Here is a 52,368-nt window from a genome sequence, read left to right as displayed (position 1 = left end):
AGTAATTGAATTAGAGAAAGAAAATAAAGAAACAGAATCAAAAAAGGGAGATAAAGCGATTGAATTAGAGAAAGAAAATAAAGAAACAGAATCAAAAAAAGAAGAAGTAATTGAATTAGAGAAAAAAAGTAAAGAAACAGAATCAAAAAAAGAAGAAACAATTGGATCAGAGAAAGAAAGCAAAGAAACAAAGTCAAAAAAAGAAGAAGCAGATAAATCCGAGAAAAAGAGTAAAGAAACAGAGTCGAAGAAAAAACGTCAAGATTCAGTGTCAAAAATAGAGACATTAGTACGTTCAATAGTAGTAAAAACCCCATTTTCTATTATTTCAGATGTGACTAGTTTTATAAAATTCCCTAATATGAATGTGAAAAATCAAGAAGTATTTGTATTTCGGAATCAAAAAGATGAAAGGGGTCATGAATTGGATACTAAGTTATTAACTACAGTGCAACATTATCATGGAGATGTTAATTGTAATTTAGTTTCTTCAAACCTTTATGAAAAGAGAGTGCTTTTAGAACTTTCTAATGAAAAAATAAAAAGTAATATGGAAGAGAATTGGGTAGGAACATCTTCGTGGATCCCTATACACGGAATAATTTTAGATAAGGAAGATGAAGGAGGAGTAAATAATTATATACCTGCGAAATTACCAATAGAAATAGGGAAATATAAAGGTGAAATTAATTTACGAGAAAAAGTGGTATTTAAAGAAAAAGTTATAGAAATAAAAGAGGTGTCACAGGAAATTATTTTAACAAAAAAAGAATTTTTATTACCAAAAATAATAAGGAAAGGAAATAATCCATCTAAAATTGAAAAAGGGAGCTTACTCGTAGAAGGTTATATTTTTCAATGTATTGAATTTATATCGGAACGAAGTACACCGCATGATAACGTGTATCAGTTAATACAAAACCTTGTATTGGAATTAACTGTGCAATTATTACAAGAACAGGAAGTTTGGGTGCGGATTAGATAATTAATCATCTCTACATCAATTAGTTAAAAATTTCTTCAGGAAAATGTATTAGAGAAACTTAAAAATAATGCTAGCAAGTTTGTAAATGAGCTTGCTGATAAGCGTTTGGGAAAGATATGAAATACAACTGATGGATCGCTTTAAAAAACCAATTCCTTTAATAGATGAAATGGATAAATCTTTGTTAAAACATGAGGTGTAACACAAAGTGTATCCACCCCCATTATAGAATAACTTACATTTTAAACAGTAATACATGTTTATCATAATGTTTTAAACACCAATTATATTTTTTTAGAATAATCGGATGGACAACTTCTTTCGTAGTATCAACCTCAGTATAGCCATATTTCTTATAAAAGTTTTCTAGTTCCTCAAAAGGAAGACAATATACATTTTGAACTTGTAATTTTTTCGCAGTTTGCACTAAAAATGAAACAAGTTCCCCAGCTAATTGTAGCCCTCTAAATTTAGGAAGAACAAAAATCCCACCCATTTCAATAGTATCTTCATCTATTTGGACTAGTCGTCCAACACCTGCGTACTCATTGTTGTATGTAATGATCACAACTGTATCCCGCTTTAAATCACTTCGTACAAACCCTATCGATTCATATTGATTATTAATCCATTCTAAATCATTATATGTAGCCAGTTGAATACTCATATACATCCTCCTTCAGAAAACTTTTACTATTTCCATTATACATAATATAATTTCAGGAAAAAGTGGTTAAAATGGCATGATTTTTATTAACAGTTCAAGTTTTGAAGAATAGTGCATATAATATAAAGTGTTTTCCTTTCTTCATTTATGTTTTGCGTATATAATTTAAAAGTACTATTTTATATTTTATTATTTTATATTTATAACAGAATAGAGGTTTAAAAATGGGTGTTAAAATCATTACGGATAGTGCGGCGGATTTACCGGTAGAATTGCTGCAAGCATATGATATTGATTTAATTCCACTCCGTGTTTATGATGAAGCAGAAACAGAGTATTTAGATGGAGTTACATTAGAGTCAGTTACATTATTGCAAAAAATGAGAGAAGGCGCAGTTTATAGAACGTCATTGCCTTCACTTGAAACTTTCCAAGAAAAATTTGTTTCTTATGCAAAAGAAGGTAATCCTTGTATATATTTAGCTTTTTCATCTGAACTGTCTGGTACATATCAATCGTCAGTTGTCATTAAAGAGGAAGTAAAAGAAACATATGCTGATTTAGATTTAGAAATTATCGATACAAAATGTGCTTCGCTTGGTCAAGGGCTTGTTGTTTTAGAAGCTGCTAAAATGGCGAAAGACGGTGCATCGAAAGAAGATATTTTAAAGCGTGTTGATTTTCTAATGAATCACATGGAACATATCTTCACTGTAGCTGACTTGCAGTACCTTGTTAAGGGCGGGCGCTTAGGTAAAGTAGCAGGTTTTATCGGTGGTTTACTAAACATTAAGCCAATCTTAAACGTAGAAGATGGAAAACTTGTACCACTTGAAAAGGTAAGAGGGAGAAAGAAAGTACTTGGCCGAATTGTAGATATTATGGAAGAGCGTGGTAAAGACCTTAAAGCTCAAACAATCGCACTGACTCATGGCGACGACTTAGAAACAGCTGAAGCGTTAAAAGCATTAATTACGGAAAGATTTGGCTGTGAAGTATTTATCGTAAATACAATTGGTGCAGCAATCGGAGCACATACAGGACCTGGCGTTATAACGCTATTTTTCTTAAATGAAGTAGAGTAAAGGATTGATCTTTTGATCAATCCTTTTTTTTCTTCAAGGTAATGCTACTACTTCTGTAGCAGATGAGCTAAAATAATTTAAGGAATTATTAGATATGGGCGTTATTATAGAAGATGAATTTAATGCGAAGAAAAAGCAGTTACTAAATATATAAATTAGCATGAAAATGCTAAATATAAGATGTTAAAAAGGTGATTCTGTCTTGAACAGAATCATCTTTTTTGTGTGTTGAAGTCTTTTGTTTGTGAAAATCTAAATATTTCAAGATGTTAAAATTTAGTTATCTCATATATAATTGTTTTACGGGAGATATCTGTAACTATTTGTAAAAATAGGAGGTGGCTATAAAAATGTATAAAATTGCTAGGTGGGAGTTAAATTCATTGTATTCGAATGAGGATATCCTATCTCCAATATTGGAGTTGAAAGAACAATTTTTTGTAACAAAAGATATAGGGATTCTTTCAAAACTTATACAAGCTATTGAAAAAGCAGAATGCTATTTGTACTGTCGATCGGCTAAAGAAAGTGTTGTATCGGATATTACTAGATTGACTGTGAAAGTAAAGGAATTAAAAAGTGAAGTGCAGCAAGTAATACTACAAAGTGAAGTGGAAATTACCGATAATACTAGGTTAATAAAAGATGAACTTCATGCGTGGGAAAACATGTACATACAATTAAGGAATAGGATAGAAATAGAGCACAATAATAAGCAATTATCATTTGGACAAGCAAATCATATTGCAATGAATAGTGATAATGAAAAGGAAAGACTAGAAGTATTCGAGTCATTAACATGTGCTTTACATAAGGAAAAAGAAATTTTTGCTACTGTATTAAATCAAATAGGAAGATTGCGTAATACAAAGAGTAATGAATTAGAAGATAGAGAGATTTTAGCAGGGTCGCTTCATGCGAATGGTATTTCAGCAACTGTAATATTACAAATGTGGAATGCGACAGAAGAAAATCTAGATAAATTAGTTAGTGCTTTAAATGTGTATAAGAATGGCAGAGCTTCGATCACATGGCATGAACTTATGACAGTACAGGAAAATAATGAGGTTATTATTCCTTTTTCAGTAGCAGTACAAAACATATACGATGCATTAAAAAATATAGATAAAGAATTAGCAGAATTTGCACGTAATGCGATAGAAAGTGGTTGGGTAGATGCGGAACCGCGAGAGGATAAACCACCAGGTGGATTTTGTGCTCCTTTTTTTAGTGAGAAAGAATCACGAATCTCTATGCGTTATGACGGCAGTATCGATAGTGTAAGAGTACTTGCTCATGAACTAGGACACGCTTGGCATTTTTATAATATGAGTTTTGAACAATCCTCTTCTTTTTTAGATGATTATTTGCCAATGAGTACAGCAGAATCAGCGTCTATTTTCTTTGAAACTACGCTTATAAATTATCTAATTCAAACTACAGATAGTATAGATATGAAAAAGTCATTGTTAAGTTGGAAAATAAGAAACTGTTTTAATTATGTAATGGCAATTCGAGCATCGTTTGAATTTGAGAAGAACTTTTATGAAAAATGTAAAGAAAGTCCTTTAAGTGCTGATGAAATCGAGAAATTATCTATAGCAACGCAAGAAAAAGCATACGGGAATGCATTATCAGAATATCAGCCGTTTGTTTGGATGAAATATGTTCAGTTTTATATAGCAGATGTTCCTTTTTATAATTATCCATACACATTTGGCTATTTAGTTAGTTTTAGTTTATTAAAAATAGCTCAAGAAAGTAAAAGTACTTTTCACTTGAAATATAAAGAGTTTTTACGAGAAACAGGAAAATTTCCAGTGGAAGAACTTATGAAAAAACATTTTGAAATAGATATAATGAGCTATGAATTTTGGGATAAAGCTTTTAGACAAATTTCTAAAGATATTGATGTATATTTGCAACTTATGTAAGGGGAGAGTATAGTGAATAACCAACTTATAAAGGGAATACCTTTTTCAACTTTAGAATATGCAAAAGCTATAAGCTTATTAAAAGGTTGGCTACATGAACAACAAGAGAAACCAAGGTTTGTAGTAACTGCAAATCCTGAAATTGTTATGTCTGCAAAGGAAAATACGGATAAATCAAAACAGTTTAAAAAGATGTTACTATCTGCGGATTTAATAACAGCAGATGGGATTGGCGTTATAATTGGCTCGAAAATATTAAAAGGAAATTTGAAAGAACGTGTTACTGGGGCAGATATCACTCACGATTTAATAAATTATTGTAACGACAATGAATATCGTGTCTTTCTTTTTGGAGCTGCGCCAGAAAGTAATAAAAAAGCATTAGAAAAATTAAATGAGCAGTTCCCAGGAGCAAAGTTTAAAGGACAGCATGGATTTGTAAATGGTGAAGAAATAGAGGAAGTAATAATGAAAATTAAGCAATTCAAACCGCATTTATTGTTAGTAGGACTAGGTTCACCAAAACAAGAAGAATTTATCTATGAAAACATACAAACATTAAACATTCCGCTATCTATAGGTATCGGAGGCATGATTGATATAATATCTGGTACTGTAAAAAGAGCACCAAAAATTATGAGGGATACTGGAACTGAATGGCTGTATAGGTTACTTTCACAGCCGAAAAGGTTAAAGAGACAACTTGTACTTCCGAAATTTTTATTGTCGGTTATGGTAGAGAGGATGAAAGGAACGCCAAGTTAAGAAAGGATAAAAAAGATGATAGAGCCGTTATCTAATGAAAAAGCTAAAATGATATTACAAGAGCTGCAAGTAGAGTGCGAATCTTTATTTGAATTTAAAATTCAAAAAGTAATTCCTATTCATCGTGGTTGGTTAAACTTGAAGTGGAAACTCGAAACGGATGTAGGGAACTTTGTATTAAAGCAATATAATAAAGAACGATATAAGTTATATGACCCATTGAAGTTATTGCAAGCATTACAACAACAGCAAAGATTACATAATAATGGTGTAAGTTGTCCAAAGTTGTTAACTTATAAAAATAATGTAATGCATATATCAAAGAGTGATGAAAGATTTATAGTATTAGAACATAAAGAAGGTAATCTAGTCTCACCGGGAAAGGTGAATGAAAAGGAAATCCACTCTCTTGGTCAGACGATAGGTCATATGCACAAATTGTTAAATGACGGCAATTTAATAGAAGGAGAAATCCCTAAATTTGTTCCGCCTACTAAAGAGGAAAGGTTAACACATTGGGAAGAGAAAAGGAGAGAAGCTAGGAAAAGAGCACATTCTTCCCTATATAAAATTACAACAAGAGGCAACACAATTGGTAAATGTAGATCAATTTTATAATAGTAAAAAGGGATGGGTACACCGTGATCTATGGGTAGATAATTTCTTATTTCATAACGATAAGGTCTCGGCGATTCTTGATTTTGATCGTATGGATTATGATTATTTTGAGTTAGACATTGGGCGTGCGGTTATATCGTGTGCATTAGATGAAGGAATATTAAATAAGGATCTTGTTGCATTATTTTTAGCGGGGTACCGCAGTGTAATAGAATTTTCGATAGGGAGTATTGTTCGGGCAATACAAATGCTTTGGTATATGGAGAGTACATGGTGGATTCAGGCCAATATGGATCAGCATAGTGTACCACCTTCACGTTTTGCGGATGAAATGAATTGGATAGCTGAAAATTACGGTGCATTAAATAATATATTGGCAGACTTATAAGTGAAAAAGGAGACTATATTCATGAATAAAATCGGCATTATCGGAGCAATGCAAATTGAAATAGACTTACTTTTAGAAAAATTAGTTGTACAAGAAGAAAAAACAATCGCGGGAATGCCTTTTTACGCTGGAGAATTCATGGGAACAGAAGTAATTATTACACGTTCTGGTGTAGGCAAAGTGAATGCAGCCGCATGTACGCAAACGTTAATTCATAAATTTGATGTAGATGCCATCATCAATACGGGTGTTGCTGGCGGGTTACACCCGGAAGTAAAAGTTGGTGATGTAGTTATTTCAACGAATGTTACCCATCATGATGTAAGTAAAACTCAAATGAAAAACTTATTCCCGTTCCAAGAGGAGTTTATCGCAAGTAAGGAATTAATAGAGTTAGCACATATTGCATGTAATAGTAGTAGTTTACATATGGAGATTCATGAAGGAAGAATTGTCAGCGGTGAATGTTTTGTTGAAGATTCCAAACAAAAATCGAAATTAATAGACGAATATGCACCGCATTGTACAGAGATGGAAGGTGCAGCAATTGGACATGTTGCTTATATAAATGAAGTACCATTTCTCGTTATAAGATGTATTTCTGACAGTGCAGATGATGAAGCTCAAGTTTCCTATGATGACTTCGCGAAAACTGCCGCAAATTATTGTTCAGAAATTATCGTTGAGATGCTTAAAAATATATCAAGTAAAACTGTATTGTAATACAAAAGGGGAGAATGAAATGTTGCAAGCATTAATTTTTGATATGGACGGAACGCTATTTCAAACAGATAAAATTTTAGAATTATCGTTAGATGATACATTTGATCATTTAAGATCATTACAATTATGGGATACGGTAACACCTATTGATAAGTATCGTAAAATCATGGGTGTGCCTTTACCGAAAGTTTGGGAAGCTTTATTACCGAATCATTGTCTTGAAGTAAGAGAACAAACAGATGCATATTTTTTAGATAGACTTATTGAAAACATAAAGAGCGGAAAAGGTGCTTTATATCCGAACGTAAAAGAAGTTTTTACATATATAAAAGAAAAGAATTGTTCAATATATATTGCTAGTAATGGTTTAACTGAATATTTACGAGCAATCGTATCTTATTATGCTTTAGATCAATGGATTACTGAAACATTCAGTATTGAACAAATAAACTCACTTAATAAAAGCGACTTAGTTAAAAGTATTTTGAACAAATATGATATAAAAGAAGCAGCGGTAGTCGGGGATCGTTTATCTGATATAAACGCAGCTAAAGATAATGGCTTGATTGCAGTTGGTTGCAATTTTGATTTTGCACAAGAAGATGAGCTTGCCCAGGCAGATATAGTGATAGATGATTTACTGGAGTTGAAGGGGATATTATCTGAAGTGCAGAATACGCATCCTATGAATTGAATAAAGTAACAATCATAAAAATGATCAGAATAAATGATTCTAGAGCATTTTTATATATTTTCATATTAAGGGAGGGAATTTACTTGAAAGATATACATATTCAACAAATTGAAGATTTAATGAAATACGAGCACGATTATCTTGTTCAAGAAAGCAAAGGTGAAGGATTTAATTTCCTAATAAAACTAATAAGTGATTATGAAAATAAAATAAATATATTTAATAAAACTGGAGAATGTTTATATGGTATTTTTCAAGGAGAAAGGCTAATTGGAATAGGAGGGGTAAATAAGGATCCATATACAGAAAATGATAAGATTGACCGGGTTAGGAGATTTTATATTTCAAAGGACTATCGTCGTATAGGGTTAGGGAATTTGTTGTTAAACCGACTATTATGTCATGCGGAAAAGTATTTTAAAGTGGTTGTTCTACATACAGATACAAAGCAAGGTGATGCGTTTTATACTGCAAATGAATTTGTGAAGAGAGAAGTATATAAAGGATCTAGTCACTATAAGGTATTATAGAAATAGTTGTCCGAACAATATTTTTGAAGCAATTTTGATAATCATGGGCTCTATGTTTGAAAAATACAAATACAATTTCATTTACCGAAATGGTAGTAAAAAAAAGACCTCAGCTTCTAAAAATAAGCTTATGAGATCTCTTCTTATAGTTAATTATGTTTTAACATTCATTCGTTTCAATAATCCCTTCGGATCACCTTTTACATAATAAAAATGCGGATTATTTTCATCATCGTAAAGCATAATATAAGGTTTTTCGTTAAGTGGGAGGAGAATAAGTACTTCATCAATTGTTGTATGTAACCACCGATTTGTAATAGAAACTGGTTTAGATAAAGGGATTTTTACCATGTGACCATCTTTTGGGACGACGTTTAAGTTTTTAAATGGGCCAGTAATGGATTCAGCGTATTGAACAGCTTCTTTTTGAATAGCTGGATCTAAAGATTGTTTTTGAACGACCATTTCTTTTTGACAATCAAATACTTCAATTTGTTGATTTGTATTTGCGAACGCATTTGTTGATAATAAGAAGAAAAGAAGAGTAATGACCCCGATTTTTTTCATCATAGTACAACACCTCGTTTTTACTATACCCTTAATTGGTTCAAATATTTTTCTGTCACATACATGTAACAAAGAAGTTGTATGATACAATTGATTTTTGTTTAAAAGCAATGGAGGATAATGCATGAGAGTATTAATTGCAGATGATGAACAGGATATGTTAAGGATTTTAAAAGCTTATTTTGAGAAAGAAGGCTTCGAAGTTTTCTTAGCGAAAGATGGAGAGGAAGCACTTCAAATATTTTATGATGAAAAAATTGATTTAGCTATTTTAGATTGGATGATGCCGAAACATAGTGGTATTACTGTCTGTCAGGAAATAAAGAAGAACTCAAGTGTAAAAGTATTAATGCTTACGGCGAAAAGTGAAAGCGAAGATGAATTAGCAGCGCTTCAAGGCGGGGCAGATGAGTACGTAAAAAAACCATTTCATCCAGGTGTACTCATTGCTCGAGCGAAAAAGCTTATACAGCACGATGATGTCATTCAAGTTCAAGATTTGAAAATAGATTTTACTAAAAATAAAGTTTATAAAAATGACAAAGAATTAGATATTACAAAAACAGAGCTAGAATTAATAAAGTGTTTTTTAAATCATAAAGGGATGATTTTAACTCGTAAAAAATTGTTAGATATCGTATGGGGATTTGACTATTTTGGAGAAGAGCGAACTGTTGATACACATGTAAGAAGATTACGTAAAAAAGTAGGAGAAAATATTATAAAGACGCACCGCGGGCTAGGATATAGTTTGGAGGAGCAGAGTGAATAAACTTGGAAAAAAGCTATTTCTTAGTATTTCGTTAACTGTTATTCTTATTTTTACAATTTCTTTATTATTAATTAACTATCTTTTACCGAAATATAATATTTACAAAACACGAGAAAGCTTAGAAGGTATTACAGCACAAATACAGTCCATACCGAGAGACCAATTGGATGAAGCAATTACGAGCATTGAAAATAAAGGGAATGTTACGATTGCGTATACATCAATTAACAATTCGGAAGATCATATTAATGATGAGTTACGCATGCAACTTACAAGGAAAAGAGTTGCCCTTAATAAACTTTGGATTACAAAAGAAGAAGTAATGAAAGTAAAGAACTTCGGACAAGCGAATAAAATATATGATCAAGAAAAGATTAAATCTAGTTTTTTTGTGAAATACATTGCGAAAGACGATATGTTAATTTTAGTAGGAGTTTCAATCGCACATTCTAATGAAGTGATAAAAACGCTAAACTCATTTTATTTTTACATTTTTGGCATTACGATTTTTCTCATTATCTTACTTGTATGGATACTATCAACAACAATCACCAGACCATTGAAAGAATTAAGTAATGTTGCAGAAGATATTTCACGTTTGAAATTTGAACGAGCGAAAGTGAAGACAAATGATGAAATAGGGGACCTGGCCACTAGTATTAATATCATGAGTGAGAAACTACATGAAGCGCATGAAGATTTAACAGATCGAAACGAACATTTAAAACGATTTATAGGTGATGTGACACATGAATTAAAAACTCCAATCGCGTTAGTGAAAGCATATTCTATGGGAATAAAAGATGGTTTAGATGATGGTACGTACATAAATACAATCATTAAACAGACTGATCACATATCAAACTTAATTGAAGAGTTATTACGATTTTCTAAACTAGAAAGAGATGTGTTACAAAAAGAAGAATTCTCTATTAAATCACTAGTTCAAAGTATATTAGATAAGCATAAAATTGAACTGGAGTCGAAGGAAATCGATTTGCAAGTGAACTATAATGTTGACGATGTAGTTGTTTATGCTGATGTAAATAAAATGAGAATGGTGTTTCAAAATTTAATTTCTAATGCGATAAAATATACAGCAAATCAAAATATAAAAATTACTTTAGAAGATCAAAATGAAAGTGTATATTTTCAAATTCAAAATGGTATGAATGCTGAACATATGAAAGATATCGATAAAATTTGGGAACCTTTTTACGTCTTAGAATCTTCTCGTAGTAAAGACCATTCAGGCACAGGATTAGGCTTAGCGATTGTGAAAAGTATTTTAGAAAGACATGGTTTTGACTATGGCATATCTACTATAGAGGGCGAAATACGGTTTTATATTCATATGAAAAATGACTAATTCAATACTATTAGAAACATCGTCTATTAATAGGCGATGTTTTTTTATTGATTATATGATAGTAGTAAGTCAGAATATATAACCTTGAAAGAGTGTTCTACAAATTTCTCAAGTTGTTGCATAAAATATAAACTGAATTTTCTGTAATTTTATTGTATAGTAAAAGGAGAAATATATGGGGAGGAAAGAGTATGGGGAAAAAGAAAATAGCAACATTATCAGCAATATTATCTTTATCAATTACGTCAGGAGTTTCTAGCATGACTGCGTATGCAGACAATAAAGAAACAAACTACATAAATGAGAATGACGTGAAGTTAAATGGAAAAGTTTCAGAAGTGTTACAATCAAACATAAAAATTGAATTAGAAAATGGGATGACAAAACCGATTTATTCGCTTGATGAAGCAATTATTGAAAATTTATTTGTAGAAACAGAAGTTGATAGTGATCGAGATGGAAAAAAGGATCGAGTATCGGTAAAAGTTATGCGTCCAAAAACAGATTCGAATGTGAAAGTTCCCGTTATTTATGAAATGAGTCCATATCGATCAGGCTTAAAAGATGTTCCTGTATATAATGTAGATGAAGAATTGTATGCGTATGAAGGGAAACCGTATGGAGCTGTTAATCTTGGTTCATACGGAAATTATTATGTGCCAAGAGGCTATGCAGTCATTTTAGGTGAAAGTATTGGAACTGGGAAATCGGATGGATGTCCGACGACTGGGGATGAGCAAGAAATACTAGGGACGAAATCTGTTGTTGATTGGGTGAACGGGCGTGCGAAGGCATATACAGAAGATGGGAAAGAAGTAAATGCTAACTGGTCTACTGGAAATGTAGGTATGACAGGAGTTTCTTATAATGGTACGTTACCAAATGCAGTTGCGACGACAGGCGTTGAAGGGTTAAAAACGATTATTCCAATTGCAGCGATTAGTAGTTGGTATGATTATTATCGTGCAAACGGTGCAGTCATTGCGCCAGGTGGATACCAAGGAGAAGATACAGATAATATGGCAGAAGCAGTATTAACAAGGGAAAATCCTGAAGTTTGTGGACAAGTAATAAAAGAGCTAACAACTGGACAGGACCGAAAAACTGGTAATTATAATGCTTTTTGGGATAAACGTAATTATGTAAAAGATGCTAAAAACGTAAAAGCGAGTGTATTTGTTGTTCATGGTTTAAATGATTGGAATGTAAAGACGAAGCAGTTTGCGCAATGGTGGGATGCGCTTGGAGAGAATGATGTCCCTCGTAAAATGTGGTTACATCAAGGGGGACATGGTGGAACATCAACGAATGACTGGCAAAGAACACAAAATAAATGGTTCGATTATTGGTTGTATGGAATTGAAAATGGCATTATGAATGAACCGATGATCGATGTACAACGTGAAAATAAAACTTGGGATAAAATAAAAAATTGGCCGGATCCATCAGCTGTGCCGTCAAAAGTTCGTATGTATTTAAGTAATAAAGCAGTTAATTTACCATTAAGTATAGGTTCTGTTAATAAGGTGTTTTCATTCATAGATGATGCAAAAATGAAATCAAACCAATTAGTAGCAAACCCAGAATTAGATGTAGCAAATCGATTAGTGTATACAATGCCTGTACTGCAAAAAGATACGCGTATAAGCGGAACACCAAAGATTTCAATTACAGGAAATATTGATCGGTCTGTATCAAATTTAACTGCTCTACTTGTTGATTATGGAGGAGCGAAGCCAGAGGTTGTAACGAGAGGGTGGATAGATCCACAAAACTTAAAGAGTATAGAAAATTCAACAGCGATTCAACCAGGCAAAGATTATACATTTACATGGGACATGCAGCCAGATGATTATGTATTTAAAGCGGGGCATCAAATTGGGGTCGTTTTAATTGCTAGTGATTATGATTATACAATTAGACCGAAAGCGGGCACGAAGCTGACAGTGAAATTAAGTGAAGTGACATTGCCCATTGTAAAATAAATAGTTATGAATAAAGAGCTTACCGCATAGTAAGCTCTTTACATTTTGAAAGGGGAGTTTATTAGGAATTTTTATTGGTAGATACAAAAATGCTTACAACAAATAAAAAAATTGCATTCATGATCAATAGGCCACTAAAAGTAAGCCCAGCAAAACCTCCAGCGAATCCATCTCCTACTTTTTCACCAATTACGTGCAAAGTGGTGAAGAAAACAATGGGGGAAGAAAGAATGAAAATGCAACTGGCTATTTTCCATATTCGCTTATACTTCTTTGCTATAAAGAAAATTAGAGTATTAAAAGTAATAAGAAGTAAAAAAAATATAATTAATGAATTCATCGTATCCCCCTTTTAGAAAAAAGTATGAATTTTCATTATTTACATTTTTATTTTAAAGGAAATATTATACAATATGATTATATTCTATGGAAAGCGAGTGATATATTATGACAGTCAGCTCTTTTGAATTTTCATTAAAAATAAAGGTACAGGAAGATTAATTGAATTAAAATCTTCCGTACGTAAAAAACGGAGGAGAAAATAAATGTTTAGTTTTTATAGTACACTTTGCACGGAACTTTATGATTACACAAAGCCTGTCGGTTATTCTTTAAATGGTGATATTGAGTATTACCAAGAACGTTTAAAAAATTGTAGAGGAAGAATTCTCGAAGCAGCAGTAGGATCAGGGCGAGTCATCATCCCACTTCTTGAAGCTGGTTTTACAGTTGATGGGATTGACTATTCACCTGAAATGCTAGAATCGTGCCGTATACGATGTAAAGAGAGAGGCTTGCAACCTAATTTATATGAAGGAAGCTTACAACAATTTTCACTTCCGCATAAATATGAGGCAATTATCATTCCTACTGGATCTTTTTGTTTAATTGAAAATCGTGAGGATGCTATAAACGCATTGAAATGTTTTTATGAACACCTTAAGCCAGGCGGACGATTAATCGTAGATATTATGCTTCCGCATGACTGGAAGACGGGGGGAATTCATACATCGACTTTTTCTTTGCCGAGCGGAGATGGAATTACTTTAGAAAATAAATCAATTGAAATAGATTGGCTGAACCAAGTTACTCTATCATATTTAAAATATGAAAAATGGAGTAGAGGACAATTAGTACAAACAGAATTGCAACGCTTTGCGATACGTTGGTATGGAGTAGAAGAGTTTAGACTTCTTTTAGAAAGTATAGGTTTCTCAAACATTACGTGCTTTGCTGACTATGTTTATGAAAAAGAACCGTCAAATGCAGATCAAATGTTTACTTTTGAAGCTGTGCGTAACGAAAAATAAAGAACGATTTATTAAAACAAGGCAGTCGGTTCACTATCGACTGTCTTGTTTTAATTGTGAAATCCTTACATGTTGTTACGTTTTTATTGTCCAAGCATCCCTCTACTAACTACATATACTATTTATATTAAAGACAGTCACTATTTTAAATAGGAATGTAATTTTTCTATAAATGATATTTTAGAGAAGTAGGGGGATAAATTTGGCAAACGAAGAACAAGATAGAATTGAAAATCAAGTGTATTCAAATCGTGTAGTAAGATCAGAATTTGATGCGAATTGGGAAACGTGTATTTCAAAAAGTGGTTATGTAATTTATGTAGCAACAAGTAATAATGCTGAAGTAATAGTACTTCTTGCAGATGGTTCAAGTAAATTATTAATTTTCGAAAAAGGCGGTAAAGTAGTAGTAGGTGGCGGTGGGACAAGTCATTACAGTAAGCCGCATATTGCGAGGAATATTTAAGTTAGAATATATTAATTGAGAAGAAGCTAGCAAAGGGTTAGTCATTCATGTTTAGAGAATGACTAACCCTTTTTGTTTCTTTAAATCATTTTAGAAGAACTTGATTTAATAATCCCTTGGGATGACCAGCGAAATGAAGAGGGAATTGTATGGTTAAGAATTTGAAATATAATGTAGGTATAGAAGAATTATGAACGCAATATAAAGAAGTATTTCCTATTTCGGGAAATGCTTTTTCTATGTTATAGTATAATAGTGTTTTAAAATGATGTTATTTTAATATACTTCGAATTTTGTTGTGTATTATTTTTACATTAAATTAGCTGTGTAAGTATTTTTTTATATAAGGAGTAATAATTAGAGAAATGAAAAATATAGACTTTATATTAGAAAGTGATGAGGCATTAAAACCGTCTGAACGATTAGTACTATTATTATTAGAGAAGCATAGAATGTTATATACGAACGATCTATTAGCATTATCTAATTTATCATATAAAACATTAACGGATTCATTAACAGCACTTGTTTTAAAATCATATGTGTTAAAGGAAACCGGCAAGGGAAGAAGACAGAATTGTTATAGATTGGTATGATAAGACTACTGATTTTAGAGGGTTCATATTAATATTTATCGAATGTAAGGAGAAATTATATTTTTGTTTTCAAATGAAAAATGCGAAATGAGGTAAACTTAAATATTTTAATTTCGTTTTTGTTAATGATAATTTAGTCGTTTTTAAAAATAGAAAAATAAAATAAACTGCATAAAACAGAAATAAAAAACAATCCGTTTTTAAAACGGATTGTTTTTTTATTGGAATAATATTATTTGATGAATGGAAAACTGGAATGATTATTCTACTTCACTTGTATACTTTTTAGGTAATAATTCCATTACGTTACATTTTACAAGTTCACCATTATAAGAAAGTATAACGTTCGTATTTTTTCCGTAATCACTTATTAATTCTCGACACATACCACATGGAGCAACAACCCAACATTTTTCAATATCTTCATGAGGGTGTGGGTGAGCGACTGCTACGATGGTATCAAATTCATGATCACCTTCTGAAATAGATTTTCCAATTGCCATAGCTTCGCCACATACTGTTATTCTTCCAACATTGGCTTCAACATGTACTGTTGCATAAATATTACCTGTTTTAGTTCTTACAGCTGAACTGATATGATGACGGCCATATTTATAGTTTTTTTTCGATTACTTTTTCAGCAGCTTTAATTAAATCATAGTCTTCACTATTTAAAGGCATTACTTGTAACATAATTTCTCCTCCATACTAAACATGATTAGCATTATTTTAGCAGAAATTTAATATTTAAAATAAAAGATAGGAATTAAATAGATAATATTATTATGTAAACTATCATTTTAAAAGGAATATATAATAATCAATAGAACATATAGAAGAGTGTGATGATGAGAAAACAGCCTATGATATTGCATTAGAAAAAGGATATAATCACCTTTTACATTATTTGCAACAGGGAGTGAACGTGTGGTGAATAAATGGAGTGTAGGTATATTTTTATTTAATGACGTAGAAGTGTTAGATTTTGCAGGGCCATATGAAGTTTTTTCTGTAACCGAAGGGCAGGAAGAAAAACCATTTACTGTGTATACAGTTAGTCAAAATGGAAAAATGATTACAGCAAGAAACGGATTAAAGGTACAGCCGGATTATAGTATTGAAGATTTACCACCAGTTGATATTTTAATTATTCCAGGCGGTCTAGGAGTTAGAGAAAATGAAGTGAAAAATAATATTATTATAGATTGGGTTCGACAGCAAATGAAAGAAGTAAAGCTAATGACTTCAGTTTGTACTGGAGCGTTATTACTTGCGAAAGCCGGTTTGCTTGAAGGATTAAAAGTCACAACACATTGGGCAAGTATTCAAACATTCAAAAAAGATTTTCCGAATGTAGAAGTAATGGAGAATGTGAAATTTGTAGATGAAGGACATATTATTACATCTGCCGGTATTTCAGCCGGTATTAACATGTCATTTCATATTGTGAAAAATTTGTTAGGTGTGGAGATTGCTGAGGAAACGGCAAAAAGCATGGAATATGATATTGATTTACAAAATTAAAAAAGCCCAATTAGGGCTTTTTTCTTATTTTGAATGTAAATAAGTAACAACCTTAAAAGATGATTTATGCTCCAAATCTTAGTTCTGAAACAGTAATTCCAGTTCTTTCAAATGTACGACAATGCATCTTTTTCTCCTTGTAAGAATGTTAAAACAAGGAGAAATTTGTATGTAAAAAAACTCTTCTACAATAATAGAAAAAGATTAACAGAAACTACTATTTTATGGCAGCATACATAAAAAAATGCAATATAAATATGGAAATGTCGTCGAATGCTATCTTTAATTGGTTAATTTGTGAGATATTTTTGTGAAGGAGCTTATTTTATAAGAATAGAATTATAGATAGTAAGAGATCATGCCGATGGTAGTGAAAATATATGTGTTAGGGGGATTTCATAATGAGGAAACTCAAGCGAATAAATGTTCCTAATATGCAAGAACAACTATCACAGTCTAATGAGAATCGAGCAATTAATAAGAAAAAACTAAGGCGATTTATACTCATGTTTTTATTTATTGCGGCGGCTACTTTGTACGTTCAATTTATTTTAACGAAACAACAAGAAGTAATTGTAGAAAAAAAAGATACAATTACGAATCAAAAAAAACAATTGGTTTCTTTAAAGAAAGATCAGACTTCTTTAAAGACTAACATAGAAAATTTAACAGACGATGAGGAAGAAATTTTGAAGTTTGCGAGAAAAGAATATCAATTTTCTAAGTCCAATGAAACTATATTTGTGTTGCCGAAGTAGTGTAACAAAACAGTTAGCGATAGCTAGCTGTTTTTTCATGTATGAATGGCATGGTACAAGAAACAATTACATATTGTAAAAATGAAGAGTTTGAGCTGTTTTTATAATTATGGAATATATACCGAAATAAATGTTGTTAAAATTCTGTCAATTGTATTATAATACAATTTAAGCGGATACATTTTTTAATCAACGTTGAGTTTATCACTCATACGACTATTAAGAAAACCGTTATCCCGTATTAGAAAGGAAGATAGCTGTGTACGATTCAAATACAATTTATGTCGTAGGGGATGCGAAAGCACCTCAAAATAATCCCATTACCGAAAAGTTCAAAAGTTATTTTGTAGCATTTGTACTTGTTAAGGAGACTGGGGAAATTGTAGATGCAGATTGCTCAGCGACAATTGCATTAACATCACAATTCGTTAAATATTTGTTTCTACATAAAAACATTAATGACCCACTATTGGTAACAGAAATAAAAAATAGATACTTCGGTTCGTCTCAAAAGGCACTACTTGTAGCATTAAAAGATGCACAGAAAAAATATAATCAAATCGCTGCTTTGTCTACCCATTCATAGACAAAATCCAGCCGTAAGAATCTTCTTATGGCTGGATTTTTTTATTTTCCATTAACCTTCTACATGAAAAGTAAGCAAAAGAGGAGATTTAATACTCCAAAATAATTGAGAATTAAGGTTCCATTTTACCAGACAACGAAAGGATGAACAAAATGAAAATTACCGATGTAAAAGTAAATCGTAGACGTGTAAATCTCCATACACCGTTTAAAACGGCGCTTCGTACTGTAACCGAAATAGAAAGTATAGATGTATATATTCATACAGATGAAGGGATTGTTGGCAAGGGTGCTGCAGCCTCAACACCAGTTATTACGGGAGATTTTGCTAACGGGATTGAAGAAGCAATTTTAGGGCCGATGCGTTCAAGTTTAATTGGTCAAGATATCATTCAGTTTCAGCAGTTACTACAGCACATACAAATGAGTTGTATTGGAAATCCAAGTGCGAAAGCGGCGGTAGATATCGCTTTATATGATGTGTATTGTCAATTTCAAAACGTTCCACTTTACGCACTATTAGGCGGGAAGAAAGAAATTCATACAGATATTACGGTGAGTGTAGATGAGCCTTTCGTTATGGCAAAAGAGGCAAAGAAACATGTAGAAAAAGGGTTTCAAACTTTGAAAATTAAAGTGGGTAAATCTGTTCATTTAGATTTAGAACGTATTGAAGCGATTCGAAATAGTGTACCAAAAAATACGACGTTACGATTAGATGCAAATCAAGGATGGAATCCAAAAGAAGCGGTTTCTATCATTAAAGAAATGGAGAATCGTAATTTAAATATCGAATTTATTGAACAACCTGTTCATGCGAAAGATTGGGATGGGTTAAAGTACGTCAAAGACAATGTGCAAACGCCTATTATGGCAGATGAAAGCATATTTTCAGCCAGTGATGCATTGAAAATCGTGCAAGGAAGATATGCAGACTTAATCAATATTAAATTAATGAAATGTGGTGGCATTCGGGAAGCGTGGCGTATTGCAGATATAGCAGAAGCAGCTGGTGTGAAATGTATGGTGGGGAGCATGATGGAATCTTCTCTTTCTGTTAGCGCTGTTGCACATTTGGCAGCAGCTCATCCTAATATTCATTATTTCGATCTTGATGCGCCACTTTGGTTAATGGAAGAGCCGGAAGGAATGACTTATTCGGGCTCAAAGGTAAACCTTCAATCGACAGTGAATAGTAAATTTTAGGAGAAGAGACTAGTAAACTACCTTTTAAGGGGGATATTTATGAAAAAAGTAGGAACTGCATTTTTAACAACTTTATTTATATTTTCATCGTTTACATCAGCAAATGCTGAAGAGAAGAAAGATAATAAAGCGTTTATCGATGTATCTGCCGCAACACTTTGGACTGCACCTGATTCATTACGGCCAATTGATGTGCCGAGCGCTACAAATCCAGTTGATTTGTGGAAGTGGACGAAATCGATGACACTTGACGAGAAACTTTGGTTAACAAATGCAAATAAATTAGAAACGCAAGCGCTACTCGGTCAAGAAGTAACGGTTGTTGATAAAAAAGGTGATTGGGTGAAAGTGTTAGTACATGGTCAACCAACACCGCGAAATGAAGAAGGTTACCCAGGATGGATGCCTGAAAAACAATTAACATATAATCAAGAATTTGCAGATAAAACAAATGAACCTTTCGTATTAGTAACGAAACCGACAGCGATTTTATACATTAATCCTTCTGAAAAACATAAATCCCTTGAAGTCAGCTACAATACGCGTTTACCACTATTAAGTGAAGATTCAATTTCATACCGCGTGTTGTTGCCAAATGGTCAAAAGGCATGGTTACGAAAAAATGACGGAGCGGTTTACCGTTCTCAAAATGATATTCCAACTCCGGCGGCTGATGATTTAATAAACACAGGGAAAATGTTTTTAGGATTACCGTATATATGGGCTGGTACAAGTGGTTTTGGATTTGATTGCTCTGGATTTACACATACAATTTATAAATCGCATGGTATTACAATTCCACGAGATTCTGGTCCGCAATCGAGAAATGGAGTTGCAGTTGATAAAGAACATTTACAAAAAGGAGATTTAATCTTTTTTGCACATGATCAAGGAAAAGGAAGTGTTCATCATGTGGGGATGTATATTGGTGATGGAAATATGATTCACTCACCAAGAGCTGAAAGATCAGTAGAGATTATACCGCTAAATACACCTGGATATATAGAAGAATACGCTGGTGCTCGTCGTTACTTACCTTAAAAAATAGAGGGGGTTTTCAAATGAAAAAAGTTGTGCGTTACTCATTAGTTAGTACTCTATTAGTTTCTTCAATTTTAGTTGGCTGCGCAAAAGAAAAAACAACGACAAAGCCGAAAGATGAGAAGAAAGTATTACAGTTACTAGAAACGGGTGAAATTCCGTCGTTAAATTCAGGGAAAGTAACAGATGCAGTATCATTTAACGTTTTAAATAACGTAATGGAAGGATTATTTCGCTTATCGAAGAATGATGAAGTGATTGAGGCTGGAGCACAAAAATATGAAGTTAGTAAAGATGGAAAAATATATACATTCCACTTACGTGATGCGAAATGGTCTAACGGAGATCCAGTAACAGCGCAAGATTACGTATATGCTTGGAAACAACTTATTAATCCAGATACGGTTTCTCAATATGCATACATTGCATACGATGTGAAAAATGCGGAGAAAATAAATAAGAAACAACTAGGGTTAGAGGAATTAGGAGTGAAAGCGACGGATGATAAAACGTTCATTGTAGAGTTAGAACATCCTGTACCGTATTTTACGAAACTACTTATTTTACCGTCCTTCTATCCAATTAACGAAAAATATGCGAAAGAGCAAGGCGATAAATACGGTTTAGAAGCAAATAAAGCAGTATACAATGGACCATTTACATTATCTGATTGGAAGCATGAAGCTAGCTTTACAATGAAGAAAAACGATAAGTATTGGGATAAAAAAGAAGTAAAGTTAGATGAAGTAAACTATCAAATTGTAAAAGAAATTTCAACGGCGGTAAATTTATATGAAACAGATAAAGTTGATAGAGCTGTTATTTCTACAGAATTTGTAGATAAATATAAAAATAATACAGAGTTAAAACAATATACAGATCCAGTTATGTACTTCTTTCGATTTAATGAAAATGTACCGATTCTTAAAAATAAAAATGCACGTCTTGCGCTAAGTACAGTTTTTGATAAGAAGGGACTCGCAGATTCATTTTTAAATGATGGATCGGTTGCAGCGAACTATTACGTACCAAAAGGATTTTTAAAAGGCCCAGATAAGAAAGATTTTAGAAGTACGGCTGGTGAGTTTAATAAGACAAATGTAAAACAGGCGAAGGAATATTGGGAGAAAGCAAAACAAGAGACAGGTACAAATGAAGTGACGTTAGAACTATTAAATTATGACTTAGAAAACTTTAAAAAAGTTGGAGAGTACATTAAAGAGCAGCTTGAGAAAAACTTACCAGGATTAAAAGTGAATGTGAAATTACAACCACATACGCAAAAATTAGCACTTGAGAAGAAGAAAGAATATGAAATGTCGTTATCACGCTGGTTACCGGATTATCCAGATCCAATGACTTACTTAGAAGTATTCCTTTCTGGAAGTAGTGTGAATAATACAGAATATGCAAACCCGGAATATGATGCGTTAATTAAGAAGATTAAAACAGAATTAGGTAATGATGAAAAAGCTCGCTGGAAAGCACTGCAAGATGCTGAAAAAATGCTACTGGATGATGCAGTAATTGCACCTGTATTCCAGCGTGGATTATCATACTTACAAAAGCCGTATGTGAAAGATTTATATGTACATCAATTCGGTCCAGCAACAAGTTTAAAGTGGGCAGATGTACAAAAATAAAGGATGAGTAAACAGACTCCACGTGTGTGGTAGTCTGTTTTTCTTATTTAAAGTTAAATAAATAGCTCGTGTTATAAATTACTAGTCTGTAAACAGAGATTGGAGGGACATGATGTTTATGTTGGTAGAAAAGAAAGTAATAGGTACAAAAAGATTGTTCATGAGGAAATCAATTATAGAAAATGTTGATCAATTTTATAACATATTAAAGAAAGAAGCTGTTGGCAAATGACTTGCTTAATCAAGAGGAATGTCAAAAGAAGAAGAAAATGATTATATCGGACAACTATAACCTCGGGGTATGGTTGTTATTTAATAGTAAAATTAGAAAAATTTTAGGGTGTTTTTGTTTAAGAAAGGTAAATGAAGCGTGTGAAATAGAAATTATGTATTTATTTAATCCAGAATATCGGGGGAATTGATACGCATCAGAAGCAGCAAGGGCTTCCATTCAATATGCAATAGAGGCTATGAGTGTAAAAAGAATAATTTCTAGGGTGAAGATAGTAAATGGGAATTGATTTCATTACATTGAAATGACAAAAGGGAACGTAAAGAGAATGGGTTGATAACAAATTAGAAATAGTGTAAAATTACACCAAATAACACATAGGTTACTTTCGGAGGTAGAGGAATTGAATAAAGAGCTTACAATCGAACTCATATCAACAAAAATAAAGTTAATTCGTACGGAAAAAGGATACACACAGGATAAAATGGCTGAAGTTCTTGGTATTTCAAAAAAAACGCTTGTTCAAATTGAGAAGGGACGAACAAATGCAGGATGGACGAATACCGTAGCAATTTGTGCATTGTTTAGGGATAGCGAGGTTTTACAGTCTAGTTTAGGAGATGATCCATTAGTAGTCATTACAACTTTAGCACATAAAAGCATGAACAACGCCAAACAGAAAACACTGGGAGGAAAAGTCTGGTGGAAACAAATTCAAGAAAAAGGTAACTATCGTTTACAACAAAATCTAATTAGTCAGCATTACCGTATTTTAGATAAACAAGATTATCGTTGGTTTAACTCGTTTGATTTAGAAGACGCACTCGGTCACCTTGAAAAATTAGCAGCAGATTCAGAAAATCAATAGACTACAATGACCCAAAATAAATAGGAGGAACTTACATATGCTCATCTTAAGTCTTCTTTGGATACTATACACACCCTATCTCGTATTATGCGGATTTGCGGGTGGGATTTATTTAATAATAACAGGGGTCAAATATCATAAACTACTCGTGAGTATTATGGGATTACTCAGTGTTTCCTTTGTCGTACTGCCTTATATTTTTTGGGGGCTGGGCGTTGAGGGTAGTCAATATCTTGATATCCCAACCGAGCTATACTGGATCCTATTTTCTTTAACTGGGCTACTATCAGGGTTTATAGGTTTACAGTCAAAAATTAAAGGCATACGCAATATGGGGTTTATTATTTTTACTAGTGGAATAATCGGAGTCTTTTTCTATTATTTAATGTCTGTACCTGGTTCTATGTATATCAGATAGTTTTTTCTAAATTCGACTTATCTACTACTATATGATACTGAATTGAAAAGAGTAGAAATACAGAGGAGATACTATAGCGTCTCCTTTCTACTGTGGTCAAAATGATTGAGATCTTTGCTAATACACGCCTGTTTAAATTTCTTAGTATTTAGTAGATAACGAATATCAAAGAGAGTATCATAAGAAAGCTGAATATAATAATAATTAATATACCCAACTACTTGGACACTTGTCTAAGTGGTTTATTTGTTATAAAAAACTGTAAAGTGTAAATAAATTTGCTAAATCAGTAGATAAAGCAGCTAAATCTATACATAAGCAAGCTCCGATGGTCGAAGGAGTAACAAGATTTGGTGAATATGGGGAGTTAGAACAGAAAGCGAGGTTTTGCATATAAGCATGATGTTGAGTATAGTGGACGTATATTATCTCATTTTAAATTTAATATATCACCTGATGGATTGTAGACATTATATATTTTTTCATGTCTTAAAAATAAAATTATTAGTAAAATTCCAGTGTGAAATATATGTAGAATCTTGTATAATTAACGTGTTTCTATGGAAACATTTTCTTGCGCTATTTATATAGAGCTTTATAGAACAAGGAAAGAAATACATACATGTATATAATAGATAAATAGAATGGAACATGTATAGAGAAAAAGGAGAAAAAAATGACGTGTCAAAAACAAGGGTTACAATTTAATCGCGATAGAAAGAGGAACAAAAAATGAAAATGAAGCATGCTTTTGGTCCCATAATTTTAGCATTTGTGCTTTTTTTCATTATCGTACTAATCCCATCAAAAAGTTTAGTATCAATTATTAGTGATAAGAAAGTAGAAGATGCGGCAACTTCCTTACAAAAAGAAAAGTTACAAGGTGTTTTCTTGCAGCGGAAAATGTTAGAGAATTCGCAGTATTTACCGATGTACGGTTCATCTGAATTTTTACGAATGGATGCATACCATCCGTCTAATTACTTTAAAGTAAATCCCGCGGGTTTTACACCATATTTAATCGGGATTGGCGGTACACAAAGTTTAGCTCACATATTAAATATGACGTCTACAATGGATGAATTAGAAGGTAAAAAGGTAGTCTTTGTTCTATCACCACAGTGGTTTACAAAGACAGGGGTATCACAAGGGGATTTTACTAACAATTTCTCAAAGCAACAGGCATATCATTTTATTTTTAATGATAAAATAAAGGTAGAAATGCAGAAGCAAATTGCGAAACGACTATTAGATTATAAAGTTGTTCAAGAAGATGATATATTAAAAAATTCATTAGAAGGTATTGTGTATAATGATACAAAACATAACATAAAAGCAGGTTTAGTAAAACCACTTGCTTATATGCATCGAAATATTTTAGATCATAGAGATTTATTTAACTCTTTATTTAAGATTGAGCCGATGAAAGAAAAGACAAATGTGGGACTACGTTCAATTTCTTGGGTAGATGCACGTAAACATGCGGAACAAGAAGGGGAAGCGGAGTCTACTACAAATACATTTGGAATTGAAAATCCATACTACTATAAACATAATTTAAAGAAAAAATTAAAAGGATTAAAAAACTTTAGAGCGAATGAATCATATGAAGAATCACCAGAATATGATGACTTGCAAATTGTTTTAAATATTTTTAAAGAGAAAAATGTTAAGCCGCTCTTTATTTCTGTACCTGTAAATGGACCATGGTATGATTACGCTGGTTTCCCTAAAGAACGCCGAGAAGTGTATTATAAAAAAGTTCGGGAACAAGTTGAGAAAGCAGGATATCCAGTAGTCGATTTCTCTGGCCATGAATATGATAAGTATTTCTTAAAGGATACAATTCATTTAGGTTGGAAAGGCTGGATTTACTTTGATGAAGCAGTGCAAAACTTTTATAATGAGAAATAAGTTAAGAGAAAAAGGAACGGCTATAAGCTGTTCCTTTTTTAGTACAGAGGATTTTGATGTGGACAATTCGGGAATGCATGTATATCTTGAATTTGTCTAAAATCATAATGCTTCATTGCGAACTGAGCTTGGTAAAGGTATTCATAAACATATAATTGACCATCATGTGCTGAACATAATACACCAGAAGTTCCTTGCCCATTGATAAAGGAAATGCCTATAGGGCGTCCAATTAAGTACGGTAGCTTTTGTTGCCAATGCATAGGGAAATCACTCCTTTTTGAGATAATATACGAAATCAATGAGTGAATTGTTGCTTTTCCACGTAAATCTTAAGTTGGAGGTTTTTTATGTAGTTTCTAGAAGTTATATATGAATCGGTTATAAGTGTGAACGAGGAAGGAATGAATTATGGAGAAAGAAAGTATTCTGGAAGAAAAGTTAAGTTTAATAGAATGGTGCCAAACATTTAAGTGTGTAACTCATGATGTATGGTTTGAATCTTTTAGAAAAGGTTCATGGGGAATTGCAGATGTGATTTCACATTTTATTGTTTGGGATGTGTTTTTAATAAAGCATAGAATTCCATACTTTATAAGTGGACAATCTGTGCCAAATGTTCCAATAGATGTTGAGGAAATGAATAAGGGAGCAATGAAATATGCGAGATCTGGTATTTCAAAAGAAGAACTATTAGATCAATTTAGTGTTACTCGTAAAAAATTAGTAGATCAAATTGAGCGAATTCCTACCCAATATTTTGATAATGACTACCAATTTGGCACTAAAAAAGTGAGATTAAATAATTACTTTTCATCACTCATTCAACATGACTTAAAGCACAAAGAAGAAATAATGCAATTTCTAATGTATAATCAAGCATATAATAAAAACCGCTATAATTCTGAATGAATGTATAGCGGTTTTTATTTGGGATTTTAAGCAAGATTTTTACGTTTTTTTGTCCATTTTTTAATGACAAAGTATAAAAGGATAAGTACAACACCACCGATTGCGAATGATTTCACATACGGTCCAGCAATATCATTAATATTCTCCCAGTTTTCACCTAGTTTTTCACCTAAATAAATGAAAATGATAGACCAGGGGATGATCGCAAGTGCTGTTAATGTAGTGAAACGTAGTAAGGGCATTTTTGTAATACCAGCAGGAATTGAAATCGCATGGCGTACTACTGGAATGAAGCGCGCTGTGAAAATTACGCCAGTTCCGTAACGATTAAACCAATCTTCAGCAGCGTCTATTTGTTTTTTATGTATGAAAATATATTTTCCGTAACGTTCTAAAATAGGGCGTCCACCGTATCGTCCAATCCAATAAATAAAGATTTGAGCAATAACACCGCCAATTGTACCAAATACAACTGCACCTAAAAATGAGATACTACCATTGAAAACTAAGTATCCTGCATAAGCAAGGACAATTTCACTTGGGATAATCTCAATCATAAGTCCAAGCATAATGCCCCAATAACCTAATCCTTCAAAAAATGTTAATACTGAATGAATAAAACTACTTACCATTTGTTGCACCTTCTAGTTTATGAATTTTTGAATAGGTTAATCTTTTATTTAATAATATAAAAGATTAACTATATGTAGATTATACCTTATTTATATAAAGGATTGCTATTTCAATTCTTTTATGTCTCTCATAAGTATTATAGTAAAGGAAATAAGCCCAGTTTTTTTGAAGAGATAATGAAAGGATTATTAAAAATTTCTCATAAAAAAATAGGAGCATTTCTGCTCCTATTTTTTATGGCTTCACATCTAAGTTCTGTAAAAATAACGTTGCTGTTACGTAACGTTTCGCTAGCATTTGTACATAAGCGGTATGCACAGATAATGTCGCTATAATAATGGCGTTACGAATTGCTTCGCGTTGCTCGTTATTAATTTGATCGAACTTGCTTGCGATTTTATCAGCTTTTTCTTTTACGATATTTTCAATTGTATGAACTGTATCTGTTGCATTTAGTTGTAAGCAGTTCCCTTGGTTAAGTTCTTCAAATAGAGAAGAGTATGCTACATATAAATGAACAGGATTGATTAAATCATCACTTCGATCAGCTGGGTCATTAACGATTAGGCGTAATAGCTTACGAATGGATTCAAAATCAAGTGCTGTTTTTAAATCTTCGACAATGAATAGTAAGGCTGCTTGTTCAATTGAATATTTTTTCCCTTTTTGAGGAGAGCCAATCATTTCTTTTATATCTCGTTTCACCCAGTTTTGCATAGCAGTTACAGAGAAACTTGTGTTTTCGATCTGATTGCCAAGCGCGACTATTTCATTTAAAGAAAAACCGACGTCTGTATCGTCAATTTTAATCAGTTTTTCGAAAATAGGTGAAAGTGCGGTAGTAATAAAAGCAGTTACGCTTTGTCCGCTTTCAATATCTTTTTTATGTGACTTTGCCCAAGCTTCTTGTAAAATACCGAGAGGCTTTTTCGTATTCCATCCTCTTAATGATAGAAGGAGGGTTGCCATTTCGTTTCGTGTGAGATGAAATGTTTCCATCTTTTCACCTCCAAAATAATAAAAAGTTCTTATGAACTTATAATATGTTTTGTTTCATTTAAAGTCAATTCAGTTTTGCTTAATTTTTCCTTTGTCACTAAACTGTTGGAAGTAAATAATACTTGCATATTTCGACAAAAGTTCATATAATGAGTTCATAAGAACCTTTAAATGTTCTTAAAAATAAATCTATCATTCTGAATTTACTAGAAAGGTAGATTTCACATATATCTATATAAAAGGAGAATGGATATAATATGTTGAAAAAACTTGTAGCAGTAATGACAGCATTCATGGTGATTTTTGGGGCTAGTAGCTTTATGTTCGTAGATCATGCGGCAGCGAAAAGTTACAAATCTGGTAAAAAATCATTTACACCAAGTTCAGGTCAAAAATCAAAAGTTGATTTAAACAAAAAAGATTCAAATGTAAATTCTCAAAAAACGACTCCAGATTCAAAAACAAAAGCAACAAACACAGCACCAAAAAGTAATAAAGGAAGCTTTATGAAAGGTTTATTACTAGGTGGTCTTGGTGGTTTACTAATGGGTAGCTTATTTGCAAATATGGGAGCTCTTGGTTCTGTATTAGCGTTTATGGTAAATATGTTAGTAATGGCTGGTATCGTAATGTTAGCAATTCGTGCATTTAAATACTTCAAAGATCAACGTAAGAAAAAGGCAGATGAAGTAGCATGGAAACAATAAAAATTTCTGAACAAGAACTTATCAATGCGCTTTGCGTATATATCGCTGAAAAAAGACAAGTTGGTCCAGAAGAAGTTTTAGTTGAACTCATGTATGACGATGACTACGGATTCTCTGCTGAAGTAGAGGTAAATGGTCGCCAGCAAATTTTAATCCAAGCGAACTTAATCGAAGCACTACGCTTATTGCTTGACAGAGAATATAATGTCAATTCATTTGCGGCAAGATTACAACTTGAATTAGATGATGAAGAAGGTATTTACGCATTAGCAAAATTTCATAACTCAGATGAGTAGGAAAAAGAGCTGTTGAGAGTAATCTCAGCAGCTCTTTTTAGTATGTGCATATGCAAGGGAATAATCACGCCAAATTTCATTCATTTTGCGCCTACCGACATCAATCATCGGGTTAAATTGAATGGCAGCCTGTTGACGTACAGCATGTACATGTTGGATCGCTTGTTGCAACTGTTGTTCAACCGAATGGGATTTTTTATTTGCTTGTTTTACAATTGAATATCCAGCAACAGTTCCTTGTGCCATTGCGATTTTCCCGCTTTCAATGCCAGTTATATTGCCGGCTACAAATAAACCCGGAAGAGGAGTTTCCATTGTTTCGGAATGGAGAGGAACGTGTCCGCCTAATTCCAGAATGTAACGGAACGGACAGCCAGCTACAGCGGCTAGCTCAGCAAGAGGGTATAAGCCGCCGGCAATACAAACGAAGTCTGCCTGATATATTTGTTCCGATCCAGTGATGATGTTCCCTTTCGTATCAATATTAGCAACGCGTACACCTTCAACTTGATCTGTTCCGATAATTTCAAGTGCTGCTTTTCGAAGATGAAGACGTGTGCCGTTTATTTTCATTCCACTGTTTGGATAGAAGGTTAATCCAGCTTGTTTAGCCCAATTATATTTCATTAATTTACTACCTATACGTAATAAAGGTGACGGGGCAAGGTGTGCAGCATGTAATAGAGAATTTAAAACTTCTTCTGGTTCACCAGCCTTTCGACTTAATTCACTTTTTTCAGGAAGTACGATATGCTCAACTTTAATGCCCGCTAATTGTAATTCATTTAAGATAGCGAATGACAAAATGTTAGCACCAATAATTACTCCTTTTTTTCCAACTTGAACGCGATGAACATTTGTCATTACTTGGGCTGCCCCAATCGACATCACTCCTGGAAGTGTCCAACCAGGGAGGGGGATAGAGTACTCAGCAGCGCCAGTAGCAAGTAAAACGAACGATGCTTCTAACGTACCGATATTCGTATGTACGAACCAAGAATTTTCATCTTTATCTAAATTGTAGACGGAAATACCGCATCGTATATCAACTGAAAGTGATTCTGCTTCTTCACGAAGTCGCTTCGATTCTTCTATTCCGTTCCACCATTCTCCAGAAGGCTCTTGATGCAATTGTCCTAACAATCTTCCGCCAGGTTTCATAAATTCATCAATAACAAGTACATTTAGTCCAAAACGAGCACAAGAGATAGAGGCTGATAAACCCGCTGGTCCGGCTCCGATAATTATGACATCACTCATCGCTTTTTCACCATCTCTCTTACGATATTTGGATGCTGTTTACCACTATCAACAATCATATCTTTTTCTACAACAGTTAAGCATGCTCGTACGTTTGCTTGATTGTTTACGGTGACGCGGCATTCAGAACAATGTCCGATATTACAGTAAATACCTCGTGGCGTCCCGCTATCTTCATGCACTCTTAATGTTCTTATTCCGTTTGCAAGTAAAGCGGCCGCAATCGTTTCATGTTCATATGCTTCGTATTGTTGACCATTAAATTGGAAAGTAATGTGCTTATTACTATTTAAACTCCCTAAAATAGGGTGATTTGTAATTCTACTCATTTACTTTCACCTACCGATCCAAAAGTAACTGCGCGCACTGGTGGTTGATATTTTAATGGGATTTCATTAGTAGTTACGTCGGGATTTGCACTTTCGATCATTCGATCTATCATCATTCTACATGTGCGGCCACCGCAAAATCCCATGCCAGCACGTGTTCTTAGTTTTAATTCTCTTGCCGAGCATTTATATTCAGCGATTGTCGATTGAAGTTGACCGTATGTAACTTCTTCACATCGACAAACAATTAAGTGATCTTTATTCGTCATATGTATTCCTCCTCTAGTTCGGTTTGCACAAATTATTTAATGCAAAAACTATGCCAATATAGAGGAGTGATGTTTTATTGTAACCCAAGTTTTTTTAAACGGTTATATAAAGTGGCTCTCGTAACACCAAGCTGTTTCGCGCATTCTAATTTATTCCCATTCAAAATGCGTAAAGCCCTCTCAATGACTTTTTTCTCATGTTCATCCATCTCTTCTTGCAAAGAGAGAATTGTATTATTGTTGCTGAGCAATAGGGAATGAGCTGCATGGTCGTCTAACGTTTCAGTTGTATGAAATGGTAAATATTCTTGTTTTATAATACCGTCAGTCGCAAATACGACAAGTCTTTCAACAACGTTACGAAGCTCGCGAATATTACCAGGCCAATTGTAATGAAGTAGTTCATGCATAATACTGGAAGGTAAGTCGCGAATTGGTCTGTTATAGTTGATTGAAAAATCGTTTAAGAAAGAGTATGTTAATTCGATAATATCTTCGCGTCTTTCGCGTAGCGGTGGAATATGCAAGCTAACTACATTGAGGCGATAGTATAAATCTTCTCGGAACGTACCTTTTCTCATTTCTTCTTGTAAATCACGATTTGTTGCAGCGATAATACGGAAATCAATATTAATCTCCTTTTCTCCACCAACTCGGTAATATTTTCGTTCTTGTAGTACGCGCAAAAGTTTTACTTGCATATCGAGCGGCATTTCTCCAATTTCATCAAGGAATAATGTACCGCCTTGCGCGAGCTCTATTTTACCCTTTTTTCCTTTACTATTTGCACCAGAAAAAGCCCCACGCTCATACCCGAATAATTCGCTTTCAAATAACGCCTCTGGAATGGCACCGCAGTTAATCGAAATAAAAGGTGCCTTCGCTGCCTCACTTGCTTCATGAATTGCTTTCGCAAATACTTCTTTTCCAACACCACTTTCGCCGAGTATTAAAACAGTTGATTTCACCGAACAAACCTTTCTAGCTAATTGTATTGTTCTTTGTATAACAGGGCTTTTTCCATTCATTGCAAGAAAAGGATCGGATTCATCTTTATACTTTGCTACTTCTTGTTCTAAACGGTGCATTTCATGTGACATATTAAATAGTTTTTCATTTAAAGCAACTTGGTTTGTCACATCAGTCTCTGAGACGACCGCTCCGATAATTTCATCGTTACAGTAGACTGGGTTTGAATTGATTAATACGAACAAATCTGGCCGAGGCTGATGGAACTGAGCGATTATACTTTTTCCGTCATGTAATGATTGCAAAATTTCCAAATCTTTATAGTCAAAAAAACGAGTGATAGGTTGTCCAATAATTTCAGTATGCTTGACTGAAAAAATCTTTTCGGCGCCATCTGTCCAAGTACGAACACGTTCTTTATCATCGATGACTGTAACAGAAGAATCAGTAGTTTGTATTACGGTGTTATAAAAAGATTGTAGTTCATAGTAAGACTTAACAAGAAACGGAATGATTTGCTGAACCGTTATACAACATAAAGGATCTTTATTTCCATTCATTATGATAACGACTAGTTCATTGGAAAACGCGTTAATTAAAGTGGTGAATGAGTCATCTTCATATATAACTGCGCAGTTATATATTTCTGTAGTAGAAGGTCGGTAATAAAATTTTTCGTCAACTTGTTCAATGGGGTGCATGCTGTATGTACGATCAATGGATAAAGTTTTTAGAAATTCTTTTATTGTGGGAAATGAGAATGCCATATTGTCCTCCTGTTATGTATAAAAATTTTGACAGTGATAAAAAAATAATACACCTATTTACGATAAATTTAAAATATTTTTACAAATAAAAATATTATTTATAAAAAGTGTATATATGTAGAGTTGGCACGTCAATTGCATAAAAGAAAGTGAGAGGTTTAGGGGAAGGAGGAGTATTTTGTGAGACACTGCGACGTTTTAATTATAGGTGGTGGAATAATAGGATGTTCTATCGCTTATTACACTTCAAAATACGGAAGAGACGTAACAATCATTGAAAAAGGAGAATTTGTCAGTGGGACGTCTTCACGGTGTGACGGGAATATTTTGGCTATTGATAAAGACCCAGGGTTTGATAGTCAAATGTCGTTAGTAAGTCAAAAGTTAGTAACTGATTTAAGCGAAGAGTTAGAGCATTCATTTGAATATAGGGCACCAGGAAGTATTCTCGTATGTGAGTCAGACGAAGAAATGGAAGCTGCGCAGCGATGGGTAAATCGGCAAAAAGAAGCTGGATTACCGTTTCGAATGCTCGATAGGCAAGATATAAGAGAAGAATCACCATTTTTCGCAGATGATTTATTAGGCGGGTTAGAATGCGCAACGGATTCGACTGTAAATCCATATCTTCTTGCTTTTTCACTTCTTGCAGAATCGAAGAAATATGGTACGAAAGCTTTTAATCTTACGGAAGTAAAAGAAATGAAAAGAGATATAGACGGTTCCTTTATTGTAGAAACGACAAATGGGACGTTTAATGCAAAGCAAGTGGTGAACGCAGCTGGTGTGTGGGCTCCGAAAATCGGAAAAATGTTAGATGTGAATATACCAATTGAGCCGAGAAAAGGGCATATTATTGTAGCTTCAAGGCAAGAACACGTTGGCTGTCGTAAAGTAATGGAATTTGGTTATTTAATCTCTAAATTTGGTGGAAAAAGAAAAGTGGATGCTTTAACTGAAAAATATGGGGTAGCTCTAGTATTTGAGCCGACAGAAAGCCAAAATTTTTTAATTGGTAGTAGTAGAGAGTTTGTAGGGTTTCATACAAGGATAAATAACGAGGTTATTAAATGTATTGCGAACAGAGCAATTCGTTTTTATCCGAAAATGGCGGATATGATGGTGATTCGTTCATATGCTGGATTACGCCCGTGGACAGAAGATCATTTGCCGATCATTTCACGTGTGGAACATATCCCGAACTACTTTATTGCAGCAGGACATGAAGGGGATGGCATTAGTCTTGCAGCAGTTACTGGGAAAGTGGTTGAAGAGTTATTAAATGAAAAAGAAACAATCATTCCTATTGAACCACTTCGTTTGAGTCGTTTTACAGAAAGGGTGTTAAACGGATGAGGTCACAAAGAGTTTTTACAACGATTGATACACATACAGGAGGGAATCCAACGAGAACATTGATTAGTGGACTGCCTAAGTTAAGTGGAGAGACGATGGCAGAGAAGATGTTACATATGAAAAAGGAGTATGACTGGATTCGTAAATTGTTAATGAATGAACCGCGTGGTCATGATGTAATGTCAGGAGCACTATTAACAGATCCATGTCATCCTGAAGCAGACATTGGTGTTATTTACATAGAGACAGGTGGATATTTACCAATGTGTGGTCACGATACAATTGGTGTATGTACAGCTTTAATTGAATCAGGTTTAATTTCGGTAGCTGAACCGATTACTTCTTTAAAGTTAGATACGCCAGCCGGTTTAGTTGAAGTAAATATTTCTGTTCAAGATGGAAAAGCGAGAGAAGTCTCCTTTTGTAACATACCAGCTTTTTTACTGAAAAATATTACTGTAGACGTCGAAGACATTGGAACTGTAGAGGCTGATATTGCATATGGCGGGAATTTTTATGCCATTATCGATGCGAAATCAGTAGAGTTAGAGTTAGTACCAGAAAACGCATCTACAATCATCAATAAAGCGATTCTTATAAGAAATACAATTAATGAGAAATTTGAAATCATTCATCCAGAGTATTCGTTTATACGAGGATTAACGCACATTGAATTTTATACAGATCCTACTCATGAAAGTGCACATGTGAAAAATACAGTTGTTGTTCCACCAGGAGGAATTGATCGATCTCCATGTGGTACAGGAACATCAGCGAAGTTAGCTGTATTATACGCAAATCAAAAAATCGAAATGGATGAAGAGTTTATTCATGAGAGTATCGTGGGCTCTCTATTTAAAGGCTGTGTCATAAATACGACATTTGTAAAAAATATTGAAGCTGTCGTAACGAAAATTACCGGTTCAGCTTGGCTTATGGGGATGCACAGATTTTTTTACAATGAAAAGGACCCACTTAAAGAAGGCTTTTTGCTAATTCCGCCGATGGAACATGAAACGGAGGATGTAAAATGAACATTCAAAAAATGTATACGGCAGTAGACGTACATGTAAATGGTGAAGCATTTCGTGTAATGAAAGATGTACCATGCAAATACTACTCCAGTTTGGAACAATTAAACGAGCAATTTTCAGGTGAATTAGCAGAAGAAATGAAGCTCTTATTAAATGAACCACGTGGTTTTATCGGTTTAAATGGATGTATTGTCGTTCCTTCTATTCATACGGAAGTCGATGCAGCTGTATTATTTTTTAATCATGAAGGATCCATTCCGCTTCATTATGGAGGCATTGTGGCAGTAATAACGATGTTACTAGAAAGCGGGTATTTAAAAAAGAGAGAGACGAATCAATACAAAATAGAAACGTTATCTGGCATATTTGTAGTCCATGCGTATGTAGAGAATGATGAAGTTGTATCTGTTTCTTTTGAAAGTAAACTATGTTATGTGATTGAGCAAAATTTACAAGCTGATAATATAAGTTACTCTCTCATTCAGGCAGATAAAGTATATGCAGTTGTAGAAAAGGATATGTATTCGCCAGAAATTCGTATTGAAAACATTTCTGAATTGAAAAAATGGGGAGAAGCTACACTTCAAACTATACAAAAACAGTCGTTAATAAAAAGACTAATTTTAGTAGATTCCACGCAAAAAGAAAAGAACCATATAAAGTCGATTACATTTCATGAAGATAACTTTATCGTACGTTCACCAGGTTTTGTTTCTACTATTGTGTCTTATGTTCATGCGTTATTTAAAAATGATTATACAGTGGATAAACCTTTTATAAATGAAAGTATATTTAATAGTTTTATAACAGTTGAAAAAGTGAAGAAGGAAGAAAAAGGTTACATTTTCCGTTTTGAAAGTAGAGGATTTATTACAGGTATGCAGACGTTTCTATTAGATTCTACAGATCCGTTTCCATCAGGATTTTTATTAAAATAAAATATGAGAGGGAGAGATACATATGAAAAAAATTAAAGGGGCATTTCCAGTATTAATCACACCGATGGATGAGTTTCAAGAGATTAATTGGAACGGTGTAAAACAAAACGTAAACTACTTTATTGAGCAAAAAGTGGCTGGCATTATTATTAATGGAAGTACAGGAGAGTTTGTTAGTTTATCAAAAGAAGAGCGATTTAAAATGGTAGAAACAGTATTAAAAGAAGTTGATGGTCGTATTCCAGTTATTGTTGGAACTGCAGCAGAAACGACGAAAGAAGCGATTGAATATACAAAACATGCAGAAGCGCATGGAGCAGATTGTGCATTAATTATTAACTCGTACTATTGTAAACCGAAAGAAGAGGAAATTTATTTTCACTTTAAAGAAATCTCAAACGCTGTAAATATACCAATTATGTTGTACAATAACCCGTTTACATCTGGTGTTGATATGAGTACAGAACTCATGCTACGTATTGGAAAAGACTGTGAAAATGTTACACATATTAAAGAATCTAGCGGAGATATTCGAAAAGCGAGAGATTTAGTAAGACAAGGCGAAGGTGCTTTTCAAGTCTTCTGTGGATCTGAAGATTTAGTTATGGAATCTTATTTAGTTGGTGCAACGGGATGGGTTTCAGTAGCAGGAAATATCGTACCGGGACTTGTTACGAAAATGTATGAGCATTTTCATAATGGTGAATTAGAAAAAGCTTGGGAAATAAACGACGCTATTTTACCTCTTTGCGAGTTTCTTGAAGGATCAGGAAAGTATGTGCAAATCGTGAAACGCTCAATGGAATTACACGGGCAAGCTGGGGGACTTTCGCGTTATCCGAGACTCGGATTAACTGAAGAAGAAGATCAAAAACTTCAAACGATTATTTCAAAAATTGCAGCTCATGCGGCTGTTTAAATAAGGAGGAGAGCATATATGTTAACGAAAAACATTGAACTAAAACCAAAAGTGAAAGCGTTTTTAAATGAAGAAATTAAAATGTTTATTAATGGTGAATTTGTTCCTTCAATTAGCGGGAAGACGTTTGAAACATACAATCCAGCAACAGAAGATGTTTTAGCGGTCGTATGTGAAGCACAAGAAGAGGATATTGATGTCGCAGTAAAAGCGGCACGATCTGCATTTGAATCAGGACATTGGGCAGAAATGACTACCGCTGAAAGAGCACATCTTATTTATAAATTAGCAGACTTAATAGAAGAGAATGGAGAAGAATTAGCACAGTTAGAAGCTTTAGATAATGGGAAGCCATATCAAGTAGCACTGGATGATGATATAGCAGCGACTGTAGAAAATTATCGCTATTATGCGGGATGGGCTACAAAAATTATCGGGCAAACAATTCCGATTTCAAAAGATTACTTAAATTATACACGCCATGAACCTGTTGGCGTTGTAGGTCAAATTATTCCTTGGAATTTTCCGCTCGTTATGTCTTCTTGGAAAATGGGAGCTGCATTAGCAACCGGTTGTACGATCGTATTAAAACCAGCAGAGCAAACGCCTTTATCTTTATTATATACAGCGAAGCTTTTTAAAGAAGCAGGTTTTCCAAATGGTGTCGTAAACTTTGTGCCAGGTTTCGGTCCTGAAGCAGGAGCTGCAATCGTAAACCATCATGATATTGATAAAGTAGCCTTCACAGGTTCAACGGTTACTGGAAAATATATTATGCGTCAATCTGCAGAAACAATTAAACATGTAACATTAGAACTTGGTGGTAAATCACCAAATATCATTTTAGAAGACGCTGATTTAGAAGAGGCGATTAACGGTGCATTTCAAGGCATTATGTATAATCACGGCCAAAATTGTAGTGCTGGATCTCGCGTGTTTGTTCACCGAAAACATTACGAAACAGTCGTAAATGAACTAGTAAAAATGGCGAATAACGTGAAGCTTGGAGCAGGTATGGAGAAGGAAACGGAAATGGGTCCACTTGTATCTAAAAAACAACAAGAGCGTGTGCTACATTACATTGAACAAGGAAAAGCTGAAGGTGCTACTGTTGCTGCTGGTGGTGAACGTGCATTTGAAAAAGGTTATTTTGTACAGCCAACAGTATTCACAGATGTTACTGACGATATGACGATAGTTAGGGAAGAAATCTTCGGTCCAGTTGTCGTTGTACTTCCTTTTGATTCGATGGATGAAGTAATCGAAAGAGCAAATCGTTCGTCATATGGGCTTGCAGCAGGCGTATGGACACAAAATATTAAAACAGGACATCAAGTTGCCAATAAGTTAAAGGCAGGAACAGTATGGATTAATGATTATAACTTAGAAAATGCAGCGGCACCATTTGGTGGGTTTAAACAATCTGGTATCGGTCGTGAGTTAGGTTCATATGCGCTTGATAACTATACAGAAGTGAAAAGTGTTTGGGTAAATATAAAGTAATAGAGAGTCTAACTGTTAATGAATAGAGATACGGACAACTGGAAGTTTTAATAATAGTTGTCCGTTTTCTTATATATAAAATAGTTTTCTAAAGAATGATAAGGGGGATTTGGATGGAGCAATTAGTAGAGTGGTTAGTAGGACAAGTGTGGAGTATTGGTTTAGTTATTTTCGCATTAGGAGCAGGTGTGTATTTTACAATTGCAACTCGTTTTCTACAAGTTCGTTATTTTAAAGAGATGATTAAACTATTATTTGAAGGGAAGAGCTCGGAGACGGGAATTTCATCTTTTCAAGCATTTTGTTTAGCCTTATCAGGTAGGGTTGGGATAGGTAATATCGCCGGGGTCGCGACTGCTATCGCTTTTGGCGGACCTGGAGCTGTATTTTGGATGTGGGTAATGGCCCTTTTAGGAGCAGCGAGTGCATTTGTTGAATCAACATTATCTCAAGTGTATAAAAGTAAAGTTGGAAATGAATACCGCGGCGGTACACCATATTTCATTGAAAAAGGCTTAAAAATGAAATGGTTTGCAGTCATTGTAGCGGTCGTTGTAACACTTTCATATGGCGTTTTATTACCAGGGATTCAATCTAGTAGCATCGCAGTTGGATTTGAAAACTCTAATGGGATTAGCAAATATATAACTGGTATATTGTTAGTCGTATTATTAGCAGCGATCATTTTTGGTGGCGTAAAGAGAATTGCGGGTGTTTCTCAAATGCTTGTTCCATTTATGGCAATTGGTTATGTAATTGTTACATGTATCGTATTAATTGCGAATGTAACAGAAATTCCAAGTATGTTCGCTTTAATTTTCTCTAGTGCTTTTGGTGTAAATGAAATGTTTGGCGGAATCGTCGGCGCAGCAATCGCATGGGGCGTAAAGCGGGCGGTATTTTCAAATGTTGCTGGTGTTGGAGAAGCGACGTATAGCTCCGCTGCTGCTGAAGTATCTCACCCAGCAAAACAAGGGTTAGTTCAAGCATTTTCCGTTTATATCGACACAATTGTTGTATGTACAGCGACAGCTCTTATGATATTAATAACAGGTATGTATAATGTTATACCTGAAGGGAAAAGCGCTATTGTAAAAAATATAGGGAATGTTGATGCAGGTCCAATCTATACACAACAAGCAGTTGAAACTGTTATGACAGGATTTGGACCAATATTTATTTCCATTGCTATCTTCTTCTTCGCATTTACAACGTTACTCGCTTACTATTATATCGCTGAAACAACACTTACTTATTTAGATCGTGAATTTAAATATAGCTGGTTAAAGCCAGTTTTGAAATTTGGATTTTTAATTATGGTTTATATCGGTAGTGTAGAATCAGCGTCGCTTTTATGGAATCTTGGAGATTTAGGAATCGGTAGTATGGCATGGCTAAACTTAATTGCGATTCTACTATTAAGTAAAACAGCATTAAAAGTGTTAAAAGATTATGAAACGCAGAAAAAAGAAGGGAAAGATCCAGTATTTGACCCTAAAAATATAGGGATTGAAGGATTAGCATTTTGGGAAGAAAGAAGTAAAGAGGTTGAAAGAACAAACTCTAAAGAACAATCAGTAGTGGATGATAGTCTGAAATTGTAGCTATAATAAACTGAATTTTCATTCTATTTATCGGGGTATATTGCCTTCTTTTCATCACATACTACAATAGGTACAGATAATTTGAATGGAGGTAATAATAAGATGGAACACGAACAACATCATAGTTCAGTAAATGACGTTCTACATCATTATAAAGAAGGAATCGGTAGTTTTACAAACCAAATTCCTGAAATTACTGAAACATATAATGCATTCACGCAAGCTTGTTTTCAAGAGGGTTCTTTAACAAAAAGGGAAAAACAACTTATCGCATTAGGAATTAGTCTAGCAACGCAAGATGAATATTGTACTGTTTATCATACAAAAGGTTGTCTTGATCAAGGGTGTTCAGATAAAGAAATTCTGGAAGCGTGTGGTGTATCAGCAGCATTTGCTGGCGGAGCTGCGATGAGTCAAGCAGTAACTTTAGTGCAAGAGTGTTTAACAGAACTGAAAAATCAAAAGCATTGAATAAAAAAACGTTTTAAACTTTATGTTTAAAACGTTTTTTATGTGAAATTAAATTTGTATTCACTTTAATATTCTATGTCTTCATAAATCGAATTCTCTACATCAGGAAGAACTGTGTATATGCTTTTACCGATTAAAGCTTCTAATTCTTTCTTAATTGCATAAAACCCTTTCCAATGTAATGATGTATGAGACGTTGTACCATGACGTAAACCAACGGAAATCAATCTTCTTTCCAGCGTAGTAAAACCATCCGCGTCAGCAAGAGCATCACAAAGAGTAATTACTTTATTGTATAAATCGTAGTTACAATATTCATTCAATATTTCAACTAACTGGATTCTCATATGGTCAGGAACGAGACGCCACTCTGCTGCGATATCTATATGTTCATTTTTGCATGGGAATGAGTGTGTAACACAAATAACTGCGTTTCCTGTATACCCTAAATCATTCATATACATATAACCATCATAGGAATGAATGACCGATTTGGTAAAACCTTTGTATCTTCCGATATCATGCAAAAGGGCAGCATTATATGCTATATCAGCATCTAGGTTATACCCATTTTTAATAAGTTCTATAATTATGTTTTCAGTTGCCTGAGCAACATTTATTGAATGTTCAAACCAAGGACCGGGGTTTTGTTCATATGCCCATTCGAGTAATTCTTTTGCATATGTTCTATCTAATATATATTTCATATCGTTATCCTTTCCCTAAAAAATCATGTCTTAAAGAATTTCATCTTAGTATATCATTATTCCTGCTTTAAAAATTGGTATAATGTAACAAAAGGGGGAAAAGTAATGCGAAATTTAGTAATTGAAGAAATTAAGCAACTAGAAAATGATATGGAAGAACTTTCGAAACTATTAAAAACGGTTGTAAATGATGGAGCATCAATTGGTTTTTTACCTCCACTGGAACAAAAAGAATCAATAAAGTATTGGCAAACTGTTATAGCGCCAGAAGTGATATTATATGTCGCTAAAATAAATAATGAATTGGCAGGGAGTATTCAATTACATTTAGTTACAAAGCCTAACGGAATTCATAGAGCCGAGATTTGTAAGTTAATGACTCATCCGAGCTTTAGACGTAATGGCATAGGGCGTTTACTTATGCAAAAAGCAGAGGAACGAGCGAAACAAGAAAATAGGTCTCTTTTAGTACTAGATACGAGAGAAGGAGACCCTTCCAACAGATTGTATAAATCATTAGAGTATCAAGAAGCTGGAAAAATACCAAAATACGCAATATCTCCAAATGGTAGTTTGGATGCCACAGTTATTTATTATAAGTTTTTATAAGTGATGATTACAATGCTATCATGCTCCAAATAATAAACTCCAATTTTTAACACCGTCTATATTTCTCTAGCGGTGTTATTTGAATTTGTTTAATGTACGAATTGAATTTGAGAAAGTTTTTAGAGGGTTATGTTTGCATGGTCTCTCGACTTATAATAGATGTAGAGAAGATGACTAGGCAACTATAGTTATTTTCGCTTTATTATGGGAAAGGGGATGACGAGATGAAAACGAAAGGTTTACAGAAGGTAAAGAAAGCTATATTAAGTGGTGGTATATTACTTACAGGATTGTTAACTTTCGGTTTTTCAGAAAAAGCTTCCGCTCATGGATACGTAGAATCACCAGCGAGCCGTTCTTATTTATGTAAACAAGGGGTAAATGTAAATTGTGGTCCGATTCAATATGAGCCGCAAAGTGTAGAAGGAATAGGGGGATTCCCACAATTAGGACCTTCTGATGGACAAATCGCAGGAGCTGGCCATTTCCCTGCTTTAGACGTTCAAACAGTTGATAGGTGGAAGAAAGTTACGTTAAACGGCGGAACGAATACATTCAAGTGGAAATTAACTGCTCCTCATAGTACGAAAGAATGGAAATACTATATTACGAAAAAAGATTGGAATCCAAATAAGCCGTTATCACGATATGATTTGGATTTAGTACCGTTTTATGTAAAAAATGATGGAGGAGCTAAACCTGGAACTTCCGTAGCACATGTAGCAAATGTACCTACTGATAGAAATGGATATCACCTTATTTTAGCTGTGTGGGAAATTGCAGATACTGGGAATGCATTTTATCAAGTTATAGATGTAAACCTTGTAAATAATGGTTTAGCATCAAATATCGCGCTAAATCATGTAGTGCAAGTTCCTACATTATTTTAAATAAAATATACATTTAGATCATCTAATTCATTTTAGATGATCTTTTTTATGAAAAACGATGAAAAATATAGAAGAAAGTGCAATTATTTATAAAAAAATGGGCTTTAAATATTGTCATATTTGCTTCTTTAAGATATCCTTTTCATGAAGAGGTGGAAAACATGGAAAAAGTACTAGTTTTCGGGCATAAAAACCCAGATACAGATGCAATTTGTTCTGCAATTGCTTATGCAGAATTGAAAAAAGAATTAGGAATGAATGCTGAGCCTATACGTTTAGGCGAAATCAGCGGTGAAACTCAATTTGCGTTAGACTATTTTAAAGTAGAAGGACCGCGTTTTGTTGAGACAGTTGCAAGCGAAGTGGACAACGTTATTTTAGTTGATCATAACGAACGTCAACAAAGTGCTAACGATATCGAATCTGTTCGTGTGTTAGAAGTTATTGACCATCACCGTATTGCTAACTTTGAAACAAGCGATCCTATTTACTACCGTTGTGAGCCAGTTGGTTGTACAGCTACAATCTTAAACAAAATGTACAAAGAAAACGGCGTTACAATTCGTAAAGAAGTTGCAGGTTTAATGTTATCTGCAATCATTTCAGATTCTTTACTATTCAAATCTCCAACTTGCACAGAGCAAGACGTAGCAGCAGCTCGTGAATTAGCGGAAATCGCTGGTGTAGATGCTGATAGCTACGGCTTAGAAATGTTAAAAGCTGGTGCTGACTTGAGCGGAAAAACAATGGAGCAATTAATCTCTCTTGACGCTAAAGAATTCCAAATGGGTAATGCGAAAGTTGAAATCGCACAAGTAAATGCTGTTGATACAAACGACGTTCTTGTACACCAAGCGGAACTTGAAAAAGTTATCTCTGCAGTAGTAGAAGAAAAAGGGTTAGACCTATTCTTATTCGTTGTAACTGATATCTTAACTAACGATTCTGTCGGTCTTGCGATCGGTAAAGCAGCAAACGTTGTTGAGAAAGCATACAACGTATCTCTAGTAAGTAACACTGCTACATTAAAAGGTGTTGTATCTCGTAAAAAACAAATCGTACCAGTATTAACAGAAGCATTCCAAGCTTAATTCTATTGAGTACAGATAAACAGCAAGGACAAGTAGTCGGATTGGCTACTTGTCTTTTTTTATCTCTAAAAAACAGAAAATTAGAATTTTAAAAGGAGGATTGTGTATGTTTAATGATTTGGAGAGTAAATTACAGTCAATATTAGAGCGAAATATTACTTCTGTTTCAGAATTAGAGAGTTGGCTTTTGGAGGAACTACGTGTAAATGCTGAAATAGAAGAGGAGATAACAAATAGTTTAATTTCCATGTATAGAGATACAAACAATAGTAATATACGTGATTTACATATATATAACCAAAATACAATTCAACCACTTTTAAAAAGATACAATGCAAAGTTTGACCAGAAATTTATAGATTGTCCGTTTTCTAATTTTTTAGATGAGCAGAAATATGGATTTATGAAAAAAGTAAGATTGGTGAAGAGTAAAATGTTTAATGAAAAAAACATTTCTCTTTCCGTTAAAGAGCAAGAGCTTATTACGAAATATAGAGAAATAATGTCTAACATATCAATTAATTGGGAAGACGAGCAAAAGACGTATGCATACGTAAAAGCAAAGCTAGATAACCCCAATAGAGCTATTCGCAAAAAAGCTTGGTACGCTTTATGTGAAGCAAGAAGTGTAGTGAAAATAGAAATAGAGTGTATTATGAATGAACTCGTACAATTGCGGAATGAGATAGCTTTAAATGCAGGATTTCATAATTATAGTGAATATGCTTTTAAAATGAAAAATAGAGATTACAGTATTGAAGACTGTTATAAGCTTCATAAATCTATAGAGAAGTATGTTGTACCAATTTGGAAACGGTTAGGGGATTTTTTGAAAAAGAATCTCGATGTAGAAGCGTATCGTCCCTGGGATCTAGCTCTTTGTAGTTTGCCAAAAGTACCATTTCAAAATTCCATTGATTTATTGGGTGGGGTGGAAGAAATGTTTCGGACGACAGATTTATATTTTTATGAGAAATTTATTCATTTAAGGAAAGCGGAATTGATTGACGTAGAAGAACGTGAAAATAAAGCACCAGGAGCTGCTTGTTTTACCTTACCTCATAGTAAAGAGGTTTTTGCGTTTTCTAATTTTAGTCCTTCATTTTATGCAATTAATGCACTCATACATGAAGTGGGGCATGCATTTCATTTTTATAAACAGTTTAACAATGATAGTAGTATGCAGGAAAGATATCTTCGTGAAGAGGTGGCTGAGCTTTATTCTCTCAGTCTTGAGTTACTAGTAATGGATAAGCTTAATATCTTTTACAAGCAAGAAGATGAATATAAAGAAGTGCAGCGAGTACAATTATATCGTACTTTGTCTTTATTAATATCGTCAGTTGCAGGAGATGTATTCCAACACTGGCTTTATACAAATCCAAACCATACACAAGAAGAGCGGGATGAGAAATATTTTGAACTATGTGAAAGGTATCAATATTCATCAGTCGATAGTGCAGGATTAGAAGATGAAATCGGTGCAAGCTGGTTAGAGTCATTTCACTTTGTTCAGTTTCCTTTTTATAAAATTGAATATGCAGTTGCACAAATAGGAGCGATGCAATTGTTTCAAATTTATCGAGAGGACCCAGAAAAAGCGATTGCTTTCTTTAAAGAGGGAGCGAGTGCAGATTGGAACCTACCTATACAAGAAATATATGAAAAAACCGGTGTCTCGTTTGACTTTTCAGAAGAAAGGATAGAAAGTACTGCAATGGTTATTTTAGATTTGCTTAGCGAATTAAAATAAGGATAGCGTTCGCTATCCTTATAACTGTTTATTCGTAGATTTTTTCTTATTTATATAAAATGTAATAATAGCAGTAATGAGGAAAATAGGTATAGCATACGCTTGCCCAACAAACAACTTCCAGCCAACATGATTATAGCCTTGAGATGCTGGAGTAATCATAGCGATTATGCAAACAATAATATAAAGTACTAGTGCAGGGATTATATTTTTCATTTATTGACCTCCTTGTCATAAAATCATCACATGTATATTTGTATAATGCATTATAGTTTGAGATAAGAGATATATTTTTTAAATAGTCATGTAATTAAAAGGGGTGTTTTTGATTGGAATAGAATAGGTGTATGTAGAATGATATAGGGGTGTTATATATAATGAATAATATACTAAATCGAATAAAGAAAGATGTAAGTATAGAATTATTGAATACGCTATGGCCTGGTTTTAATAGGGCTGCATTTGCATTATATAATAATGAGCATGTGTATGTATTTCATCATCCATTATATTTGAAAGATGATAATGAGTACACCATTTTAAAGTGGGATGAACAATTCAAAGCTGATACATGTATCCTATTCAAAGATTATCCAACTGCCATCGTGAATATGAATAGATATAAAGATTATGCAGGTTTACTTGCGATTGTGGTGCATGAACTTTTTCATTGCTATCAATATTTGAATAAAGAAAGTAGATTTCCAAATGAGTCTTTAGGATTTCAATATCCTATATTTGAAGAAAATATAGAATTACGAAATAGAGAACGAATTTGTTTATATAATGCAGTTCATTGTAAGTCACAAGCTGAGAAAAATAATTATATTAAGAAGTTTATTGAACTAAGAGAGCAAAGAGCTAGATTTATGGGAGAAGAGTTTATAACATATGAGTATATGGTTGAAAGTATAGAAGGGCCTGCTTGGTATGTTGAAATGAATGCTTGTATTGCAGTTTGTAAAAATGTTAAAAGCGAAACATTACGAAAATATAGCGGGCTTATTTTAGATGCATATGATGCTAATTATAATATTAGAAAGAGCTGCTATAGCTCAGGAATGCTTTTATGTTTATTATTAGATAAAATCCTCCCTGAATGGAAAACGAGCTTCTTTAATAGTGATAAATTGTTATATGCTTTTTTAAAACAAAATATAAATGTGGATTTGAGTTTCAATATTGAAATGACAATAAGTAAAGAAACGAAGCAAATCCTTCATTTTGTTCAAAACGAAAGAGACAAGGATATTAAGCAATTTTATGATGAAGAAGGGTATCATTTGTATATTGTAGGAGATATAAAATTAAATTCGTTTAATCCAATGAATGTAATTTTAAACGGAAATAAAGCATTACATAAAACCTTTTTAAGTGTAAATATACATAATAAAACATATATGATAAATCAGCCTGTTTTAGCATCTTTCGAAGAAGATTTTAAAAATATGACACAAGTTCATATCATAATGAACGAAAAACCGAAAGAAACAAATAATGGTTGGAACGTTTTTAGGGTTGGATAAATAGAAGCTGTGTATGAAGAAGTAGAGGGTTCTATATTTTTATATTTAAAAAGTTAGAAATGAGGTAAGAAAAAACGATGAAAAGGTTATGCATAATTCCATGCGGAAAGAAGAAAATTTGGGATAAGTATCGTGATTACGGACCGATGGAGGCAAAAGATGTATATATTAGCCCGTTCGGAAAAGCATGTCAGGCGTACGCAACTATGTTTTTCGAGAATTGGGTTATATTATCGGCGAAGCATGGATTTTTAAGGCCAAATGATATTGTACTAGAAAACTATGATCTTGCCTTTGATTCAAAGAGCGATGAGATTATTAGTATTGAACAATTAAAACAACAGATGATTGAAAAAGACTTGCTTCAGTTTGATGAAATCGTCTTACTTGCAGGGAAGAAGCATAAAAAAGTAGTGACACAATTGTATCTAGAAGAAATCATTACGTATCCGTTAGAAGGGTGTAAAGGAATTGGGTATATGTTGCAGAGGTTAAAAGGGGCTGTGGGGGAAGGGAGAGAGTTATAGCCAACTTTTAGTGTTTATATATATTGTGTGTGAAAAAAGAAAACACGTATGAATTTAAATCCTAAATATTGGGGTTTTTTCTTTGTAGTATTTACTTTAAAGAGAATTGGAAGTACTAACAGAGAAGTATAACATTTATAACTATACTTATAAAACTAGAATATAGACTAGCAAACAAACCTTTTTCTACTCTTAACCATAGAATATGATGAATTCTATTTAGGAGGATGCATATTCATGGGGAATCATTGTAATTGTAGGCGTTCATTTTGGGACGATTTAATGTTTGGAAGATGTAGATGTAAATGCAGGGAGTGTAACGAATGTCATTGCAAAGAGAAACCGAAGTGCGATTGTGAAAAATGTCATTGTAAAGAGAAACCGAAATGTTATTGTAAACATGAAGGGTATTAATAATAAAAAGAGTACGTTAAGTACTCTTTCAATTTATAAGGTTATATTCCATCTTCAACAGATTTTTTTACAATTTTCCATTTATCTTGTTTTTTAATCTTTATAGCTACATGAGTTCCATTAGACTCCTTAAAAAAAATATATCCATTATTTGCGTTCACATATGTCAATGGTTCACCTATGCAATCTCGTGAACAAGATGTATTGATAATCTCAATTAAGGATAGTTCGCTCGGATCAGTCCTACTTGCATCTATAATGGTATCAAGGTCTGTTTTACGATAACCTTGTAAGTTTACATGGGAATTCTGTTCAATTTCTCCTGTAATACTAGTATTCATTACTTCAACTGAATTTTTCTTTTCTTGAAGAAATCCGTTTTCATAAAGTAATTTTGTATATCCAACCCATGCGATTAAAACTAGCATGATAAACATACTACATATTTTAAGTGTTCGAAGCCGTTTACTTACAATTGTTTCTGAGTATTTCATTCAGTTTAATCCTCCAATGTTTTTAATTTAAAGTATGCTTGGATACATATATTTAGAAGAGGATGAAAGGTAACTAGTTCTGGATTCAAAAAAGAAAACATCTGAAATTAGATGTTTTCTTTCTTGAGTGATTTTCACTATCTGTTCGTTACTTGTTTCATAAGTGGCCTAATTTCTTTTACAGGTGGTTTTTTATCATAGGCATCAACGTAAGAAAAGTAATAATTTAAGTTTCTGAGAAGTCCTTTTCCTATTTTAGCGCTTAAGAATGGAAATACTTGTCCAGTATAATCATCAAGAGATTTACAGTAGTATTTTTCATCTAAATATATACTGTATTTACATGTTAGTTCTACTAGTGAGTTTCCTTCATCATCAATTACTTCTTTAGAATCAATAATGTCTATTAATGCGAATTTTTCATTTAGATATACTTTCTTCTTTTTCTCGTGCTTATTTGTAAGGATAAATACAAGACCGATGGCGTTAATCAAACTATTTCCTCCTATAAAAACGGATATTAATAAAATATATCGATATAAGCTAAATGTAAAGAGCGGGGACGAAATATCATTGATAGAAAGCTCAATAAGTCGATTTGTTTTTCAAATCGGCTTATTGTTATTGAAATACTTGCGGAAATTGCTTTACGATTGCATTTGTTATCATGTCAGCCATTTCTAATGCTTCTTTTTCAATTTTATCGTACAATTTTACTCCTGCTTCATAATCTTTATTTAGAAAGGTAAGTGCTTCTGCTTTCGTAAGTGCTAAATGTTCATAAAACATTTTTCTGAATTCTTCCTTTTCTATATATGGGTTGATGCTTGTTAGAAACGCAACAATTTTATCACCGTTAGCGTACCATTTTTTTTCTATAGCGGCAGCTGCATTTTGGTCACCAGCTTTTGCGGCTTTAACAAGATCTGCTGCAATTACTAAGTGGTCTTTAATTAATGCACTATATTTTTTCACTGCATCTTCACCATAGAATGGTTCAAGAGATAGTCCCATATGTGTTGCATTTTGAAGAAGCCGTCCAACAGTAACGTTTACGTCAGGTAAATTGAAAACAATACTTATAATAGCTAATCTCGTCCAAGCAACGTGTTGTTCCCATAAAGAACGCATGTAACCTTTTAAAAAATTCTCGTTTTTACTAATTCGGTAGTTACGTACAGATACATCAAAGTTTACATAAGGATTATGATAGGGGGAGTAATATGATTGCCAATATGAATACATAAATAGTAACACTCCTTTGAACATGTATAACTCAAAGTATGATGAAAATTTATTTTTAGTTACGTGTCCTAGATTAATTTCAAAAAATGATATGGAAAAAGATGAAGAATTTTATTGTGGTATATATAAATAAATTGAATTTAAAGTAAAAGAGGCTCTGCAAGGGAAGTTGCAGAGCCTCAAAAGGGTATTGCCGAGATGTCGGACTCGACTACGTAATATTATCATAAAATTCTATTAAAAAAACCTGGTAAATGTGTCCAAATGAAAGTCAGTCTTTAATAAAGTCAAAGGGACCTGCTTCCCGCGGCAGGTCCCTTTAACTAGATAATGTCGATGAGCAAAAAATCATCTAGAGTACCTTTATAGTAACAAGTGAAATTCGTTTTGTGTATTGAGAAAAAAAGATTTACTTTATTAGATGTTAAGAACTTATATTTTACTTCCTGTTATTATCATCATTTGTTGTGAGTGGAGTATGGTTATAAAATGGAGAAAAGATTTACAATCACATCTAAAAGTGTACTGAAATATATAAAAATCAAAAAAGACCTGCACAAATAAGCAGGTCAACTTAAGGGGTTTATCCAACAGAATACCTCATATGTTAACAACTGTATTGTAGTATGTCTATAAGGTTCATATTGAGAAAATTATTATGAATGATATATTTCGCACGTGTATTAATGTTTAAAAAGTTGAGAAAGAAAATGAAAAAGCTTTCTATAAGAAAATAATGGTTGGTACTTATAATATGATTCATATTTCCACGCATCATTATTTGAGAATTGGAGTTGGTTCGGTACTGTTTTCTGTTTGATGGAACTAATATTACGGTGCTTCATATAGTAACCTCCTGAATTCATATGTATAAGATTAGTAGTATTCAAGGAGAATTAATAAAATGTGTATTCATTTTGAAATTCGTTATAGTTGCTAATCAATCTCTAAAACGTAAAGATGCATAAAATAATGAAAAAGCAGGCTGTTAGTTATGCATTCATCACTTTCATGACGCATAAGAGATGATATAATAGAAGTAGATGAAAGATAAAGAAAAGCAGGTGACTCTTTTTTGTTTACAAAAGCACAAGAACTTTTAGCGTCTTATTTCGGTTATTCTTCATTCCGAAGAGGACAAGATGAAACAATTAAAAATGTATTAGATGGGAAAGATACAGTCTGTATTATGCCTACAGGTGGTGGTAAGTCAATTTGTTATCAAATTCCCGCATTAGTATTTGAAGGAACAACGTTAGTTATATCGCCTTTAATATCACTTATGAAAGACCAAGTAGATACATTAGTACAAAATGGTATTTCGGCTACTTATATTAATAGTTCTATTTCTATTACAGAAGCGAATCAACGAATTCAATTAGCGAAACAAGGACATTATAAGTTACTTTATGTGGCGCCTGAGCGTCTTGATTCAATGGAGTTTGTTGATCAACTTATCGATATGAAAATCCCGATGATTGCAATTGATGAGGCGCACTGTATTTCGCAGTGGGGACATGATTTCCGTCCGAGTTATTTACATATACATCGTATATTAGATTATCTTCCAGAAAAGCCGCTCGTATTAGCATTAACTGCTACGGCAACACCACAAGTTCGTGATGATATTTGCAATACGCTTGGAATTAATCAAGAAAACACGATTATGACAACGTTTGAGCGCGAGAACTTATCATTTTCTGTTATTAAAGGACAAGATCGTAATGCATATTTAGCGGATTATATTCGTCAAAATCAAAAGGAATCTGGGATTATATATGCAGCTACTAGAAAAGTAGTTGATCAGTTGTATGAGGATTTAATGAAAGCGGGAGTTTCTGTATCAAAATATCATGCGGGTATGAGTGATAACGATCGAAATGAGCAGCAAGAACTCTTTTTACGTGATGAAGTAAGTGTAATGGTAGCGACATCTGCATTCGGGATGGGTATTGATAAATCGAATATTCGTTACGTTATTCATTATCAACTGCCAAAAAATATGGAAAGTTATTATCAAGAAGCAGGACGTGCTGGCCGTGACGGATTAGATAGTGCATGTATATTGCTGTATTCTTCTCAAGATGTGCAAGTACAGCGCTTTTTAATTGATCAATCGACCGGAGAATCTCGTTTTTCAAACGAACTTGAAAAATTGCAAAATATGACTGATTACTGTCATACAGAACAATGTTTACAATCATTTATTTTGCAATACTTTGGAGAAGAACCGAAAGAAGATTGTGGCCGTTGCGGTAATTGTACAGACGAACGTGAAAGTATTGATGTGACGAGAGAATCACAAATGGTTCTATCTTGTATGATTAGGACGAACCAACGATTCGGAAAACAAATGATTGCACAAGTACTAACGGGATCTAAAAATAAGAAAGTCATTGAATTTAATTTTCATACTTTACCAACGTACGGATTACTATCAAATCGTAGTGTAAAAGAAGTCAGTGAGTTTATTGAGTTTCTTATTTCAGACGAGTTAATTGCA

General features: G+C 33.5%; 53 protein-coding genes and 6 pseudogenes (1 of these 59 cut by a window edge). 42 read left to right on the top strand and 17 right to left on the bottom strand.

All coding sequences use genetic code 11. From position 1 onward, the window contains the following. A partial coding sequence (locus tag ACQVV1_RS03320) for a BC_2427 family protein (RefSeq protein ID WP_431168616.1) occupies positions 1-985 on the top strand: 985 nt, incomplete at its 5' end. A 235-nt stretch (positions 986-1,220) separates the two neighbouring features. On the opposite strand, the gene ACQVV1_RS03315 is transcribed toward ACQVV1_RS03320, so the two are convergent. Continuing rightward, positions 1,221-1,652, bottom strand: a complete 432-nt coding sequence (locus ACQVV1_RS03315) for a GNAT family N-acetyltransferase (protein ID WP_242252957.1) — start codon at positions 1,650-1,652, stop codon at positions 1,221-1,223. A 224-nt stretch (positions 1,653-1,876) separates the two neighbouring features. Between ACQVV1_RS03315 and ACQVV1_RS03310 the strand changes: the two genes are divergently transcribed. From ACQVV1_RS03310 to ACQVV1_RS03280, 7 genes and pseudogenes are all read left to right on the top strand, one after another. Beyond that, positions 1,877-2,737, top strand: coding sequence for a DegV family protein (locus ACQVV1_RS03310; RefSeq protein WP_431168615.1), 861 nt, complete (start codon positions 1,877-1,879; stop codon positions 2,735-2,737). 12 nt (positions 2,738-2,749) lie between these two features. Continuing rightward, a pseudogene (locus tag ACQVV1_RS03305) lies at positions 2,750-2,891 on the top strand (SHOCT domain-containing protein). 196 nt (positions 2,892-3,087) lie between these two features. Next, positions 3,088-4,671, top strand: coding sequence for a M3 family metallopeptidase (locus tag ACQVV1_RS03300; RefSeq protein ID WP_431168614.1), 1,584 nt, complete (start codon positions 3,088-3,090; stop codon positions 4,669-4,671). A gap of 12 nt (positions 4,672-4,683) precedes the next feature. Next, entirely contained in the window at positions 4,684-5,436 is a 753-nt protein-coding gene (locus tag ACQVV1_RS03295) for a WecB/TagA/CpsF family glycosyltransferase (RefSeq protein WP_309258919.1), read from the top strand. A gap of 15 nt (positions 5,437-5,451) precedes the next feature. Continuing rightward, a pseudogene (locus ACQVV1_RS03290) lies at positions 5,452-6,442 on the top strand (phosphotransferase). A gap of 21 nt (positions 6,443-6,463) precedes the next feature. Beyond that, positions 6,464-7,859 (top strand): annotated as a pseudogene (locus ACQVV1_RS03285) (5'-methylthioadenosine/adenosylhomocysteine nucleosidase). 83 nt (positions 7,860-7,942) lie between these two features. Next, positions 7,943-8,389 carry a GNAT family N-acetyltransferase gene (locus ACQVV1_RS03280; protein WP_309258918.1) on the top strand — a complete coding sequence of 149 codons (447 nt, stop codon included), beginning with the start codon at positions 7,943-7,945 and terminating at the stop codon, positions 8,387-8,389. Positions 8,390-8,542: 153 nt separating this feature from the next. On the opposite strand, the gene ACQVV1_RS03275 is transcribed toward ACQVV1_RS03280, so the two are convergent. After that, positions 8,543-8,959, bottom strand: a complete 417-nt coding sequence (locus ACQVV1_RS03275; protein WP_431168613.1) for a hypothetical protein — start codon at positions 8,957-8,959, stop codon at positions 8,543-8,545. Between the two features lie 121 nt (positions 8,960-9,080). Here ACQVV1_RS03275 and ACQVV1_RS03270 point away from each other — a divergent pair, with 121 nt between their 5' ends. From ACQVV1_RS03270 to ACQVV1_RS03260, 3 genes are all read left to right on the top strand, one after another. Then, complete coding sequence (locus tag ACQVV1_RS03270) at positions 9,081-9,728, top strand: response regulator transcription factor (RefSeq protein ID WP_063221496.1); 648 nt, start codon at positions 9,081-9,083, stop codon at positions 9,726-9,728. Further along, on the top strand, positions 9,721-11,097 hold the full coding sequence (locus tag ACQVV1_RS03265) for a sensor histidine kinase (protein WP_431168612.1): 1,377 nt from the start codon (positions 9,721-9,723) through the stop codon (positions 11,095-11,097). The genes ACQVV1_RS03270 and ACQVV1_RS03265 overlap by 8 nt, the downstream gene beginning before the upstream one ends. Positions 11,098-11,288: 191 nt before the next feature. Then, complete coding sequence (locus ACQVV1_RS03260; protein WP_431168611.1) at positions 11,289-13,082, top strand: Xaa-Pro dipeptidyl-peptidase; 1,794 nt, start codon at positions 11,289-11,291, stop codon at positions 13,080-13,082. Between the two features lie 61 nt (positions 13,083-13,143). Here the strand turns inward: ACQVV1_RS03260 and ACQVV1_RS03255 are convergent, their stop codons facing one another. Further along, positions 13,144-13,422, bottom strand: coding sequence for a hypothetical protein (locus ACQVV1_RS03255; RefSeq protein ID WP_431168610.1), 279 nt, complete (start codon positions 13,420-13,422; stop codon positions 13,144-13,146). Between the two features lie 205 nt (positions 13,423-13,627). Here ACQVV1_RS03255 and ACQVV1_RS03250 point away from each other — a divergent pair, with 205 nt between their 5' ends. The 3 genes from ACQVV1_RS03250 to ACQVV1_RS03240 all read left to right on the top strand — a co-directional run bounded on the left by ACQVV1_RS03250 (position 13,628) and on the right by ACQVV1_RS03240 (position 15,454). Then, positions 13,628-14,392: a class I SAM-dependent methyltransferase gene (locus tag ACQVV1_RS03250; RefSeq protein WP_431168609.1), complete on the top strand. Its 765-nt coding sequence runs from the start codon at positions 13,628-13,630 to the stop codon at positions 14,390-14,392. A gap of 202 nt (positions 14,393-14,594) precedes the next feature. Beyond that, positions 14,595-14,858 carry a hypothetical protein gene (locus ACQVV1_RS03245; protein WP_001262614.1) on the top strand — a complete coding sequence of 88 codons (264 nt, stop codon included), beginning with the start codon at positions 14,595-14,597 and terminating at the stop codon, positions 14,856-14,858. 365 nt (positions 14,859-15,223) lie between these two features. After that, complete coding sequence (locus ACQVV1_RS03240) at positions 15,224-15,454, top strand: hypothetical protein (RefSeq protein ID WP_000789031.1); 231 nt, start codon at positions 15,224-15,226, stop codon at positions 15,452-15,454. A 260-nt stretch (positions 15,455-15,714) separates the two neighbouring features. Here ACQVV1_RS03240 and ACQVV1_RS03235 read toward each other — a convergent pair. Beyond that, positions 15,715-16,147 (bottom strand): annotated as a pseudogene (locus tag ACQVV1_RS03235) (cytidine deaminase). A gap of 151 nt (positions 16,148-16,298) precedes the next feature. Here ACQVV1_RS03235 and ACQVV1_RS03230 point away from each other — a divergent pair. The 11 genes and pseudogenes from ACQVV1_RS03230 to dltD all read left to right on the top strand — a co-directional run. Continuing rightward, a pseudogene (locus ACQVV1_RS03230) lies at positions 16,299-16,388 on the top strand (ankyrin repeat domain-containing protein); the annotation flags it as partial. After that, entirely contained in the window at positions 16,382-16,978 is a 597-nt protein-coding gene (locus ACQVV1_RS03225; RefSeq protein ID WP_431168608.1) for a DJ-1/PfpI family protein, read from the top strand. The pseudogene ACQVV1_RS03230 and the gene ACQVV1_RS03225, both read left to right, overlap by 7 nt. Positions 16,979-17,379: 401 nt before the next feature. Continuing rightward, positions 17,380-17,736: an FtsB family cell division protein gene (locus ACQVV1_RS03220; RefSeq protein ID WP_431168607.1), complete on the top strand. Its 357-nt coding sequence runs from the start codon at positions 17,380-17,382 to the stop codon at positions 17,734-17,736. A gap of 259 nt (positions 17,737-17,995) precedes the next feature. After that, entirely contained in the window at positions 17,996-18,322 is a 327-nt protein-coding gene (locus ACQVV1_RS03215; RefSeq protein WP_431168606.1) for a DUF3870 domain-containing protein, read from the top strand. Between the two features lie 143 nt (positions 18,323-18,465). After that, the gene (locus tag ACQVV1_RS03210; RefSeq protein WP_431168605.1) at positions 18,466-19,527 is read left to right on the top strand and encodes a dipeptide epimerase; all 1,062 of its coding nucleotides are present in this window, start codon (positions 18,466-18,468) and stop codon (positions 19,525-19,527) included. Between the two features lie 39 nt (positions 19,528-19,566). Further along, positions 19,567-20,568, top strand: coding sequence for a C40 family peptidase (locus tag ACQVV1_RS03205; RefSeq protein ID WP_431168604.1), 1,002 nt, complete (start codon positions 19,567-19,569; stop codon positions 20,566-20,568). A gap of 20 nt (positions 20,569-20,588) precedes the next feature. Continuing rightward, complete coding sequence (locus ACQVV1_RS03200; protein ID WP_431168603.1) at positions 20,589-22,211, top strand: peptide ABC transporter substrate-binding protein; 1,623 nt, start codon at positions 20,589-20,591, stop codon at positions 22,209-22,211. Positions 22,212-22,329: 118 nt separating this feature from the next. Continuing rightward, positions 22,330-22,729, top strand: a pseudogene (locus ACQVV1_RS03195) (GNAT family N-acetyltransferase); the annotation flags it as partial. A gap of 117 nt (positions 22,730-22,846) precedes the next feature. Beyond that, positions 22,847-23,311 (top strand): helix-turn-helix transcriptional regulator, encoded by a 465-nt coding sequence (locus tag ACQVV1_RS03190; RefSeq protein WP_242252976.1) that lies wholly within the window; start codon positions 22,847-22,849, stop codon positions 23,309-23,311. A 37-nt stretch (positions 23,312-23,348) separates the two neighbouring features. After that, entirely contained in the window at positions 23,349-23,729 is a 381-nt protein-coding gene (locus ACQVV1_RS03185) for a hypothetical protein (RefSeq protein WP_063221485.1), read from the top strand. A 732-nt stretch (positions 23,730-24,461) separates the two neighbouring features. Then, positions 24,462-25,643, top strand: coding sequence for a D-alanyl-lipoteichoic acid biosynthesis protein DltD (dltD, locus tag ACQVV1_RS03180; protein ID WP_242252977.1), 1,182 nt, complete (start codon positions 24,462-24,464; stop codon positions 25,641-25,643). 38 nt (positions 25,644-25,681) lie between these two features. On the opposite strand, the gene ACQVV1_RS03175 is transcribed toward dltD, so the two are convergent. Next, complete coding sequence (locus ACQVV1_RS03175) at positions 25,682-25,906, bottom strand: hypothetical protein (RefSeq protein WP_063221483.1); 225 nt, start codon at positions 25,904-25,906, stop codon at positions 25,682-25,684. Positions 25,907-26,054: 148 nt separating this feature from the next. Between ACQVV1_RS03175 and ACQVV1_RS03170 the strand changes: the two genes are divergently transcribed. Further along, entirely contained in the window at positions 26,055-26,555 is a 501-nt protein-coding gene (locus ACQVV1_RS03170) for a DinB family protein (protein ID WP_242252979.1), read from the top strand. Between the two features lie 26 nt (positions 26,556-26,581). Here ACQVV1_RS03170 and uptA read toward each other — a convergent pair whose 3' ends face one another. Next, positions 26,582-27,187 (bottom strand): undecaprenyl phosphate transporter UptA, encoded by a 606-nt coding sequence (uptA, locus tag ACQVV1_RS03165; RefSeq protein ID WP_063221481.1) that lies wholly within the window; start codon positions 27,185-27,187, stop codon positions 26,582-26,584. 235 nt (positions 27,188-27,422) lie between these two features. Further along, positions 27,423-28,187: a DUF1836 domain-containing protein gene (locus tag ACQVV1_RS03160; protein ID WP_000447231.1), complete on the bottom strand. Its 765-nt coding sequence runs from the start codon at positions 28,185-28,187 to the stop codon at positions 27,423-27,425. 257 nt (positions 28,188-28,444) lie between these two features. Here ACQVV1_RS03160 and ACQVV1_RS03155 point away from each other — a divergent pair, with 257 nt between their 5' ends. Together ACQVV1_RS03155 and ACQVV1_RS03150 are read left to right on the top strand one after the other, a co-directional pair. Beyond that, on the top strand, positions 28,445-28,894 hold the full coding sequence (locus tag ACQVV1_RS03155; protein ID WP_060631188.1) for a hypothetical protein: 450 nt from the start codon (positions 28,445-28,447) through the stop codon (positions 28,892-28,894). Beyond that, positions 28,882-29,190 (top strand): YxcD family protein, encoded by a 309-nt coding sequence (locus ACQVV1_RS03150; protein ID WP_242252981.1) that lies wholly within the window; start codon positions 28,882-28,884, stop codon positions 29,188-29,190. The genes ACQVV1_RS03155 and ACQVV1_RS03150 overlap by 13 nt, the downstream gene beginning before the upstream one ends. A 24-nt stretch (positions 29,191-29,214) precedes the next feature. On the opposite strand, the gene ACQVV1_RS03145 is transcribed toward ACQVV1_RS03150, so the two are convergent. The 4 genes from ACQVV1_RS03145 to ACQVV1_RS03130 all read right to left on the bottom strand — a co-directional run bounded on the left by ACQVV1_RS03145 (position 29,215) and on the right by ACQVV1_RS03130 (position 32,784). Then, the gene (locus tag ACQVV1_RS03145; RefSeq protein WP_242252982.1) at positions 29,215-30,450 is read right to left on the bottom strand and encodes an NAD(P)/FAD-dependent oxidoreductase; all 1,236 of its coding nucleotides are present in this window, start codon (positions 30,448-30,450) and stop codon (positions 29,215-29,217) included. After that, on the bottom strand, positions 30,447-30,779 hold the full coding sequence (locus tag ACQVV1_RS03140) for a (2Fe-2S)-binding protein (protein WP_063221478.1): 333 nt from the start codon (positions 30,777-30,779) through the stop codon (positions 30,447-30,449). Before ACQVV1_RS03140 ends, ACQVV1_RS03145 begins: the two co-directional genes overlap by 4 nt. Beyond that, a complete protein-coding gene (locus ACQVV1_RS03135; RefSeq protein ID WP_063221477.1) occupies positions 30,776-31,048 on the bottom strand; it encodes a (2Fe-2S)-binding protein in 273 nt (90 codons plus the stop codon). Before ACQVV1_RS03135 ends, ACQVV1_RS03140 begins: the two co-directional genes overlap by 4 nt. Positions 31,049-31,122: 74 nt before the next feature. Continuing rightward, positions 31,123-32,784, bottom strand: coding sequence for a sigma-54 interaction domain-containing protein (locus ACQVV1_RS03130; RefSeq protein ID WP_063221476.1), 1,662 nt, complete (start codon positions 32,782-32,784; stop codon positions 31,123-31,125). Positions 32,785-32,964: 180 nt separating this feature from the next. Here ACQVV1_RS03130 and ACQVV1_RS03125 point away from each other — a divergent pair, with 180 nt between their 5' ends. The 7 genes from ACQVV1_RS03125 (at position 32,965) to ACQVV1_RS03095 (ending at position 40,609) form a co-directional block, all read left to right on the top strand. Further along, positions 32,965-34,140 carry an NAD(P)/FAD-dependent oxidoreductase gene (locus ACQVV1_RS03125; RefSeq protein ID WP_431168602.1) on the top strand — a complete coding sequence of 392 codons (1,176 nt, stop codon included), beginning with the start codon at positions 32,965-32,967 and terminating at the stop codon, positions 34,138-34,140. Then, complete coding sequence (locus tag ACQVV1_RS03120; protein ID WP_431168601.1) at positions 34,137-35,174, top strand: proline racemase family protein; 1,038 nt, start codon at positions 34,137-34,139, stop codon at positions 35,172-35,174. The genes ACQVV1_RS03125 and ACQVV1_RS03120 overlap by 4 nt, the downstream gene beginning before the upstream one ends. Then, the gene (locus ACQVV1_RS03115; protein WP_242252985.1) at positions 35,171-36,112 is read left to right on the top strand and encodes a proline racemase family protein; all 942 of its coding nucleotides are present in this window, start codon (positions 35,171-35,173) and stop codon (positions 36,110-36,112) included. The genes ACQVV1_RS03120 and ACQVV1_RS03115 overlap by 4 nt, the downstream gene beginning before the upstream one ends. A 22-nt stretch (positions 36,113-36,134) precedes the next feature. After that, entirely contained in the window at positions 36,135-37,031 is an 897-nt protein-coding gene (gene dapA / locus ACQVV1_RS03110; RefSeq protein ID WP_242252986.1) for a 4-hydroxy-tetrahydrodipicolinate synthase, read from the top strand. An 18-nt stretch (positions 37,032-37,049) separates the two neighbouring features. Further along, a complete protein-coding gene (locus tag ACQVV1_RS03105) occupies positions 37,050-38,534 on the top strand; it encodes an aldehyde dehydrogenase family protein (RefSeq protein WP_242252987.1) in 1,485 nt (494 codons plus the stop codon). Between the two features lie 113 nt (positions 38,535-38,647). After that, a complete protein-coding gene (locus ACQVV1_RS03100) occupies positions 38,648-40,138 on the top strand; it encodes an alanine/glycine:cation symporter family protein (protein WP_431168600.1) in 1,491 nt (496 codons plus the stop codon). Between the two features lie 102 nt (positions 40,139-40,240). Then, a complete protein-coding gene (locus ACQVV1_RS03095) occupies positions 40,241-40,609 on the top strand; it encodes a carboxymuconolactone decarboxylase family protein (RefSeq protein WP_242252991.1) in 369 nt (122 codons plus the stop codon). 65 nt (positions 40,610-40,674) lie between these two features. Here ACQVV1_RS03095 and ACQVV1_RS03090 read toward each other — a convergent pair whose 3' ends face one another. Further along, positions 40,675-41,316, bottom strand: a complete 642-nt coding sequence (locus ACQVV1_RS03090; protein WP_242252993.1) for an HD domain-containing protein — start codon at positions 41,314-41,316, stop codon at positions 40,675-40,677. 105 nt (positions 41,317-41,421) lie between these two features. Here ACQVV1_RS03090 and ACQVV1_RS03085 point away from each other — a divergent pair, with 105 nt between their 5' ends. The 4 genes from ACQVV1_RS03085 to ACQVV1_RS03070 all read left to right on the top strand — a co-directional run bounded on the left by ACQVV1_RS03085 (position 41,422) and on the right by ACQVV1_RS03070 (position 45,659). Then, entirely contained in the window at positions 41,422-41,925 is a 504-nt protein-coding gene (locus ACQVV1_RS03085) for a GNAT family N-acetyltransferase (RefSeq protein WP_242252995.1), read from the top strand. Positions 41,926-42,149: 224 nt separating this feature from the next. Beyond that, positions 42,150-42,815 carry a lytic polysaccharide monooxygenase gene (locus ACQVV1_RS03080; RefSeq protein ID WP_242252997.1) on the top strand — a complete coding sequence of 222 codons (666 nt, stop codon included), beginning with the start codon at positions 42,150-42,152 and terminating at the stop codon, positions 42,813-42,815. A 161-nt stretch (positions 42,816-42,976) separates the two neighbouring features. Further along, a complete protein-coding gene (gene ppaC, locus ACQVV1_RS03075) occupies positions 42,977-43,906 on the top strand; it encodes a manganese-dependent inorganic pyrophosphatase (RefSeq protein ID WP_242252999.1) in 930 nt (309 codons plus the stop codon). A gap of 106 nt (positions 43,907-44,012) precedes the next feature. Further along, the gene (locus ACQVV1_RS03070; RefSeq protein ID WP_431168599.1) at positions 44,013-45,659 is read left to right on the top strand and encodes a M3 family oligoendopeptidase; all 1,647 of its coding nucleotides are present in this window, start codon (positions 44,013-44,015) and stop codon (positions 45,657-45,659) included. Between the two features lie 18 nt (positions 45,660-45,677). On the opposite strand, the gene ACQVV1_RS03065 is transcribed toward ACQVV1_RS03070, so the two are convergent. After that, positions 45,678-45,875: a DUF4017 family protein gene (locus ACQVV1_RS03065; RefSeq protein ID WP_242253001.1), complete on the bottom strand. Its 198-nt coding sequence runs from the start codon at positions 45,873-45,875 to the stop codon at positions 45,678-45,680. A gap of 161 nt (positions 45,876-46,036) precedes the next feature. Here ACQVV1_RS03065 and ACQVV1_RS03060 point away from each other — a divergent pair, with 161 nt between their 5' ends. Together ACQVV1_RS03060 and ACQVV1_RS03055 are read left to right on the top strand one after the other, a co-directional pair. Further along, on the top strand, positions 46,037-47,185 hold the full coding sequence (locus tag ACQVV1_RS03060) for a peptide ABC transporter permease (protein WP_431168598.1): 1,149 nt from the start codon (positions 46,037-46,039) through the stop codon (positions 47,183-47,185). 77 nt (positions 47,186-47,262) lie between these two features. Beyond that, on the top strand, positions 47,263-47,712 hold the full coding sequence (locus tag ACQVV1_RS03055) for a DUF6884 domain-containing protein (RefSeq protein ID WP_242253003.1): 450 nt from the start codon (positions 47,263-47,265) through the stop codon (positions 47,710-47,712). A 455-nt stretch (positions 47,713-48,167) separates the two neighbouring features. Here the strand turns inward: ACQVV1_RS03055 and ACQVV1_RS03050 are convergent, their stop codons facing one another. From ACQVV1_RS03050 to ACQVV1_RS03035, 4 genes are all read right to left on the bottom strand, one after another. Beyond that, positions 48,168-48,620, bottom strand: a complete 453-nt coding sequence (locus ACQVV1_RS03050; RefSeq protein WP_242253004.1) for a hypothetical protein — start codon at positions 48,618-48,620, stop codon at positions 48,168-48,170. Between the two features lie 137 nt (positions 48,621-48,757). Continuing rightward, the gene (locus ACQVV1_RS03045) at positions 48,758-49,114 is read right to left on the bottom strand and encodes a hypothetical protein (RefSeq protein WP_000606238.1); all 357 of its coding nucleotides are present in this window, start codon (positions 49,112-49,114) and stop codon (positions 48,758-48,760) included. Between the two features lie 127 nt (positions 49,115-49,241). After that, the gene (locus ACQVV1_RS03040) at positions 49,242-49,865 is read right to left on the bottom strand and encodes an acetylglutamate kinase (RefSeq protein WP_431168597.1); all 624 of its coding nucleotides are present in this window, start codon (positions 49,863-49,865) and stop codon (positions 49,242-49,244) included. A gap of 683 nt (positions 49,866-50,548) precedes the next feature. Next, entirely contained in the window at positions 50,549-50,710 is a 162-nt protein-coding gene (locus tag ACQVV1_RS03035; RefSeq protein ID WP_180230807.1) for a hypothetical protein, read from the bottom strand. A 230-nt stretch (positions 50,711-50,940) separates the two neighbouring features. Between ACQVV1_RS03035 and recQ the strand changes: the two genes are divergently transcribed. Beyond that, a protein-coding gene (recQ, locus tag ACQVV1_RS03030) for a DNA helicase RecQ (protein ID WP_242253008.1) crosses the window boundary here: on the top strand, positions 50,941-52,368 show its 5' portion. The gene runs 690 nt beyond the window's last position; the window shows 1,428 of its 2,118 coding nt (coding positions 1-1,428); the start codon lies at positions 50,941-50,943; the stop codon falls past the right edge of the window.

This window comes from Bacillus basilensis, assembly GCF_050630465.1.
Taxonomy (GTDB): domain Bacteria; phylum Bacillota; class Bacilli; order Bacillales; family Bacillaceae_G; genus Bacillus_A; species Bacillus_A basilensis.
This window is presented reverse-complemented; position numbering and strand designations above follow the sequence as displayed.

What these genes read in the sequence shown, in the direction of transcription:
- ACQVV1_RS03315 (WP_242252957.1), bottom strand. Translation starts at nt 1,652, where the DNA reads ATGAGTATTCAACTGGCTACATATAATGATTTAGAATGGATTAATAAT.
- ACQVV1_RS03310 (WP_431168615.1), top strand. Translation starts at nt 1,877, where the DNA reads ATGGGTGTTAAAATCATTACGGATAGTGCGGCGGATTTACCGGTAGAA.
- ACQVV1_RS03300 (WP_431168614.1), top strand. Translation starts at nt 3,088, where the DNA reads ATGTATAAAATTGCTAGGTGGGAGTTAAATTCATTGTATTCGAATGAG.
- ACQVV1_RS03275 (WP_431168613.1), bottom strand. Translation starts at nt 8,959, where the DNA reads ATGATGAAAAAAATCGGGGTCATTACTCTTCTTTTCTTCTTATTATCA.
- ACQVV1_RS03270 (WP_063221496.1), top strand. Translation starts at nt 9,081, where the DNA reads ATGAGAGTATTAATTGCAGATGATGAACAGGATATGTTAAGGATTTTA.
- ACQVV1_RS03260 (WP_431168611.1), top strand. Translation starts at nt 11,289, where the DNA reads ATGGGGAAAAAGAAAATAGCAACATTATCAGCAATATTATCTTTATCA.
- ACQVV1_RS03255 (WP_431168610.1), bottom strand. Translation starts at nt 13,422, where the DNA reads ATGAATTCATTAATTATATTTTTTTTACTTCTTATTACTTTTAATACT.
- ACQVV1_RS03250 (WP_431168609.1), top strand. Translation starts at nt 13,628, where the DNA reads ATGTTTAGTTTTTATAGTACACTTTGCACGGAACTTTATGATTACACA.
- ACQVV1_RS03240 (WP_000789031.1), top strand. Translation starts at nt 15,224, where the DNA reads ATGAAAAATATAGACTTTATATTAGAAAGTGATGAGGCATTAAAACCG.
- ACQVV1_RS03220 (WP_431168607.1), top strand. Translation starts at nt 17,380, where the DNA reads ATGAGGAAACTCAAGCGAATAAATGTTCCTAATATGCAAGAACAACTA.
- ACQVV1_RS03210 (WP_431168605.1), top strand. Translation starts at nt 18,466, where the DNA reads ATGAACAAAATGAAAATTACCGATGTAAAAGTAAATCGTAGACGTGTA.
- ACQVV1_RS03205 (WP_431168604.1), top strand. Translation starts at nt 19,567, where the DNA reads ATGAAAAAAGTAGGAACTGCATTTTTAACAACTTTATTTATATTTTCA.
- ACQVV1_RS03200 (WP_431168603.1), top strand. Translation starts at nt 20,589, where the DNA reads ATGAAAAAAGTTGTGCGTTACTCATTAGTTAGTACTCTATTAGTTTCT.
- ACQVV1_RS03185 (WP_063221485.1), top strand. Translation starts at nt 23,349, where the DNA reads ATGCTCATCTTAAGTCTTCTTTGGATACTATACACACCCTATCTCGTA.
- dltD (WP_242252977.1), top strand. Translation starts at nt 24,462, where the DNA reads ATGAAAATGAAGCATGCTTTTGGTCCCATAATTTTAGCATTTGTGCTT.
- ACQVV1_RS03175 (WP_063221483.1), bottom strand. Translation starts at nt 25,906, where the DNA reads ATGCATTGGCAACAAAAGCTACCGTACTTAATTGGACGCCCTATAGGC.
- ACQVV1_RS03170 (WP_242252979.1), top strand. Translation starts at nt 26,055, where the DNA reads ATGGAGAAAGAAAGTATTCTGGAAGAAAAGTTAAGTTTAATAGAATGG.
- uptA (WP_063221481.1), bottom strand. Translation starts at nt 27,187, where the DNA reads ATGGTAAGTAGTTTTATTCATTCAGTATTAACATTTTTTGAAGGATTA.
- ACQVV1_RS03160 (WP_000447231.1), bottom strand. Translation starts at nt 28,187, where the DNA reads ATGGAAACATTTCATCTCACACGAAACGAAATGGCAACCCTCCTTCTA.
- ACQVV1_RS03155 (WP_060631188.1), top strand. Translation starts at nt 28,445, where the DNA reads ATGTTGAAAAAACTTGTAGCAGTAATGACAGCATTCATGGTGATTTTT.
- ACQVV1_RS03150 (WP_242252981.1), top strand. Translation starts at nt 28,882, where the DNA reads ATGGAAACAATAAAAATTTCTGAACAAGAACTTATCAATGCGCTTTGC.
- ACQVV1_RS03145 (WP_242252982.1), bottom strand. Translation starts at nt 30,450, where the DNA reads ATGAGTGATGTCATAATTATCGGAGCCGGACCAGCGGGTTTATCAGCC.
- ACQVV1_RS03140 (WP_063221478.1), bottom strand. Translation starts at nt 30,779, where the DNA reads ATGAGTAGAATTACAAATCACCCTATTTTAGGGAGTTTAAATAGTAAT.
- ACQVV1_RS03135 (WP_063221477.1), bottom strand. Translation starts at nt 31,048, where the DNA reads ATGACGAATAAAGATCACTTAATTGTTTGTCGATGTGAAGAAGTTACA.
- ACQVV1_RS03130 (WP_063221476.1), bottom strand. Translation starts at nt 32,784, where the DNA reads ATGGCATTCTCATTTCCCACAATAAAAGAATTTCTAAAAACTTTATCC.
- ACQVV1_RS03120 (WP_431168601.1), top strand. Translation starts at nt 34,137, where the DNA reads ATGAGGTCACAAAGAGTTTTTACAACGATTGATACACATACAGGAGGG.
- ACQVV1_RS03115 (WP_242252985.1), top strand. Translation starts at nt 35,171, where the DNA reads ATGAACATTCAAAAAATGTATACGGCAGTAGACGTACATGTAAATGGT.
- dapA (WP_242252986.1), top strand. Translation starts at nt 36,135, where the DNA reads ATGAAAAAAATTAAAGGGGCATTTCCAGTATTAATCACACCGATGGAT.
- ACQVV1_RS03105 (WP_242252987.1), top strand. Translation starts at nt 37,050, where the DNA reads ATGTTAACGAAAAACATTGAACTAAAACCAAAAGTGAAAGCGTTTTTA.
- ACQVV1_RS03100 (WP_431168600.1), top strand. Translation starts at nt 38,648, where the DNA reads ATGGAGCAATTAGTAGAGTGGTTAGTAGGACAAGTGTGGAGTATTGGT.
- ACQVV1_RS03095 (WP_242252991.1), top strand. Translation starts at nt 40,241, where the DNA reads ATGGAACACGAACAACATCATAGTTCAGTAAATGACGTTCTACATCAT.
- ACQVV1_RS03090 (WP_242252993.1), bottom strand. Translation starts at nt 41,316, where the DNA reads ATGAAATATATATTAGATAGAACATATGCAAAAGAATTACTCGAATGG.
- ACQVV1_RS03085 (WP_242252995.1), top strand. Translation starts at nt 41,422, where the DNA reads ATGCGAAATTTAGTAATTGAAGAAATTAAGCAACTAGAAAATGATATG.
- ACQVV1_RS03080 (WP_242252997.1), top strand. Translation starts at nt 42,150, where the DNA reads ATGAAAACGAAAGGTTTACAGAAGGTAAAGAAAGCTATATTAAGTGGT.
- ppaC (WP_242252999.1), top strand. Translation starts at nt 42,977, where the DNA reads ATGGAAAAAGTACTAGTTTTCGGGCATAAAAACCCAGATACAGATGCA.
- ACQVV1_RS03070 (WP_431168599.1), top strand. Translation starts at nt 44,013, where the DNA reads ATGTTTAATGATTTGGAGAGTAAATTACAGTCAATATTAGAGCGAAAT.
- ACQVV1_RS03065 (WP_242253001.1), bottom strand. Translation starts at nt 45,875, where the DNA reads ATGAAAAATATAATCCCTGCACTAGTACTTTATATTATTGTTTGCATA.
- ACQVV1_RS03060 (WP_431168598.1), top strand. Translation starts at nt 46,037, where the DNA reads ATGAATAATATACTAAATCGAATAAAGAAAGATGTAAGTATAGAATTA.
- ACQVV1_RS03055 (WP_242253003.1), top strand. Translation starts at nt 47,263, where the DNA reads ATGAAAAGGTTATGCATAATTCCATGCGGAAAGAAGAAAATTTGGGAT.
- ACQVV1_RS03050 (WP_242253004.1), bottom strand. Translation starts at nt 48,620, where the DNA reads ATGAAATACTCAGAAACAATTGTAAGTAAACGGCTTCGAACACTTAAA.
- ACQVV1_RS03040 (WP_431168597.1), bottom strand. Translation starts at nt 49,865, where the DNA reads ATGTATTCATATTGGCAATCATATTACTCCCCCTATCATAATCCTTAT.
- ACQVV1_RS03035 (WP_180230807.1), bottom strand. Translation starts at nt 50,710, where the DNA reads ATGAAGCACCGTAATATTAGTTCCATCAAACAGAAAACAGTACCGAAC.